Here is a 57,671-nt window from a genome sequence, read left to right on the forward strand (position 1 = left end):
AGTTGTCGCGGTTGCCGACCCAATCAAGCCTACAACGGCTGGCGCTATTCGCGATCTGCACGACCTTGGCCTCAGGGTGATCATGGCGACCGGAGACAACCAACGCACCGCCGAGGCGGTCGCCGGCAAACTCGGAATTGATGACGTTCGCGCCGGTGTTCTACCTGAAGACAAGAAGGCCCTTGTGGAAGAACTGCACGCCGCTGGCCATCGCGTGGCCATGGCCGGGGATGGTGTCAATGACGCCCCTGCCCTGGCCACGGCCGATGTCGGGATCGCGATGGGGACCGGGGCCGATGTCGCTGTGGAAAACGCTGGGATCACCCTGCTAGGTGGAGACTTGATGGGCATCGTTCGAGCACGCAAATTGGCAAAGGCAACGCTTCGCAACATCAAGCAAAATCTGTTCTTCGCCTTTGCCTACAACGCCGCAGGCGTCCCGATCGCCGCCGGCGTACTCTATCCGATGCTCGGACTGTTGCTGTCGCCAATGATTGCAGCTGCCGCAATGAGCCTGTCTTCTGTTTCAGTGATCTCAAATGCGTTGCGTTTGCGGAGAGTCAAGCTCTGAATCTGGGGTTCAAGGCCATGGCAGCTTCATGCATTCCATTGGCCGATAGTCCGGCGTAAATTCGTATGGTGCTTTTCTTGGTGCGGATCGGCACTTCGACTGCTGTAGGATTATCCTGATCCGGCGCGGGGGGCAGGTTGTTCATGTGATCGACACCAATTGGAAGCGAATTAGCTCACATATCGACGACCGAAAGCAAGGGGTTTCCCAAGCCGATGTCTATCAGATGATGGCCTATGCACATCTATACAAAGCGCCTCGGTTGTCGCTGCTATATCCGCATCATGACGGTCTTTCAGCCGAAGAAGGCGTTCAGGCTCAATTTCAGATATCGGGTCAATCGACGATCATCGAAACAGCAAGTGTGGATGTCGCAAATGGTACTGACATCACCGCTCGTCTAGGTGAATTGATCGCGTCGACAACAGGCAATGCGGCGCAACGTGCTTTGCTTACATAATCACCACCAGGAGTAGTTCTCGATGTGGGTAAACACTAAGCTTCTACCGCTTACTCATTGAGTTCTGAAGCCATGACCTAACAGGTGTCAAAGCGAAAAGCACTCCCGCCAGAATCGATAAAAGAGCGATCGAAGAAAGCGTGACGAGCACCATCGCATTTTGAAGAAGACCGCCCGTATAAGGTTGGTCTGCATAAAAGTCGAAGTAGATCACACCAACTACGAATGCGATCATTGCTGCGCAATAGACATACACTGAACGCTCGTGTTGCGTGTCTACCTTGCGATACACTCGCTCAAGTACGGCCTGTTTTTGAGCGCGCCATGTTTTGCTAGGTCCATTCATTCTCTTACTCCCGTAATAGCTCGATCCAAGTGTGAACGTCGTCCTCTCGAATGTCGCGCCCTTCCAGATGAGATTGGTACCAGCGGGCCACAATAGCACCAAATTTTTCACTTTTGATCTCAATGCCTTCTTCGCTGAGATACTTGTCGAGCGAAGCGCTAATTCTCTTAAGAGCATCGAAATCATGTCCGGTTCGGATGGATTTGGTGCCCAGTAGTACCCAGGCGACGTCGATTTCATAGCGACCTTGCATTTTGACGAGAGCCTCGACAGGGACGCCACGCTTGCCTTTTTCGTAGCTGTGATAGGCACGGTGCGACACGCCGATGGCTTCCGCCATCGCAGCCTGCGAAACGCCAATTTCATTGCGACAAATCGCAAGGCGAGCACCTATTTCTGCAAACAATTCAGCATCGTCTCGCGCCATGCAAGTTTCCCAATTGACGGTCACGTAATTTTGTATAAATATGGAACAAAATGACGTACATTTACATTTGAACTCATCTCACCACGTCAGAAGGTACATAACAAGCGATTCTATGCGTGGCGTAGATTTAACTAAGGCGGACAAGGACGACTGAAAATGGCAGATACCAACTATTCAGACAGCTCTCAGATCCTGGGGCTTGGGAAAACGCCCGCGCAGTGGGTCGAAGTCATGGCTGGGATGGGGATCGATATTTCAGAGCGTACGCTGCGCGAGCGGGCAAATGAGACGGGCGCATACTATCGCCTTGGGCGAACCATGCTGATCACACCCGCACAGATTGATACGATTTTTGAAGGAGGCCAGTCATGCCGCTCAAAATCATCGAGAGGGGGCGTTTCTTTTACGCCTACGGCAAGGTCGAATACAACGGCCGCCCGATCACTGGCACATACCGACACAGCACTCACTCGACTACAAAAGCAGGCGCAGAGGACTGGGTAGCTCGCGAAACGGAAGCCCAAATCCGTCAATATCTTCTCGGAGATGAGCCAAGCAAAACGTTTTCAGATGCGATCATGCTATATAACGCTTCACCGAAGGCGGCAAAGCAGTTGATTCCTATCGTTGAGGAAATCGGAAATATGCCGCTGCGTGTGATATCCGGCGCGCTGCTGAAGGGGTTGGGTCCAAAGCTGAAGCCGAAGGCTTCTACCGATACGTGGTGGCGCGAGATCGTGACACCTGCCAGCGCGGTCATAAATAATGCGCACGAACTGGAAGGTACGCCGCTTATCCGGGTAAAGCCCTACGACAAGTTTGAACGGATCGCTCAAGACAAGCGGCGCGGGAAGCTTAGCCGTGTGGAGCGCACGCCAGCAGATAAGGAATGGATCGAGGCATTTTGTCGGGCCGCTGACCCCTACAATGCCGCGCTGGTCCGTTTCATGTTCGAAACGGCTGCGCGGATTGATCAGGCCGTATCACTGGAGCCTGACGACCTACGGCCACACGAAAACAAAGTTCGTGTAAAAGCTCAGAAGGGCCATCCGGAGAGTTGGATCACCGTTTCGCCTCAGATGATGGACGAGCTGCTCGCCCTGCCGCAAAAGCGGCCCAAAAACCGGAAGACCGGCAAGCTCATGAAACCGCGTGTGTTCGGCTATGGTAGTTCGACTGGGTACAACACGCGCTGGAAGACGATCTGCAAGCGGGCGGGTATTCAGTATCTGTCTGCGCACCCGGCTGGGCGGCATGGGTTCTTTACTGAATTAGTCGTTCGACAGGGTGTCGATCCCGTTACTGCAGCAAAGGCAGGTCGTTGGGCCGACCCCAATTTACCAATGCGGATTTATGCCCACGCGGAGACCGATGAGGCTGACATCAGGGCACGTTTTCGTACAAACCTTGTACAGGAAGACCCTGTACAAACACCCAAGCATCAGAAATCAAGAAAGGAATAACGCCATGAACGGTTCCCTCCTAAGGGGCAGGTTGCAGGTTCGAATCCTGCCGGGGTCGCCAAGAACACCTGAAAATATGGCTTGATTGCTGGGCATTGCGACCGAGCTCGCGGAGCGTTCCGAGCGGTTTCGTACAAATCCGTACAAGTGTAACGGTTCCGACAAAACGTGCAGGCCCAACGCCATAGACCAAGGGGTCTAAGCGCCGCTTACATCAGTCAGCGAAAGCGGCCTGATTTACTACCGCGCACTACCTTCACGGTCGAAAAACTGCAATCTCATCCATAGTAGCCAGTGTTCGCGGCAACAGAGTAAGTCCTGTATCGGAAACTCTCCTGTCAAAGCCTAGCTGCCCAGAGACAGAGAAACGGACCGCGACGCGATAAGGCCTCAAGGCAGAAGGGGGTGATTGAAATTCAACCACCCCTTTCTTTTTTCTAGCAGCCAGAGCTGTCGGGTGGGCTTAGAAGTTCAGCTTAATCGCACCCTCGACACCCAGACGTCCTTCGTTGTCGACATTTGCCTCACCGCTCAGCAGAACGCCGTTGCGAAGACGTTTGGCGATGCTGGCTTTCACCTGCCAACTTGAATATCCGCTTCCGCGCTCCCCATCGAGTTTGAGCGAGTAGATCAAGTCGCTTTCCTCATCGGCATTCGAAAGCTCGATCGAACCACCGATCCCACATCCACGCTCTTCAAGACCGAAGGAATGATAGCAGGCGATACGGGGCGTCAGAGCCAGAAGCGTTTGGTTGTTGTTGATGAGATACTCATCGCGAACTTCCAGGAACAGACGACCGCCAGAGACTTCGCCCAGCTCGAACACATCCGATTGGCTCACCGCGCCTAGGCTGGAGACAACGCTGACGTCAGCGCCCGGTGCATATGCAAAGTCAAAGCCAAAGCGCGGCGTTACGGTCCGGTTGCCGAACTTCATCTCGCCGGACAGGGCCGCGCCTGCGAACACAGCGAAATACTGATAGTCGCCCTCGGCGTTGATCGTGCCAATGTCACGCTCAAAGTCCAAGTTGAACTTGTGCTTACCTGCGGCTGCACCAAGGTAGTAATCAAGGAACAGTCCATTGCGCAATCTGTCCGCGCCATAGATGCCGCCATTGATGCCGAAGCCCTCGATCTCGCCGGTGGCAAGATTGGTGATCTCGTTCCGGGTGCCATAGAGACCAATAAAGTAGCCGCGTACACTGTCCTCATCCGTGAACCGCTCGCGTCGGTACGACAGGTTGACCATGCTCTGAGACTGACCTTGATCGGTCTCAAGATGGCTCAACGACCCTTCCACGATCGACCACGCATCACTGCGGCAGTCATACGTTTCATGGCGCAGAGAGCCATCGATGCGCATCCCGAACTCGTTCTGCGTGACATCAAGCTTTCTGATTGCGTCAGGGCTATCCGAACACACAGGCTGATACTGCGCCTCTTCCAGTGGACGGAACTCCACGCGGCGGTTCTTGGCTTTACCTGCAGCGGTGGCGTTGCTCGCGATTGGCTGGCGTTCGCCATAGCCGCGCGCGATATAACCGGTGGTGTCAACGCCACGCTCGGCCAGCGCACGAAGCACTGCTTCGACACGACGCTGGCTTAGACGAAGGTTATAGGCGTCCGATGCATCACTGTCCGTATGACCTGCGATCTCGAAAGCACTGCCTTCACAGGTGCCCAGGATCTCGGCAATCTCATCCAGAATGCGATCGCTTTCGGGCTTGATAATCGCCTTGTCGGTATCAAACAGGATGTCCTCTTCCGTCAGTTTCGCGTTCACATCTGCAAGACAGGCCTGGCCGGTACGGCTGCGAAGACGATCCAAAGCGCCAGCGGCATAGCTGCTCATCTGCTTGCTTTGCTGGTTCAACGTTGCAGCAAGATCGTCCTCAAGGATCGTTTCCAGGTCTTTGCGGATCAGCGACAGAAGATCGACGTCATCCACCACAATCATAGCAACAGCCGTGTCGCAGTTCGCCGGGTTCAGATCCTCACAGATCTCGTAGGTATAGAGATAGGTGCCTGCCGTCGTTCCGGCAGAAACGATGATCTCACCTGCGGCATTCATCGTGATCGACCCATCGGTCGGGATCGTATCCAGTCCCAGCGCCGTCGTCCCATCAGAAGCCGTGCCCGTTGAGGTCAGCGTGATATCCGCTGGATCAACAGTCACGCCGTTCAGCGTATCATTGTCCAGAACAGAAGCTGTCGACCCACCAGTCACACCATTCACAGACGCCGGCGTGTCGTCATTGGCCACGATCGGCGCTGGATCAACAACAACCGTTGCCGTCGCCGTGTCACAGTTCGCCGGGTTCAGAACCTCACAGATCGTATAGGGATAGCTATAGGTGCCGGCCGTCGTGCCCGCCGCAACCGTAATGGTGCCATCCGTATTCATCGTGATCGATCCCGCAGCCGGGCTCGGTGCCGTGCCAGGGGTCAGCGCCACATCCGTGCCAATCTCCGGATCCGTCACACCGTTCAGCGTGTCATTGGCCACAACATTCGGGAGCGTCGCCCCGGTTGCGCCATTCACAGACGCCGGCGTGTCGTCATTGGCCACGATCGGGGTCGGAACGTTAACACTGATAGATGTAATTGTTTGGTTGTTTGCCGCCGAACCTACAGCACCGCCATTGCGGTCGTTGATAGCGCCAGTTTGTCCGGTAAACGCCACGGAAGTTGCGGTGTTCGCAATCGGCAGAAGATAATCAAAAGTACATTCGATTTCATTCGATCCGCTAAGTTCCGATATGTCGGCGAGCGGCGTTGGCGAACATGACAACGAAGAAATGGTGCCCGCAGAAGCAGTAGGCGCACAGCTTGCATTACGCGCAAAGTTCGGCCCGTTGTTCGTACAGGTCAGAGTCAGGCCGGTATAGGTTGTACCTTTGTCGATCGAAGCAGGCATGGACGAAAACGCAGGCGTCATGTCCGAGGTTTCCCCTGATACACTCAAGAACCAACCTTCCGCCCCGTTGCTTGGCCAAGCTACAGAGTCTGGGCTTTCCATATAGACGCGAAAGTACACGCGCGTCACGGCATCACCGGTAATCCGGACTGACCCACACGCGGCGCCGTTGGCACCTGCACTACAGCTGGTGCCCGAGGATCCACCGTTTGACGGCGTCGCAGCATTGATCGAGCTGCCCGAAACAGATAGCTGCCCATTGCTGGACAGAAGCGAAGCACCGGTCACGCCGATGGATGCACCGGGGACAAGATCCAGTTCGGCCGAGAAGTTCTTGCCTCCCGCAACACCACCCAAGCCGGCAACGTGAACAACCACGTTGGAAACGGGGGTATTAAAGTCCAGTTGAAGGTCGGCGAAATAGTTCCGGCCGTTGGTGGGCGCACCGTTCACCCGCATCCCGTTGGTCTGTGCTTCAAGCAGGAAAGCATGGTTCGCCGACACGTTGATACCGGTTCCGGGTGCGACGATGGGAAGAGACGTGAAGTGGCCACTCTGGGCACCGCCAAACAGGCTCAAAGGCGCGACATGGGGGTCGCCCGGAAAGGTGCCGCCGATCATGATACCGTTTGAAACAAAATTCGATGAATTCGCGAACTGTTGGTTCAACACACGTAGTGTCGCTGTCGGCGTTAACGCTGAAATTGCCGAGGCCGTATTTCCAGACGGGTTGTTGGGGTTGTTCAGCAGATTAATGGCTACGGGACCTTGGGTCGGCGATGCCGGTGCGGTTCCGCCGCCACCTGCAAATATCTCGGTCGCAGATTGTGAAAATGCCGCGCCACCCATCATCAGAACCATCAAGATCATTACCTTGAGATTCATCATAAGCTTACCCATGTCGCCGTCGCCCCAAACAATTTTAAATAGTTATTCGTGGCTCAGTACCACCTCTGCACTTCAATGGAAGTTTTGTGGCGAGAGTTAGGCAAAATTTGAGAAAAATTGTTGTCTTACAAGCACATACAATCAAGGGTTGTGTTTTGGAATTGTGATTCTTTGCTAAGGTTGTGTTCGACAAAATACTTGCGATCGCAAGTCTGTCCAACGACGCCGATCCGACAGGTTGTTTAGAGACGGGACAAACCGCACCCCGCCTTCACCTCGATCCATTGGAAGTTGGACGCAATCCAATCGGACTTGGGTCGCTTTTGCGCCATTTTTGGCCCACCGCTTTCAAAACATCGGTGGACCAATTCAACTAGAGAGACTTGCTACTTCACTATATCCAGTTCGCTGCCTTCAGGCACTGGAATAAGAGCGCGCTGGCAGATCCTAATCCCCTTGAACTGAAGGCCTTATTAATTCAAAGTCACCTCCAAGCAGCGCAAGCGCAGAAATCAGGAAAAAACATGGCAAATTCGACTTTTGGAAACGTAACGGCTGGCGTTAAGTTGGTGATCTGGGACCTAGACGAAACGCTTTGGCAGGGTACGCTTTCCGAGGAAGGGATTAAGTCTGTTCAGTCCCATATCGACATGATCCGTACCTTGGTCGATCGCGGTATCATGTGTTCGATTTGCTCTAAAAACGATTTTGATCAAGCCAAGAAAGCCGTTGAAGAGCTTGGGATCTGGGATCTGTTTGTCTTTCCGCATATCGCTTGGTCACCGAAGGGTCAGGCGATCCAGAAAATGATCTTGGACATGGGTCTTCGGGACGAGAATGTTTTGTTTCTGGATGACAACCACCTGAACCTCGAAGAAGCTCGGTTCTTCAACGAGAACCTAATGGTAGTTGATGCCAGCCAATCTCTTGACGGTCTGCTGGAGTTGCCACAGCTGGCCGGAAAAGATGACAGCAAGCATAGCCGGCTGGCGCAGTACAAAGTCATGGAGCAAAAACAGACTGAACAGTCTGACAAGGGACTGTCCAACACTGAATTTTTGCGTCAATCGGACATCAAGATCCGCGTCGTCACGGACATTGAAAACCATATGGATCGGGTCTTGGAGCTGCTCAACCGGACCAACCAGCTGAACTTCACCAAAGTTCGGGCCAACACCCCAAAAGAACGCGCAGACCTTGATGAATTGCTGGCGGTCTCAGGGATGCATGCCGGCCTCGTCGAGGTCCAAGACCGATACGGTGACTACGGCATCGTGGGCTTTTTCCTTGTGCGAACTAAGTTTTCCGGCACGACAGTGCATCATCTGGCCTTCTCTTGTCGCACGCTCAACATGGGTGTGGAGCAATGGGTGTGGAACTACCTTGGCCGGCCCGAATTTGAGATTGCCGGGCCCGTTGCTGGTGATCTTAAAGAGCCCGAAGTGGTTGATTGGATTACCGAAGTTAACGAATTCGATCCTGACGCCAATCAAGCCGAAGAGCGCCGCCTTTGCATGGTCGGCGGCTGTGACCTTTTGCAGGTTTCTTTCTATTGCGGGACCAACCGTGACGAGTTTGTGAACAAGCAAGACGACCAAGGCATGTTGGTTCGCTATGACGACGTGGGTTTCTTTATTAACCCGCGCGACAACATGCTGAAGCACTCCAAAGCCGTTGAGCGGTTCATGGGGTACAGCTATCAAGATATGTTGGATTTGGATGCCGCTTTGGGAGAGGCGGATCTGATTTTGTTGTCGATGTTTTTCTCGGTGCCATCCGACTTGCTGTTCACCTACGGCGGCGGCGAGTTTGGAGGGAAGTATTGGGGCACCGTGCCACCGCGTCGTTTCAAGAAAATGATGCGCGACCATGATACGGCCATGCGCTTTGCAAAGGAAATGTTCCATCGACGTCTGCCGCTGGAAGAAAGATTGGAGCTAACCCGCAAGTCTTTTGAACATGCACACAATCAGCGGGATCAGAAGACTCCGTTGTTTATTCTGAGCGCCGCCACTGAACATGGAGCACAGGCCGAGCGATCCTTTGATATCCGCGTCGCGTTCAACGACATGTGTCGCGCCTTTTGTGAACAGACTCCAAATACCATCTTTGTAGATGTCGACAGCCTGCTTGAACCGGAAGAGTTTGCCGACAGCGATCACTACACCCGCACCGGGTACTTCAAGATCGCCGATTTTGTGAACAAAGAGTCGAGCCGAATTCTGAGTGGCGCCCCGCGTGAATCCACAAAATCAGTCAAAGCGCAAAAGGTTGCCCCACAGGCTCCGAAACCTGTGGTTTCAGAACCGCCAGAAGTTGTAGCAACTCCTAAGGCGACTGCCGCTCCTCAGGCACCAGCAGCCCCTCAGGCAATTAAAAATAAAAAAGAGGATGCTCTAGAGGCACCAGTTGAGACGGAGCTCACCTTAGAAGACGTTCCGCCGCAAAATCATGCTCACGTGCAGTCTAAAGTTGATGTTCCGGATTTTGTGCCATCCGAGATTGGCGCCCTTGAAGCCCCCTCGAAGATGGAGCGCTACATGGGTTTCTTGGTTCAGGAATGGGCCAAGTTGGCGAAGACGTCTTTGCTTGATCCAGCGCTTCACCCTGTGTCCCAGACCAACGTTCTGGATTATACCGTTGATACCGTCGGACAAAGCGACGGTCTGCGTCTTGAATTTGGTGTTTGGCGCGGCAACTCCATCAAACGATGTTCAACTCGCTTCCCGGATCAGCACTGGTATGGCTTTGACAGTTTTGAAGGTTTTCCTGACGACGGACGTGTCGATTGGCAGAAGCCATTCAAAGTGATCCGGCTGCCCGATACCGGGGACAATGTGACACTGGTCAAAGGTTATTTCTCGGATACCCTGGATCCTTTCTTGGCTGATACGCCTGGTGAAGTGGCTTTTGTCAACGTCGACTGCGATATCTATTCGTCTACGGTCGATATCTTTACAGCCCTTGAAAAACACAAACGCATGCGTGCTGGGTTGGTGATCTATTTCGATGAGCTGATCAACTATTCCGACTACATGTGGAACGAAAGCTTAGCTTTGTTTGAAATGTGTGAACGCACCGGGCTGGGTGTCGAGTGGATTTGCTGCGACCATAAGCTGCGCCAACCCGAACAAACGGCCACGCACTTCCATAATGGCGATCACCCCACTTGGAATGATGATATGAAGGAAGGCTACTGGATGCAGGCCAGCTGTCGCCTGATTGAAGGTGGAATTGATTGCGGCCCGATGCACGACCCGGCCTACCGAGAGAAGCTGAGATGGATGATCGAAGGGTTCGACGCTCAGGAACAGCGCCGCTTGCAGTCTTTGCGCGACCGCAACGCGCGTCTGGATGAGATGGAAGAAGAGCGCAAACGCCGCTATATCGAACGTAAGAAGCTCGAAAAACAGCGGCAGAAAGAAAATTTGGAGCGCCGCCGGCAGGAAGCGAACGCCCAGAGAAATTAAATGTCTTTGACAAAAAATACCGTGCTAAACGGCTCCATCACCGCAATCGGGAAATTGAATGCGGGTCGATTGGAGCACGTCACAATCGGCTCGGAAAAAACAATACGAACTTCATATGGAAGTGAAGGGAAGCCATGAACTCTATCGTAAGTGACGATTTGACTTTTGCGGAACTGTCCGCCGAACTGAACAAGCGCAAGGCAGGTTTTACCTGGAAGTTTGAAGACCTAGGAGAGACCGCCGAAGTTGAGCTGGGAGATGTGGCAAAATTCAGCCTTTCACTGGCCGAGCCTCTATCCGCCGAGTTTACTCGTAAGATGCACCAGAATGGCCGCACTGTGGAGCCCTCGGTTTGTTTGTGCCTGGAAACCGTAGCCGAGATTATGGGCGTGCGTACGGTCTTAGATATCGGTACGCATTATGGCTTCATTTCGCTGTTTCTGGGGTGCCAAGATGCGATCGAAACCGTGCATTCCGTCGAAATGAACCCAGATGTTGTGAAGATTTTCGAGGCGAACCTAGACCTAAATCCCGGCGTTAAGAAAAAATGTATTATTCATAACATCGGCCTCTCGGATGAAGACATTCACAACCGCGACGTCTGGTACCATGGTATGCGCCTGCTGTTTGACCAGCCGGGCAACAAAGGGATTCCGAAAACTCAGCTCGACATTCTGAAATTCGAAACCCTGATTGATCGCATTGGTGGATTGCCCGACCTGATAAAAATCGACATCGAAGGTTTCGAGGCGAAGCTTGTTGACGATCTAAGAACAATGGATTGCTCTCAGAAGCGCCCGGTCATCATGTTGGAGCTTCATGGCGAAGAACTGCTGAACCGATTGGGATCGACTCGGACTGAGATCTTCGACGCACTGTTCTCGCATGATTACAAATGCGCGATGGTCAATTGGCACCAGCACCTACCCGCCGGGGCAATCCTAGGTGAAGTCACAAAAGAAAACCTTGAGGAAAAACTCGTCAAACCACATGGAATGTACTTGTTTTGGTAACCCGCACGACGATCACCACAGGCAATCGAGAACTTAAATGGTAAAGAAAAAAGCACCCGCAAAGAAAACGGCATCTGTAAGAAAGCCTGCTAAGCCAGAGAACCCAGTGCCGGTCTCGGTCAGTCTCGAGGAATTCGAAAAACACGTTGAGCGGATTTCAGCAGAGCTTAGACGGACTATCAATGAGTCATTTGTCGCGGCGCAAATACTTGCATTGGGATCGGACCGTGTGCTTGAGATTGCTGCTCAAGACCATCTTTTCAAATTTCACGTCCCACATGCCAACCGTGACATCGTTCAAAAGCGCATGGTTTTACAGGGCCAGCTTCCGAACGCGGAGGGCTATGACGCTTTGGCGCTTCGATTGCCCCGAGGTGGTACATTCATCGACGTCGGTGGCTATCTTGGGATCTCGGCAAGCTTCTTCTCGAAGATCTGTGACGCAGACAAGATCCACATTTTCGAACCGCAGAAAGCCGTTTTTGAGGTTCTGCAACGCAATCTAGAGCTAAATGGCGTTGAAGGTGCGACCATCCATCAAAAAGCAGTACTTGATGACGTTGCGCCTGTGAATCCCGGCGTATTTCGGCCCTCGAATTTTGGTAACACCCCGTTCTTGAAGCACGCAAGCGGAAGATATGAAGGCGTTTCGCTGGATTCGATGAAGTTCAAAGCAGCTGATGTTCTTCATATGGATTTCGCAGGCCCCAAGTTGATGGCAATCAAAGGCGCCGAGAAGCTTATTAAGAAGTTCAAGCCGTTTATCATACTGGACAAGGGCGGTCGTGACATATCCGAAGTGATCGAGTTCGTTCTCCCACTTGGGTATAAACACGATCAGGTTGCAGGTCTGATACTGTTCTATCCGGAAGCATAGGAACGACGAAAAGATGGCAACGGCAGCTTTGACGATGGTCTATGACGATCCGGATCTCTTAAAGATCTGGGTGGATTACTATTCCAAGTATATGGACCGCGAACGTATGTTTGTGGTGACGCATGGCAAGCAGGACTATGTGCACGACATTGCCAAGGGGTGTACGATTATCCCGGTGCATCGCAGGTCCCCCTATCCAAGGATGGACGCTGACAGATGGTTTTTCCTGTCGGACATTTCATCGTCTCTGACGTGGATGTTTGACACGGTAATCTGCAATGACGTCGATGAATTGCTTGTCGTTGATCCTGACGTCTCGGATGACCCAATCAAGTACATTGAAGAGAAGAAAGACCTTAAGGTCATCACCCCGTTTGCGGTCGAAATCATTCACCGGTGGACGGAAGAGCATGATCTAGACCACACCAGACCGATCTTGAACCAACGCAAATATGTCAGAAGCAACAACTGGTATTGCAAACCATGTATTGTGCGCGAGCGGGTGCAATGGGTTCCAGATGGTCATGGAATAATGCATCAACCCAATTTGCACTTGGACCCCCATCTGTATCTGTTCCATCTCAAATGGATGGATCGTCAGTTCCATATTGATCGCTTCGATCGTCGCTTCAACATGCGTAACGATCACGAAGGCGATGAAGAGATCGTTTTTGGCGGAAGCACCTGGAACAAATCTCGTGCGACCTACATGATGATTGCGGACAAGATGGAAGAGATCAGGATCGAGGCTTTCGGAGAAACCGGCTTCGATTTTGCCAAAGCCCGCAAATCCTACATTGATAACTACAAGGGCGGGGAAAATGGCGGATACAAAAGTCTTCTGAATGTCGGGAGCGACCTCAGGGTTATACCAGAGAGATTCATTGGCATTTTCTGAAGGTTCTAGGTTGTCTGCGTTTGAATCGCGGTCGACGAAGCCAAGCTAACTTGTTTCCCCATAAAGATACCCGAAGAGTTTCTTGGGGATGGCCAGACAGATCGTCGCAGGCATCCGCAATGCCGGCCACGCGCAGTTCTCAGAGGCTCTCGTCCCTTAGTCGTTCTAGCTCTACAGGGCCCTAGTCAGGTCGATAGAGGCCAGGGATCAACTCCTCGGCTAGGGCCTGCAATGACTCGGGTGTAGCTCCTGGCGACTGGATTTTCCCGTAGTGCACACTGTAGCGACCGCCTAGCTTGGCCATCAGTTCGGAAACGTAGCGAAGTGAGGCGACTTCGCGACCGATGTATTCATTGCCTCCGCTAAGGATGCGAGCGAGCTTTCTGGTTCGGTAGTAGTGGCGCGAATTTCGAAGACTGGCAGATGCGGGCACAATCGAGGCGCCACATGCCGCCGAAACACGGGTGATGCCGGTGCGCCAAGGTGGCTCGAACAGCAATCCACCAGCCATGTCCGCCACGCGCCCGGACCCAAACACCAGCAACGCGCCACCCTGCTCCAAATGCGCCTGCATTTCTTCCCGCGTTTGACGCGCGCCCAACACTTTGTCGGAACGATCGAGGTCCACGGCGACAATTCGGTCCGCGCCCAGAAACCGTTCTGCTTCTCGATTGGCGACAACCTTCAAATCCGGTCGATGGCTTAGCAAAGCACCAGCATGCGAGATGAAATCGAACGTCCCAACGGGATGCGTTGCGCCAATGATCACAGCGCCTTGGGCGGGGATATTTTCGATCCCATGCGCGGTGATCTGAGTGCCCCCCTTCATCGCCAGCAAAGCCTTCACAAGATCTGGACCGGTGCGCCCGTCAAGTTCACGCAGCACCTGCTCGGTCTCGCGCAGGGCAAAGAATGCTTGTCCGGTCAGGGTACGGCTGAACAGATCGACCGAGCCCATAAGAAAGCGCAGACCCTTCAACCGAAAATGCGCACGATCCGTCAGCCGAAGGCGCGCACGCAGCAGCTCGTCCATTGGGTTTTCAGTCGTTTTCCCGGGCAAAATCGTCTCTGCGCTTCAAAGTGAGGGTTGCAGACGCGCATGTGCGCCTGAGCGGTAGGTGACAAGACTGCAATCCAGCAATGCCTTTGGTCAATTCGTTTATTGCTTGCCCAAGAGGCAGACGGCGTTCAAAACTTGACGTGTCACCAATCGGTTACAGACCGACACGGCAAGCAAGGAACGGGGGAGCAGCATGAGTACACCGGCACAAGCTGGCATTGACGAGGTGATGCTGAACTTTTCGCCCACAAGCCTGCAGATCCTGAACGCCGTGCTTGCCGTGGTCATGTTCTCGATCGCGATCGATCTGAAGCCGAGTGATTTCAAGAAACTGATCCGTGCCCCCAAGCCTTTGCTGACCGGATTGACGTCGCAATTCATCGTGCTGCCGGCGTTGACGTTCTGTCTGGTTCTGGCAACCAACCCGCGCCCGTCGATTGCGTTGGGGCTGATGTTGGTGGCGGCTTGTCCGGGTGGAAACATCTCGAATTTCATCACTCATCGCGCAGGCGGAAATGCGGCGCTTTCGGTGTCGATGACAGCTTTTGCGACGATCTTTGCGATCATCCTGACGCCGTTCAACATTGCCTTCTGGGGCAGCCTTTATGAACCTACGCGCACGATCTTGCAGAAGACGTCGATTGATCCTGTTTCGGTGGCCATCACCGTAGGCATCATGCTGGTGCTGCCGCTTTGCCTTGGTGTGATGCTGAATTCCAAACGGCCGGACATCACCACCCGGCTGCGCACGCCGCTTCAGTATCTGTCGATGGGGATTTTCGTGGCATTCGTCGTTCTGGCGCTGGCCGCAAACTGGTCACTCTTCTTGGAATATGCCGAGGCCGTGGCGACATTGGTCATTGCACATAACGCCTTGGCGCTGGCTGCTGGATTCGGCATCGCCACTTTGGCAGGGCTGTCGGCATTTGATCGTCGCGCCATCATGATCGAGACCGGCATCCAGAACTCCGGCCTCGGGTTGATTCTGATTTTTGGGTTCTTCAGCGGACTTGGCGGAATGGCGGTGGTCGCGGCATTCTGGGGGATCTGGCACGCGGTGTCCGGTCTAGCGCTTTCGGGATACCTAGCACGTTCATCCGCCATTCGAGCGTCCTACACTTAAGGCCGCGCTTCCGCCTTGTTTGACAATAATTTCAGCAACCACGCACGGAAATCGACGGCAGCTGGGTTCTGGTCATTCGCCGACAAGTAATACCCTTCGTTACTAGGAATCGAGGCCGGGTGGGCACGTTCCAGCTGGCCAGTTTGCAGCGCGTTCTGGATCAAAAGCTCGCTGACCAACGCCGCGCCGTTCCCGTGGCTGGCAAGGTGCAGCGCCATGCCGAAGGAATCAGCAAATAGCGAGGGTTCACACCGATCGCCGATCTGTTCGGACCAACTTTTCCATCCGCCCGAGGTGCCCACGGCCTCGATCAGTGGCAATTCATGCAGCGCACCAGACAGTGCCGGGGATTTCAGGGCCACCAGCCTGTTCGGGGTTAGCAATTCCGCATTTTTGCCGACCTGTTTGGCCGACCCAAAGCGGATTTCCACATCCGCGCGCGAGGCGTTGAATTCATCCGGCCAGATCGCGCTGAGGAACCGTACGCGCACATTCGGGTGGGTTCGTGTGAAGTCATGCAAATGCGGCGCGATGATCCATTGGGCGACACTGACCGATGCGGCAATGGTCAGAAGGTTCTGGGTGGGGCCTGCGTCAAACACCTCGGTCGCGGCAGCAAGGGTGCCGAGGGCGGCACCCACCTGTGGCAGCAACTTGCGCCCGTCATCGGTCAGCGACAGTCCGCGTGCATGGCGGGTGAACAGGGATACGCGAAGCCTTGATTCCAGCGCTTTTACCTGCTGGCTGACCGCCGATTGCGTCAGACCAATCTCGTCACCAGCAGCGGTGAAACTCAGGTGCCGGGCGGCGGCCTCGAACGCGCGAAACCATGTCAGCGGAGGAAGCGATTTCTTCATGGGTCAATCCAGCCATTAGTCTTTCTAATACCTAAGCCAGTAAATCTATCATTTGTCAAAATTTCAGGGTGTTCCGATGATGACGCCAAGCGAACAGGAGACCAAGATGACGCCCGAAATCCGCAAAATTGTAACCTATGACGAAGAGGTTCTGATCGAAGGGTTCAAGCCCGCCGACACCCCGTGGCGCATGTTCGCCGTGGCCGCCGTGGTCAAGAACCCGTGGGCCGGGCGCTTTGTTGAAGACCTGAAACCCGAGATCCACGCCTTTGGCCCCGTTCTGGGCGAGATGATGACCGAGCGGATGATTACGCTGGCCGGAAGCGGCGACGCGATCGAAGCCTATGGCAAAGCCGCCGTTGTCGGTCTGAATGGCGAGGTCGAGCATGCCTCGGGCCTGATCCACACCCTGCGTTTCGGCAATTTCTACCGCGAGGCCGTCGGCGCAAAATCCTATCTGGCCTTCACCAATACCCGTGGCCCGGCGAATGCGCCGATTATGGTGCCACTGATGGACAAGAACGACGCCGGGCGCCGTTCGCATTACCTGACCCTACAGTTCGCAATCCCAGATGCGCCGCGCGATGATGAGATCGTCGTCGTTCTGGGGGCAGCCACCAGCGGCCGGCCTCATCACCGTATCGGCGACCGCTATCAGGACCTGAAGGATCTGGGACATGACCTGGACAACCCGGCCGCGGTCTGATCACGCCTCTCTGTCCGCAATCACCGCAGGACAGGGGGCGACAGTGGTGTTCATCCACGGCGTCGGCCTGCGGGCCGAGGCGTGGGAGGCACAACTGGACGCACTGTCGCCGCACTATCGCGTGGTTGCCGTGGATATGCCGGGACATGGGGAAAGCGCCCTGCCCTCGGGCGATCTGGATCTGGCCGATTACACCGATGCCATCGCCGCGGGGATTGACGGGCCAGTGATGCTGATCGGGCATTCCATGGGTGCGATGATCGCGCTGGATATGGGCATCCGGCATCCCGAAAAAGTGTGCGGCGTCGCGGCCCTGAACGCCATCTACCGTCGCCGCCCTGACGCATCCGAAGCGGTGCAGGCGCGGGCAGCTAGTCTGGACGGCACCAGCATGGCCGATCCATCTGGCACGTTAGAGCGCTGGTTTGGCGCGGATGCCTCGCCCGAACGGGACGCCTGCCACGCATGGCTGACCGACGTGAACCCGGCAGCGTACAAATCCGCTTACACCATCTTCGCACATCAGGATGGACCCGATGCGGACGATCTGACCAACCTTGCCTGCCCCGCGCTGTTCATGACGGGCGCGAACGAGCCCAATTCGACCCCTGCCATGTCGCAAGCCATGGCCGCACTGACCCCGCAAGGCCGCGCGTACATCGTCGAGGGCGCGGCTCATATGATGCCGATGACCCATGCGGCGGATGTAAACACGGCCCTTCTGGATCTCGCAAAGGAGCTTTGGCCATGACCGATCTCGATCCCCGCGCCCTGCGCCAAGCCTTTGGCCGCTTCATGACCGGCGTCACCGTGGTCACGACCCGCATGCCGGATGGTACGCCTTGCGGCTTCACGGCGAACTCGTTCTCGTCGGTGTCTATGGACCCGCCCTTGTTGCTGGTCTGCCCGGGCAAGTTCCTGTCGTCTTTTGATGCCTTCGCAAGCAGCATGCATTTCGCGGTGAACATTCTGGCCGAGGGGCAAGAGGACGTGTCCAACACCTTCGCCAGCTTCAAAGGCGACCGGTTTGCCCAAGTCAGCCATCGCGAAGACGCAAACGGCATCCCTCTGATCGACGGCGCGATTGCGCAGTTTTCCTGCGCCACATGGAAATCCATGCCCGCAGGCGACCACCAGATCTTGATCGGGCAAGTGACAGATTTCGCTCAGTCCGAAGGCCGCGGCCTTGGCTATGCGGGCGGTCAGTATTTCAGCCTTGGGCTGGAACGCGCCGCACTGGAGCAAACCGAAGGTCAGGCGATCTGTGGGGCGATTATCTCGGTCGGCGATGCGGTGCTGATCGAGCAGACACCGGATGGATTCCGCCTGCCCCAGATCGAACACTCGGATCGTGGGCAGATGCGGCAAGAGCTACAGGAGGATTTGGCCGCACGTGGGATCTCGGCGCGTTTGGGTCCGGCCTATTCCGTCTATGACGATGCCAGCCGCGGCCAGCATTTCGCCTATTTTCTGGGCTCCAGCGATGACGTGCATGTGGATGCCCCGCTTCAGGCCGTGCCCGTCGCCGACCTTCCGACCCTTACCTACACCACCTCTGCCATCGCCGACATGATGGCGCGGTACGCCCTTGAATTCCGCACCCGCAGCTTTGGCCTTTATCTAGGCGATGCAAAGCGCGGCGATGTGCATGCCTTATCAGAAAGGACCTGATCCATGGAATTTTCGCTGTTCGCCCATATGGAGCGCATGTCGCCCGGCCAGTCACAAACGCAGCTGAATGACGAGTTTATCGCGCTGTGCAAGATGGCCGATGATGCAAAAATGCGGGCGGTCTGGACCGGGGAACATCACGGGATGGATTTCACCATCGCACCGAACCCGTTTCTGACGCTTGTCAATCTGGCCCACCACACCAAACACGTGCGCCTTGGCACTGGCACCGTGATCGCGCCCTTCTGGCATCCGATCAAGCTGGCGGGCGAAGCGGCCTCGGCCGACCTGATCACCGACGGTCGGATCGAACTGGGCATCGCACGCGGGGCGTATTCTTATGAATACGAGCGCCTGATGCCGGGCATGGACGCGTGGGAAGCCGGACAGCGGATGCGCGAGATGGCCCCACTGGTTCCGCAGCTCTGGAAAGGCGACTGCGCACATGAAGGCGAGTTCTTCCAGTTCCCCGCCACGACCTCGGCCCCGAAACCGGTACAGGAAGACGGCCCACCGATCTGGATTGCGGCACGTGACCCCAACAGCCATGAATTTGGCGTGCAGAACGGGTTCAACATTCAGGTGACGCCGCTGTGGCAGGGGATCGAGGAAATCGAAAGCTTGATGGGGCGCTTTAATGACGCCTGCGACGGCTATGACGGTAAGCGCCCGAAGATCATGCTGCTGCACCACACCTATGTGGGCAAAGACGCGGCAGATGTGGATCAGGCCGCGAAAGAATTGTCGAAGTTCTATTGCTATTTTGGCGCGTGGTTCCAGAACAAGCGCCCCGTTAGTCAGGGTCTGATTCAGGAACTGACCGAGGACGAAATGGCCGCGAACAAGATGATGGCCCCTGAAAACCTGAAGCGCGACCTGACCATGGGGACGGCGCAGGAAGTGATCGACCAAATCAAACGCTACGAGGATCTGGGCTATGATGAGTATTCATTCTGGATCGACAGCGGCATGAGCTTTGAGCGCAAGCGTGACTCGCTGGCCCGGTTCATCGACGACGTCATGCCAGCGTTTCAGTGAGGGATCAGATGGAACAGAAACCGCATTATCAGCTGTTTATTGACGGTGAGTGGGTCGATGGGGCCGACGGGCAGGTCATGGCCACGCAAAACCCGGCAACGGGGGAAGATTGGGCGACCTTTGCCTGCGCCGCACCCTCTGACGTTGACCGCGCCATTGCGGCTGGGCGTCGGGTTCTGAATGATCCTGCATGGCGGGATATGACGCAGACCCAGCGGGGCAAACTTCTGTATCGCCTTGCTGAGCTGATCGAGGAGAACGCTCAGCGCATAGGGCAAATTGAGACCACGGACAGCGGCAAGCTGCTGGCTGAAACCTCGTCCCAATCGGCCTATGTGGGCGACTATTACCGCTACTACGCAGGTTTGGCGGACAAGATCGAAGGGGCGGTTCTGCCCATCGACAAGCCCGACATGCACGTCTTCACCAAGCGCGAGCCCATCGGCGTAGTGGTCGCCATCGTGCCGTGGAACGCGCAGATGTTCCTGACCGCAACCAAGCTGGGTCCGGCCTTGGCGGCGGGCTGTTCGGTGGTTCTGAAGGCTTCGGAAATCGCCCCTGCCCCGATGCTGGAGTTTGCGCGTCTGATTGAACAGGCAGGCTTCCCGCCCGGTGTCGTCTCGGTCATCACCGGGGACGCGGAAAACTGCGCTATCCCCCTAACCCGCCACCCGGATGTGGACCGCATCGCCTTTACCGGCGGCCCGGAAACCGCACGCCACGTCGTGCGCAACTCGGCCGAGAACTTCGCCGTCACTTCGTTGGAACTCGGCGGCAAGTCCCCCATTCTGGTGTTCGAGGACGCCGATCTGGACGGCGCGGCCAATGGGTTGATTGCCGGGAACTTTGGCGCCTCGGGGCAAAGCTGCGTGGCGGGATCGCGTGGGTTGGTGCATCGGTCGATCTTCGATGCGCTCGCCCAACGGATCGAAGATAAAATGCAGTCGGTCGTCGTGGGCGATCCCTTGTCAGCGGACACCCATATCGGCCCGCTCTGCACGAAGGTTCAGGTGCAAACCATCGAAACCACTCTGCAAGCTGCGCGCAATGATGGGGCAACCATCCGGTTCGGAGGCGAAGCTTTGGACCGCCCCGGCAACTATATGGCGCCGACGCTGGTGGAATGCCCCAACACAGACGTTGAAACCCTGAAGGTCGAGATGTTCGGCCCCGTGATGTCCCTGATCCCCTTCGATACGGAAGAGGAAGCCATCGCGATTGCCAATTCCACGCCGTTCGGGCTGGGATCGGGTGTCTTCACCGAAAACGTCGCCCGCGCGCACCGCGTGTCGTCGCGGCTGAAGGCTGGCATCTGCTGGGTGAACACCTATCGCGCCGTGTCCCCAATCGCGCCGTTCGGAGGCTATGATCAATCCGGTTATGGCCGCGAGGCGGGGCTTGAGGCGGTGTTGGATTACACCCGCACCAAAACAACGTGGATCAGCACTTCGGATCAGCCGATGGCCAACCCGTTCGTGATGCGGTGAGGGGTGGGGCGCTTACGCCCCGCCTTCAAACCCCTGCAGCACATTCACCGCGTTGATGCCGATCTCGGCGATGTCATAGCCGCCTTCCATCACGAACAGAGTGGGCAGGTCCAGCTTTGCAATATCCGCGCCGTAGGTGGTGAAATCGTCACTGGTCAGCTTGAAAAAGCTGATCGGGTCGGTTTCGAACGTATCCACCCCAAGCGAGATAATCAGAACATCCGGCGCATAGTCGGCCACACGCGCCAGCTCGTCGGTCAACGCCGCGCGCCATGTGGGGAAGTCGGTGCCGGGCAGCAGGGCATAGTTCACATTGAAGCCTTCCCCCGCGCCGCTGCCAGTCTCGTCCTCGTGCCCAAGGAAATGCGGGAAAGCGTCCATCGGGTCGCCGTGGATCGACAGAAACAGCACGTCGTCACGGTCATAGAAAATGTCCTGCGTACCGTTCCCGTGGTGGAAATCCACGTCGAGGATGGCAATCCTTTTCGCTCCCTTGTCTAGCAAATGCTGCGCAGCCACGGCGGCGTTGTTCACGAAGCAATAGCCGCCAAACATGTCGATGGCCGCGTGATGCCCCGGCGGGCGGCACAACGCAAACGCAGATGTCGCGCCCTGTCGGATCCGCTCGGCCCCGGTCAGGGCGACCTGCGCGGCAGCATAGGCGGCCTCCCACGTGCCGTCAGAGATCGAGGTCTCGCAGGCCAGCGCGTAGTAACCCAGCTTGCCCTCGATATGGCGCGGAATATGGGTGGACATGCGACGGGCGGGCCAGACGGTGGTCAATGCCTCGCCCTTGAAGCCCTCGGCGACCCATTCGTCCCGCGCGGTTTGCAGGAAATCCACAAAGCCTGCGTCATGCACCGCCAAGATCGGCTCCATCCCGAAATCATCGGGATCAGAGACCGGCCCCAGATCAACCTGACGCACGCGGTCGATGATGTATTCCGCACGCGAGGGGCGTTCGAAGGGCTCGACCAGTTCGCCCCCGCACAGCTCGGTCTTAGAGTTTCGCAGGCGATGCTTCTCGGTAAAAATCGTTTCCATTCGAGCCTCCGCAGATACAAAAAGGGCGGCCCGGAAGCCGCCCCTTATCGTCATTAAGACTTACTTTTTCACGTTGGTCCAGATCTGGTCATAGACCGCTTGTGTGGCCTCGTCACAAACCTCGATGAAGGCGCCCTGACCAGCGGTGGCCGGCGGATTAGCTTCCGGCAAAGTGGCCAATTCGGGATCAAGGAATTCACCCACGCCGCTGACACCAGCACCGTAACGGGCATAGTTAGACACGGCCGAGATATTTTCCGGCTGCAACAGGAAGTCCATGAACTTCAGCGCATTATCACGGTTGGGTGCATCATTCAGAAGCACGACATTGTCCATCCAGACCACATAGCCCTGCGTCGGGAAGGCGTATTGCAGCGATGCTTTTTCCGAGCGCGCCTTGGCACCAAACCCGTCATAGATCATGCCAACAGCCACATCGCCCGACACCAGAACCTCTTTGGCGGTGTCCGAGTTGAAAGACGCCCAGTGCTCTTTCGCACCGGTCAGCATCTCGTTCAGCGCTTTCAGCTGCTCGCGATCGGTCGAGCACTGCGGAATGCCCATGTGAAGCGAGGCCAGCGCCATCACTTCGCCCTGGCTGTCCAGCATGTTGATCTTACCCGACAACTCGGCCGGTGGGTTGAACAGGATGTCAGTGGTGTTGATGTCACCGCTGTAAGCCGACGTGTCGACCGAGAACGCGGTTGAACCCCACTGGTATGGGATTGAATGCATGCGTCCGGGGTCAAAGCTGGGATCCGCCCATTCGGGGGCGATGTTGCCTTTGTTGGCCAGCTCGCCATCTGCGATTGTGTCCAATAGTCCCTCGCCTGCCATGATCGACACCATATAGTCACCGGGGACGGCCACGTCATAGGTGCCCATGCCGCCTGCTTTCAGCGAAGCCAGCATCGCCTCGTTCGAGTCATAGGTGTCCATGGTGACGTTGATGCCGGTTTCCGCGGTGAACTTATCCAACAGTTCTTGCGGCATGTATTCGAACCAGTGATAGACAACCAGATCGCCCTCGGCAGCGGCGGCATTGGCCATCAAAGCCAGCGCCATAGCAGATTGGGTAAGAAGTTTCATTGTGTTAGCTCCCTGTTTTTATTTGGTATTGTCCGACTTCGACACGAAGTAAGAGATGGTCACCATCACGATCGACACGCTAAGCAGCATGGTCGAGATCGCCATGATGTTGGGCTTGAGGCCCTGTTTCACCGACCCGAAGATCGCCGTGGGAAGGGTTTCGACCCCCGCGCCTTTGACGAAGTTGGTGATGATGAAGTCATCCAGACTGACGATGAACGCCAGAAGGAAGCCCGAGATGATGCCGGGCATCATCAGGGGAAGCAGCACGCGGCGGAAGGCTTGTGCCTTGGTGGCATACAGGTCCATTGCCGCCTGTTCGAAGGTGTCCTCGATCCCTTGCATCCGGGCCTGAATGGGCAGATAGGCAAAGGGGATGCAGAAGGCGATATGCGCCACGAGGATGGTCAGATATCCGCGTGTAAAGCCGACCGAGTTATAGAAGATCAGCAAGGCGACGGCCGTCACGATCTCGGGCACCATCAGGGGCAGGCTGATCAGACCCAGCGAGGCCGTGCGCAAACGGAACTTGCCGCCGCGCACGATGGCGGTCGCTGCCGTGGTAGCGATGGTGGTCGATATGGTTGCCGCCACGATGGCGATGGTGAACGAGTTGATCGCCGCCTGTTTGAACTTGCCGCTTTCCGGCCCGACAAACACGTCGACATACCAGCGCAGCGACAAGCCTTCCCACACCGTGATCGATTTCGAGGCGTTGAAGGAATAGACCGTCACGACGACCAGCGGGGCATAGAGGATGACCAGGCACAGCAGGGTCATGAACTTGAAGCCGGGATAGGTTTTTACATCGGTCTTGGCGCTCATGACGTGGTCTCCGCCTTACGTTGCTGACGGGCGAAGATCAGAAGGATGATCAGAACCATCGTCAGAAGGATCATCGAGGCCGCAGCCCCAAACGGCCAGTTGCCGGCGTTGCCCTTGAACTGCTCTTCGATCAGCGAGCCGATCATGAAGTTCTTGGCCCCGCCCAGAAGGTCAGGCGCAAGGAAGGCGCCAAGCGAGGGAACGAAGACAAGGATGCAGCCCGCAATCACGCCGGGTTTCACAGCCGGCAAAAGGACACGCCGCAGGGTGGTCCATTTGGTTGCGTATAAGTCCGCCGCCGCTTCGCTAAGCGCGAAGTTATAACGCTCGACCGAGGCATAGATCGGCAGCACCATGAAGGGCAAATAGCTGTAGAACAGACCCAATTGCACCGCGAGATTGGTGTTGATGATGTGCAGCGGGCTGTCGATCAGACCGATATTGATCAGGAAATCATTCAGCGGACCTTGGTCGCGCAGCAGGAATTTCATCGACACGGTACGGATCAGCAGGTTCACCCAGTAGGGAATGGTGATCAGAAACACCCACATTGCGCGCGACTTTTCAGGCCGGGTGGCAATGAAATAGGCGGTCGGAAAGCCGATGATCAAGGACAGGATCGTCGCTGCACCCGCCTGCCAGATGGAACGCCAGAAGATCGCGATATAGGTCCATTCAATCTTGGGAGCTTCGTCGCCGAACAATCCGCGATCAAAGAAGAACTGATCATAGGCGTTCAGCGAGAATTCCCAGATGACGCCCCCACGAAATTCCTTGGTTAAGAAGGAATAGACCAGCATCATCAGGACCGGGGCCAGTACGAAGATGCTCAGAACCACCCACGACGGCAGCAAAAGCCAATTGCGGGCCTCGGCATAGGTGTCGGACGCGGCCGACCCGCCAGATGCGGCTCCGCCCGCCATTAGTCGACCAACAGGCGTGCCGAACCTGCCTCCATGTTTACATAGGCCAGCGCGCCGGGCTCGAAGATCCGCTTGGTGCCGCGATCTGAATTCGACGTGCGCACAGTGAAGTTGGGCCCGTCATTCAGATCGATGATGGTGGTGATGTCAGTGCCGATGAAGATGTTCTCGACCACGGTGCCCTTCAGGCTTTCCGACTCTGTCGGCTGATCCGATAGGAACAGGCGTTCGGGCCGCACGGACATGTGCACCTTGGACCCGATGCCCACCTCGTCCACCGCGTTACAGGTCAGCTCGTGACCGCCGCCAAGATGGCAGATGGCACGTCCGTCATTGATCGCATCGACCGAGACTTCCAGCAGGTTGGTTTCACCGATGAAGTCCGCAACGAACATGTTGCGCGGACTTTCATAGATGTCTTTGGGTTCGCCCAATTGCTGCATCCGACCTGCAGACATAACGGCGATGCGGTCGGACATGGTCAGGGCTTCTTCCTGATCGTGGGTCACGAAAATGAAGGTAATTCCGGTTTCGCGCTGGATGTGCTTCAGCTCGATCTGCATGGCTTTGCGCAGCTTCAGATCCAACGCGGAAAGCGGTTCGTCGAGCAACAGAACCTTAGGCGACGGGGCCAGCGCACGCGCCAGGGCCACGCGCTGTTGCTGTCCGCCGGACAGTTGCGACGGCTTACGGGTTGCGAACTGCGTCAACTGAACAAGATCAAGCATCTCGCCCGCTTTCTTGCGCGCATCCGCTTTTGACGCGCCGCGCATCTCAAGCCCGAAGCCCACATTGTCCAGAACCGTCATATGCGGAAACAGGGCATAGTTCTGGAACACCGTGTTCACGGGGCGCTGATGCGGGGGAAGGGTCGCAATCTCGTCGCCATACAGGAAGATGGCACCTTCCGTTACATCCTCGAACCCAGCGATCATGCGCAGAAGCGTGGTCTTGCCGCATCCGGACGGCCCAAGCAGGGTGAAGAATTCGTTGTCGCGAATCCCTAGAGAGATCTTCTGAAGCGCCGTGAAATCGCCATAGCGTTTCACCGCATCGCGTACGTCCACCGCGATCTGGGCGTCGTCATTCATTGTGATCTCTCCGTGTTTTGGGAAAGTCTGGCATTTGCAAAGCTGGCAAGTCCCCCGATGGGGGATTGATATGTCCGCGCATGTTGACCTCCGAGTCAGTGTCAAAAGGCTAGAAGCGGCGCGGCTTCGTAAAAATACGTATCTTGCGAAGTTCGGCTTAGGCTTAACCTTTTCAAGCCGCCTGAATATTAGTCATTGCCTAATCATGGCTGACACAGATCATTCTTTTCTGCTGGACCCATCCTGCCAAATTAGAGCGGTCGCCGACCAAGGCGCGTCTGGCGGTTGCGCCCGCGCTGAAACGGCATTCATACAAGAGGACCAGACACATGCCCGTTGAAACCATTGATACGCTTGTTGTTGGTGCCGGTCAGGCCGGAATTGCCGTAAGCGAACACCTTGGGAACAGTGGCGTGCCGCATCTGATTCTGGAAAAGAACCGCGTGGCCGAGGCTTGGCGGTCAGGGCGTTGGGACGCGCTGGTGACCAATGGACCTGTTTGGCACGATCGCTTTCCTAGCCTTGAGTTCAAGGGAAACGCTCCGGACGAGTTTGTGACGAAAGACCGCGTGGCGGACTATCTGGAAGAATACGCGCAGATGGTGAACGCCCCAATTCGCACTGGTGTAGAAGTTCTGAAAGCCGAACGACTGCCCGATCAGGCCGGTTTCCGGGTGGAAACGTCCGAAGGCGTGATCGAGGCAAAACGGATCGTCGCTGCAACCGGCGCTTTCCAACATCCGGTGATCCCGCCCATCGTGCCGGAAACGGCTGGGGTTAAGCAGATCCATTCCTTCCATTACAAGAACCCATCCCAGCTCTCGGATGGGGCGGTGATGGTTGTGGGTGCTGGATCATCGGGTGCCCAGATCGCGGACGAGCTGAACCGCGCGGGTCGCAAAGTTTTCTTGTCCGTTGGGCCGCATGACCGCCCTCCGCGCCGCTATCGTGGCCGCGATTTCGTTTGGTGGTTGGGCGTGCTGGGTCTGTGGGACATGGCCGCGCCGAATCCGGGAACGGAACATGTGACGATCTCGGTCAGTGGGGCATATGGCGGGCAGACAATGGATTTCCGTCGGCTGGCTGGCGAAGGGGTAACGCTTCTGGGTCTGACCGAGGGCTTTGACAACGACACCCTGACCTTCCGCGACGATCTGCAGGCCAACGTGGCCGCGGGCGACGCGAATTACAACGAAATGCTGGACGCCGCCGATGCCTATGTAGACCGCACCGGACTGACCCTGCCTGAAGAACCTGAAGCGCGCGAGGCCTTCCCCGATCCAGAGTGTCTAACCAGCCCCATTCGCGCCATTGATCTGGCCAAGGAAGGGATCACGACGATCATCTGGGCCACTGGATTCCGGCAGGATTTCGACTGGATGAAATTTGGTGGGTTTGACGACAAAGGCGCGCCGATCCATCAGCGCGGCGTGTCGGTTGAACCCGACGTCTATTTCCTTGGTCTACCGTGGCAGTCGCGCCGTGGGTCAACCTTCCTGTGGGGGGTCTGGCACGACGCCAAGCACGTGGCGGATCAGATCGCGACCCAGCGGGCATATCTGGATTACGATGGCCAAGCGGCTGTTGTGTCATCGGCCGCAGAATAAGTTCAACGAAAGGGAACCTAGATGGCAAAAGATCATATCGACCCCGTAGAGGAACTTCGCCAGAACACGGCCCAGCCGTTCGAGCAGGCCCATGCCATGCCGCCTTCGGTCTATACGTCCGAGGAATTCCTGAACGAGGAACTGGAACACATCTTCTCGAAAGATTGGTTCTGCGTGGGCCGGGCGGATGCACTGAAGGAACCGGGTGCCTACACCACCTGTGAACTGGCAGGCCAGCCGGTTCTGGTCATTCGTGACCGTGACGGTGAATTGCGCGCCATGTCGAACGTCTGTCTGCACCGCATGTCGACGCTTTTGCACGGAAACGGCAAGACGCGCGCCATCGTCTGTCCCTATCACGCTTGGACCTATAATCTGGACGGCAGCCTGCGTGGCGCGCCGGCCATGACGCTGAACGAAGGGTTCTGCAAGGACCAGTACCAGCTACCACAAGTGAAATGTCAGGAATGGCTGGGCTGGGTGTTCATCACCCTGAACCCCGATGCCCCCGACGTGTCCGATCAGCTTGCCCAAGTCGAAGAGATGATCGCGGGCTATGACATGACCAATTACACCGAGGCGTTCTATGAAGAACACGTCTGGGACACCAACTGGAAGGTGCTGGCCGAGAACTTCATGGAAAGCTATCACCTGCCCGTCTGCCACTCGGGTACGATCGGTGGGTTGTCGAAGCTTGAAGATATGATCTGCCCGCCGGGCCTGCCCGCCTTCAACTATCACACAATCCTAAAGGATGAAGAGCTGCGCATCGCGATGGCGCACACAAAGAACGACCGCCTGAAAGGCGAGGAACGGCGCACTACCTATCTTTTGGCGATCTATCCAAGCCTGCTGATTACCCTGACGCCGGGCTATTTCTGGTATCTATCCCTGCATCCGAAAGGACCGGGCCAAGTGTTGATCCGTTTCGGTGGCGGCATGTCGAATGATTTCGCCGATGACCCCGATATCGACCAAAATTTCGCCGAACTGAAGGCGCTTCTGGATGACGTGAATGTCGAAGATCGCGGCTGCACCGAGAAAGTGTTCAAAGGGCTGTCCTCGGATCGTGCCGTGCCCGGCCATCTCAGCCATCTGGAACGTCCCAACTATGACTTCGCCCAGTATTTGATGGCACGCATCAACGCCGGTCGCGGCAACTGGCCAAACACCTCACATAAGGGACGCCCAATGGCCCATACCCGCATTCGCAAGTTCAACACCTCGGAAACCTACCCCGAGCAAAATCTGGACAATGACCTGTGTCAGGCCGTGGTCACGCAGGGCGGCAAGACTGTCTATCTGCGCGGTCAGTGCCCGCAGAATCTGGACGATGCCGTCAATATCGAAAGCCACGATCCGGTCGAACAGACCCACAAGGTGATGCAAAACATCCGCCAGCTGATCGAAGAGGCTGGTGGCGAGATGGAGCACCTGGTGAAGGTCGTGGTCTATATCACCGACGTCCGCCACCGCGAGGCCGTCTATCGCACCATGGGCGAGTATATCAAAGGCGTGTATCCCGTCTCGACCGGGTTGGTGGTACAGGCACTGGCGCGGCCCGAATGGCTGGTCGAAATCGACGGCACCGCCGTCATTCCGGAGTGACGCGATGACCTTTTCACTGGTGGCGCGCTGCGCTGAAACGGGCATGTTTGGCATTGCGATCTCGTCGTCATCCCCTGCGGTGGCGGCGCGCTGCGCTTATGCGCGGGCAGGTGTTGGCGCGGTGGCATCACAGAACGTGACGGACCCCACGCTTGGGCCACTGGCCCTTGATCTCATGCAAGGCGGTATGGGCGCTGGCGAGGCGATTGCCGGCGTGAAGGATCTGGGCCGGTTCATCGAATACCGGCAGGTTCTGGCCGTGGACAAAACCGGTGCAACGGCGATTCATTCGGGACCAAACAGCCTTGGTATTTGGACGCAGGCGCAGGGGCCGGACGTGGCCTCGGGCGGGAACCTTTTGGCCAATGACGGCGTGCCGCAGGCCATCGTGGACGGATTTCTGGCCAGCTCGGGCCACCTTGGCGACCGGCTGATTGCCGCAATGCGCGCAGGGCTTGCCGCTGGTGGCGAAGCTGGGCCGATCCATTCAGCAGGTATGATGCTGGTCGACAAGGTCGCGTGGCCGGTCGCCGATCTGCGCTGTGACTGGACCGAGGACTGTCCAATCGAAAACATCGCCACCGCGTGGGAGATCTATAAGCCGCAGCTGGACGCCTATGTCCAACGCGCGCTCGACCCGCGCGAGGCGCCGTCCTACGGCGTGCCCGGCGACGAATAACCCAAAACCGCAACAGGAAACGGAGGGCAAGATGGGTGATTTGAGAACGAAGCTTCAGGAGTTAGCCGCCTTGCCGGCCGACCGGCCGATGGGAATGCCGGGTGCATTTTATACCAATCAGGCGCAGTTCGAACACGAGGCCGCCACCGTGCTACACAACGGGTGGCATTGCTTGGGCCGCACGGACGAGATCCCCGAACCCGGTGACTATTTCACCGTAAAGCTTCTGACAGAACCCTTGATCGTTGTGCGTGGCGATGATGGGGATGTCCGCGTGCTGGCCAACGTTTGCCGTCACCGGGGCATGCCGCTGGCCGAAGGACGAGGCAATGTGAAGCGTTTCGTGTGTTCCTATCACGCGTGGACCTATGGCCGTGACGGGGCGCTCTTGCGGGCCGCAAGGATGGAAAACGCAGGGTTCGACACCAAGAATTGCCGTCTGCATGGGCACAATGTGCATCTGTGGAACGGGTTCATCTATGTCAATCTAGACACTTATGCGGCCCCGTTTGATCACCCAGATCTCGACGGGCTTCTGGCCCCTTACGAGACCGAAAAATTCCGTCTTGTTCACGTGGCTGAAGAGAACTGGCAGACCAACTGGAAATGTCTGGTCGAGAATTTCATGGAAGGTTACCACCTGTCGGTGGTCCATCCCCAAACATTGCACGGCTACACCCCCACGGGGTTGGCGCGCAAACTGTTGGCCGGTTATGACTTCACCTCGTATGCCGCAAACTACCCCGCAACGATCCCCCCTCGCGGGAAAGGCGCTGACGGGCTGAACGACGACGAACGCATGCGCTCGACATTGTTTGCAAAATTCCCGACCCAAGTCGCCAGCCAAGCGGCCAGCCTTCTGGTGTCGCTGAGTATATTCCCGCTAAGCGCTGGGGAAATCCGCGTGAAGTGGACCATGTCCGTCTATGGCGACGATCTGGACGACGAAACCATCGCCGCCCGCATCAAGCTGTGGGAAGAGGTCAACCGCGAGGACCGCGAAAAACTTGAACGCATGCAGGTGGCCTTGGGGTCCGAGCACGCGCTTGAGGGGCCGCTTGCAGGGGATGACTACGAAGGAACAATCCGCGACTTCCAAATCTGGCTTGCGCGGCAAGACAGCGCCATCGTGGCCGCCGAATAGGAGAGAGAGATGCTTGACTACACCCTCGAAGACTGGCGGTCTCGCGCTGGCCAGATATCTTTTCGAAACAAGGCTTTCATCGACGGTAAGTTCGTTGATGCCGTGTCGGGCAAGACCTTCGACAGCATCAATCCGGCCAATGGGCAGGTGCTGGCGCAGGTGGCCGAATGTGACGCGGCGGATGTCGATCTGGCGGTGGCCGCCGGGCGGCGCGCGTTTGAAGATGGCCGCTGGTCGCGCATGGCGCCGGGCGATCGCAAGGCGGTGCTTTTGAAGCTAGCCGACCTGATCCGCGCGAACCTGCACGAAATGGCGCTTTTGGACAGTCTGGACATGGGCAAACTGGTAACCGATGCGGTCACCGTAGATGCCCCCGGTTCAGCCCATTTCTTCCAGTGGTACGCCGAAGCAATCGACAAGGTCTATGACGAGGTCGCCCCGACAGGCCCCGGCGATCTGGCGCTGGTCAGTCGCGTGCCCTTGGGCGTAATCGGCGCAGTAACTCCGTGGAACTTCCCTTTGGATATGGCCACGTGGAAATCCGCTGCTGCGCTTGCGGCTGGCAATTCGGTCGTTCTGAAACCGGCTGAGCAATCGCCCCTATCCGCCTTGCGGCTGGCCGAACTGGCGGCTGAAGCCGGCGTCCCTGACGGTGTCTTCAACGTGGTGCCGGGATACGGTCACACGGCAGGGCAGGCGCTGGGTCTGCACATGGACGTGGATTGTCTGGCCTTCACCGGCTCGACCATGATCGGCAAGAAATTCATGGAGTACTCAGGCCAATCGAACCTAAAACAGGTCTGGCCAGAAACTGGCGGCAAATCCCCCAACTTGATCTTTGCCGATTGCGAGAATTTGGACGCAGCCGCGGACATGGCCGCCTTTGGCATCTTCTTTAACCAGGGCGAGGTGTGCTCGGCCAATTCGCGGCTTTATGTGGAACGCTCGATCAAGGATGCGTTCGTCGAAAAGATGATTGCGCGGGCAGAGGGGATGCAGCCCGGCGATCCGCTGGACCCGGCCTCGAAAATGGGCGCGATTGTCGACGAAAAGCAGACCGAAGGCATCATGCGCTTTGTCGAAGGCGGCAAGAAAACAGCCAATCTGGTTGCGGGTGGCGAACGCGCTTACGTGAACGGAAAAGGTTGTTTTGTGCCGCCTACGATCTTTGCTGACGTTTCCCATGACGATCCGCTAGCGCGTGACGAGATTTTTGGCCCCGTCTTGTCGATCATTCCTTTCGATAGTGAAGAGGAAGCGGTCACGATGGCAAATGACTCGATCTACGGGCTGGCAGCATCGGTTTGGACCGATAACCTAAGCCGCGCGCTGCGTGTGTCAGACAAGCTGTTCGCCGGGACCGTTTCGGTCAACACCGTCGACGCGCTTTCTGCACAAACCCCGTTCGGAGGTATGAAGCAGTCGGGCTTTGGCCGCGATCTGTCCCTGCACAGCTTCGACAAATACACCGCACTGAAGACCACATGGATCAAGTATCAGGCTTGAACCATTTGAACCGTAAGGCATAATCGCACGATGGCTTTGCGGTTCACTCTTCGTCAATTGGAATACTTCGTCGCCGTTGGCGAAGAAGGCTCGATCTCGCACGCCAGCGAGCGGGTGAACGTGTCGTCGCCGTCAATCTCGGCAGCGATCTCCCAGCTTGAAGATGAGTTCGGCCTGCCGCTTTTTGTTCGCAAACACGCACATGGGCTTAGCCTGACGCAGGCCGGGCGGCAGTTCATGGCGCAGGCCAAGCAGGTATTGCAGGAAGCTGACGCGCTGAACCGGCTGGCGGGCGATATCTCGGGCAATGTGCAGGGGCCGCTGAACATCGGTTGCCTTGTGACCTTCGCGCAGGTGCTTTTGCCCGCAATTCGGCGACAGTTTGAATTGAAATACCCGGATGTCCGCGTCAGCCAGATCGAAACCGACCAGCTAAGCCTGATCGAGCAGCTTCGCCGCGCACAGATCGACGTGGCATTGTCCTATGATCTGGAGATCCCGCCGGATTTGGAATTCGTGCCCCTGCGCTCTCTGCCCCCCTATGCGATGGTACCCGAAGGCCATCCCCTTGCCCGTCAGAACGAGGTCGAGGTGGCCGAGCTACTGGATTATCCGATGGTCCTGTTGGACCTGCCGCTCAGCAGCAACTATTTCCTCAGCTTCTTCGATCAGACGGGTCGCAAGCCTCGCATTGTTGAACGCACGCGGGACATGGCGGTGATGCGCTCGATGGTGGCCAACGGATTTGGCTATGCAATCGCCAATATTAGACCCTATTCCGATCTTTCTCCGGACGGGCGGCGGTTGGTCTTTATCCCGCTGAAAGGCGAGCAGCGCCCAATGCAGTTGGGTCTGATCATCCCCGAGGGTGCGCGCAACGTTTTGACGGTCAACGCCTTCATTGATCACGCCGCGACGATAATTCGCGACTGGAACTATCCGGGCCAGGCCATTCCAGCCGAGAGTTAAGCACAGCCTAACCCGCGCTTCCGTAAGCACGACTTTAGCCTAACCCGTCCATCTGTCACGCTGATCCGATAACGCGATCCTGACAGGAGATGAAACGTGCGCGATCCTCGCTATGACATTTTGTTCGAGCCCATGAAAATCGGGCCGGTCACAGCCAAAAACCGCTTCTATCAAGTGCCCCATTGCAACGGGGGTGGCTATCGCGATCCGTCGGCCGCGGCTGCGATGCGCGGGTCCAAGGCCGAGGGCGGCTGGGGCGTCATTTTCACCGAACAGACCGAGATGCACCACACCTCGGAAATCACGCCGTTCATCGAGCTGCGCCTGTGGGAAGACAAAGACATTCCGATGCTGCGCAAGATGTCTGAGACGATGAAAAGCAACGGTGCGCTGGCAGGCATTCAGCTTGCCTATTCCGGCGTAAATGGCCCGAATCTATACACGAAAGAGGTGCCGCTGGCGGTGTCCGCTCAGCCGATCCGCACCTTCACCAACGACCCGGTGCAAGCGCGTGCTTTGGACAAGCAGGACATCAAGGATCTGCGCCGTTGGTTCGTGAACGCGGCCGTACGCTCGAAAGACGCCGGGTTTGACCTGATCTGCCTCTACGGCGCGCATGGGTTCGGCATTTTCCAGCACTTCCTCAGCCGTGCCACCAACCACCGGACGGATGAATATGGCGGCTCTCTGGAAAACCGCTCGCGTTTTGTGAACGAGGTGATTTCCGACATCAAGGATGCCGTAGGCGATACGATGGGGATCACCCTGCGTGTCAGCTTGGACGAGACCATCGGAGACCTTGGCTTTTCCAACGCCGAGGTGCGCGAGTTTGTCGAGATGAACAAAAACCTGCCCGATCTTTGGGATCTGGCGCAGGGCACTTGGGAGGATTGCTCGGGCCCGTCCCGCTTCAAAGACGAAGCCGCACAGGAACAACTGGTCAAAGGCATTCACGAGCTGACGGACAAGCCCATTGTCGGCGTCGGGCGCTTTACCAGCCCCGATGTCATGGCCAAAATGGTCCGCTCAGGCACGCTGGATTTCATCGGCTGCGCCCGTCCGTCGATCGCGGACCCCTTCCTGCCCAAGAAGGTCGAAGAAGGCCGGATCGAGGATATCCGCGAATGTATCGGCTGCAACATCTGCATCACCGGCGACATGACCATGTCGATCAGTCGCTGCACCCAGAATCCGACCTTCATGGAGGAATGGCGCAAAGGCTGGCATCCCGAGCGGATGAACACCAAAGGCGACAGCTCGAACGTGCTGGTGGTTGGATCCGGCCCTGCGGGGCTTGAGGCCGCACGCGCCCTGTCCGAACGTGGCTATGACGTCGCAATGGCCGAGGCCGGCACCGTCATTGGCGGCCGAGTCACCCGCGAACGTACCCTGCCCGGCCTGTCGGCCTGGGGCCGCGTGGTGGATTATCGCGAATATCAGATTAGCCAAAAACCGAATGTCGAAACCTATTTCGACAGTGAACTCGACGCGGAAAGCATCCTTGAGTTCGGGTTCGAGAATGTCTGCATCGCCACGGGGGCCAAATGGCGTCGTGACGGGGTTTCGCGCCAACACGTGGTGCCCTTCCCGACCGATGCTGCCATGCCGCTGTTCACGCCCGACGACCTGATGAACGGGGCCAGCCCCTCGGGCCATGTGGTGATCTATGATGACGACCACTATTACATGGGGGGCGTGATGGCCGAGCTTCTGGTGCAGAAGGGCTGCAAGGTCACTTTGGTCACGCCCGCCGCCTATGTCAGCGAATGGACGCTAAACACGCTGGAACAGCACGAAATCCACCGCCGTCTGGTTGAGATGGGCGTGACGATCGAGCTGAACCGCGGCGTCACCGCCATTGGCAAGGATCACGTCGAAACCAACTGCACCTTCACCGATCAGCGCCGTCCAATTGAATGCGACGGGGTGCTGCTGGTGTCTGCAAAGTTGGAGAACAACGCGGTCTATAACGATCTGAAAGCCCGTCAGGCGGACTGGGCCGATGCCGGGATCATGTCGGTTAAGCTGATTGGCGACGCTAATGCGCCCGGCCCGATTGCCTGGGCAACTTATGCCGGCCACCGCTATGCCCGTGAATTGGACGGAGAGGATATCGGCGACGCCCTGCCCTTCCGCCGCGAAATCACAGAGCTGGCTGTGGACTGATCGCACCTGTTCCTTTGTCCAAAGATCGGTCAGGATACATGCCGAAACGAAGGAGGCGCAATGAGCCGCACAGTTGAGATTCTTGAGCGGCTGATCGCCTTTCCGACCGTCAGCAAAGACAGCAATCTGGACCTGATCCACTTTGTGCAGGACCTTCTGCAAAGCGCTGGGTTCGCTGTTGTGCGCATCCCGTCGCCCTGCGGTCAGAAGGCCGGGCTGTTCGCGCGGCTCGGGCCTGAACTTGGCGGGGTCTGCCTATCCGCGCATACGGATGTGGTTCCGATCGATGGACAGGAGTGGCCCAGCGATCCGTTCACCCTGACCCAACACCGGGATCGTCTGCATGGGCGGGGGGTGACGGATATGAAGGGGTTCTTGGCCTCGGCTCTTGCGATGGCAGAACGTGCCGCGCGTGCGCCCCTTACGGAACCGCTCAGCCTTGCGATTTCCTATGACGAAGAAATAGGCTGTGTGGGCATTCGTCAGATGATGCCGACGCTGGCCCCGCTTCTCGGCAGCCCCCGCGCAGTAATCGTGGGCGAGCCGACCTCGATGCAGGTGGCGACGGGTCACAAGGGCAAGGTGGCGCTGAAGGTTACATGCCACGGGGAAGCGGGCCACAGTGCGCTGGCACCGGATTTCACCAACGCCCTTCACGTCGCCTCAACCTTCATCGACGAGGTTCGCGCGCTTCAGGTTCGGCTGGCAGGTGGCGCAACCGACCTGGCCTATTCCATCCCCTACTCGACGGTTCATATCGGACGCATGAGCGGAGGACGCGCACTGAACATTGTCCCGGATTCCGCTGAGTTAGAGATGGAATTCCGCCATCTGGCGCAAACCCCTGCGTCCGAAATCCTGTCCGAATTGAACGAAATCGCCCAGCGCGTGGGCACCGCTTTCGGAAATCCCAACGCGGCCGAGATCACCCAGACCAACGCTTATTACGGGCTGGACACATCCGTCGACGATCCGGTCGTCAGTTGGGCAAGTCAGATGGCAAACTCCAAAGAAACCACCAAGGTCGCCTTCGGGACCGAGGCCGGGTTCTTCGCTGCCGAAGGCATCCCCACCGTGGTCATCGGACCCGGAGACATGGCGCGCGACGGCCACAAAGCGGACGAGGGGGTAGACCTGTCCGAACTGGCCGCCTGCGACGCGATGATGGACCGGATCCTGACCGATCTCAGCGCGTAAACGCCCGCGCTAGATCCGCATTCTGGGCACGTCGTTTGGATCAAGCCGCAGCTCGATCAGCAGGGGCTTTGTGCGCGTGTCAATTGCGGTGATGGCGCTTTCCAGCGTCTCGACACTGTCCACATAGATGCCCTGCCCGCCCAGCGCGGTGCCGATTTCCGCAAAGGACGGCCAGTCGAACATCGACAGACCCGGGTCCATCTTACGGTCGAGGAACTGGATATGCTCGGCACCATAGGCGCTGTCATTGGCGACGATCACGACCAGATCCTGCTTCATGCGGACGGCTGTGTTAAACTCGTTGATCCCACCCATCATGAAGCCACCATCCCCGGTAAACAGCACGACGGGGCGGTCCTTCACGGCAAACCCGGCGCCAATGGCCACCTGAAGCCCCAGCCCGATCGAGCCGAAGTTGGTCGTGGCGATGAAGCTTTCCGCGTCAGGGGCGGAAACGCGGCACCAGACCTCGGTCATGAAGCGGCCACCGTCGGTGGTCAGGAACCGGTCTTTCGGCAGCGCTGCATCCAGACGGTCGAGCGCGTATTCGAAGTTTACAAAACCGGGCGCCGCCTTGTCGGGATTGCCTTTCGGGTGGGCGGTTAGAGCGTCTATATCCAGCTCGGCGGTGAAACCGCTGGCAGGGATTTCGGCCTCGTCCAGCCACCAGACGATATTGTCGGCGGTCAGCCCGGCATCTGCCACCAAGGCCGCGTCGGGGTGATAGTTTTTGGAGACTTCCGTCACGGTGTCATTCACCTGCACCACGCGTTTGCCCTTCATCAGCGCACCCTTGTCGGTGGTGAAGTGGTGCAAGGACGTGCCGAAGGCCACAACGCAATCGGCCTTGGCGATCGCTTCATACGCGGCGGGGGTCGAGAGGGTGCCGAAAATGTCGATGTTGAACGGGTGATCGTTGAACATCCCCTTGGCTTTCAGCGTCGTCGCCAGAGGCGCTTCCAGACGGTCGGCCAGTTTGATGATCTGATCCACCGAATCCTTGGCGCCGATCCCCGCCAGAATGATCGGGCGCTTGGCCGAAGCGATCATGCCGATGGCTTCGTCCAGATCATCGCCTTCGGGCACATGGGCCGGGGCGCTGAAGGCGGGGAAGACATGCTTTTCATGGGTCACTTCTTCCCACATGAAGTCGGCCGGCATATTCAGAACGATAGGCCGCTTTTCGACCTCGGCGCGATAGATCGCATGCGCCACGTCATAGGATGCTGTCTGGGGCGAACGCATCTGTTCAAACCCCGCGCCGGTGATCTTTACCGTCTCGCGCTGGTCGATGTTCTGCAGGTTTTGCGGGTTGGAAACAGCCGTGTCCCCGGTCAGAAGGACCATCGGCACGCGCCCCCGCACACCCTCGGTCAGGGCGGTGACACAGTTGGTCAGGGCCGGACCATGCGTGACGGTGGCAATGCCGACACTTCCGGACACGCGGCCATAGGCCAGCGCCATCAGAACGGCACTACCTTCAAACGCGACGGGGACAAACTCGCCGCTGCATTCGCGGACATAGTGATCGACCATGAACAGGTTCGCGTCGCCCATCAGGCCGAACATGGTGGTGTGATTGTGATCCACCAGCGACTGGGCGATGGATTGATATACATAAGCTGAGGCGCTCATCTATTGGACTCCCTTAGATGGACCGGGCTTCGGGTGCGGCCGGTCTCTCTTCTATTCTGGGTTCCTATGTATGTGCGCTAACATGACGAGGTCCACTGTTTTCTTGCAAATGAAACGATCCGATCAGGCGCGCGGGCGCAGGTTCTCTGGATCATACGCGCAGGTACCGATCACCTCGCCTTCACGCAGTTCATTGTGGATTTTCACCTGAAGCTTGGTTCCCGGAGCGGTCAGTTCCTGCGGCACCAGCGCCATCGCGATGTCATGCTGACAGTGATACGAGAACCCGCCCGAGGTGACACGTCCCACGATCTGACCATCGTGATAGACCGCTTCGTGCGCGATCACGGACGTCTCGCAGAAGGGCAGTTTCAGCGTGATTAGTGTCTTATACTCGCCGCTTTCCCTTTGCTGCAGCAGAGCGCCTTTGCCGATGAACTCTCGGTCTTTCATCGCCACGAAGCGATCCAACCCAGCCTCGAACGGGGTCATGTCCTTGCAGATTTCGCGGTTGATCGCGCGATAGGATTTTTCCAGCCGCATGCTTTCCAACGCCAGCGCCCCGAAGGGACGCACACCTGCTTTCAATAGCAGATCGACGATGTGGCGGTTGTAGTTGACGGGGTGGTGAATTTCCCAACCCAGCTCTCCGGTATAGCTGACCCGCAGCAGGCGCGCGCCCTTGGCATAGCCGACTTCGCCCATCTGGGCTGTCAGCCACGGGAACGCCTCGTTCGACAGATCGTTGTCGGTTAAAGGCTGAAGAATCTCACGGGAATTTGGACCCGCCAATGCGACCACGCCGTATTGCTCGGACACATCCTCGATCACAACCGAGCCATCTTTGGGCAGGCGCTTGGACAGCTCGTCCCAGTTATAGACCTGCCCATTGGGGGTCGAGACCAGATAGAACGCATCCTCGGCGTCGCGCACGATGGTATATTCGGCATCCATCCCGCCGCGGTCGTTCAGCATCAAAGACAGCGTCATCCGCCCGACTTTGGGCAGTTTGTTGGCCATCAATCCGTCCAGCCACACCGCGGCACCCGGCCCACGCACCGTAAACTTGGTCATGGGCGACATTTCGATGAACCCGGCCTGTTCACGAGTCGTCTTCACCTCGTCAGTGACGTGGTCCCATGCGTGCGTTTGACGAAAGGAATGCACCGGAATTGCCTCTTCGGGCGAGGGCGCGAACCATTTTGGAAACTCATAGCCGTTGTAGGTTGTCCAAACCGCCCCTTTAGCCGTCAACAGGTCGTACGAACCAACGGTGCGCATGGGGCGGGCCGAGGGGAAATCTTCGCCTGGAATATGCGCGTGCATGTGGTTGCCCCATGTTTCGCGCACCTTGTCCATGGTCCAGCGTTTCGAGGCGTAATCCCCGAACCGGCGGGGATCGAGCTCGGACATATCAATGGCGGCTTGTCCCTTCAGGATCCATTGTGCCAGCTGATTGCCGACCGTGCCGCCCCACAGGATTCCACCCGGCATCCCTTCGGCCAGCCACAGGTTTTCGTACCCCGGAGCCGGTCCGGCCAGCGGCAATTCGTCGGGCGTCATCTGAAACGGGCCGCGGGTGTTGGCTTTGATGCCGACCTCGCCCAGAACCGGCACGCGCTCGATGGCGCGTTCCCACTGGGTTTCCACCGCATCGAAATCCTCGGGCAGAAGGTCCGCGCCAAATTCGGGCGGCACACGGTCCTCAGCGAATAGCTTCAAATCCTTCTCAAACTCATAAGGGCCGAACTGAAGACCGCCCGTGTCTTCACGCAGATAGGCGCCATAGTCTTCGTCCCGCAGGATCGGGTATTCGGGAAGCCCTTGCTTCTTTCTGTCAATCAAATGCGGCACCGTTTCGGTGGTCCAATACTGGTGCACGATTGGGATGCAAGGCAGGTCCAGCCCCACCCGACGGGCGTTTTCCCGCGCGTAGTTTCCGGTGGCAAAAATCAGGTGCTCACAGGTGATTTCTCCTTGATTAGTGACGACTTTCCACGATCCGTCTGCAAGCTTCTCGTAACTCTGCGCCTCGGTGTTTTGATACACTTTGGCCCCTGCATCGCGGGCCAGCTTGGCCATGGCTTGCGTGATGTCGGCAGGGTTCACATAGCCATCTTCGGTATGAAGGATGCCGCCCTGAATGCTGTCGCTTTGATTCAGAAGCGGATGCACCTCGGCGATCTCTTCAGGGGTCAGCAATTTGCAGGGGACACCTGCCGCCTCGGCCACGGACAGATAGCTTTGGAATTCGTCCCAGCGTTCCGGCGTATTGGCCACGCGCAGTTGCCCGACCTTTTTCAGACCGACCGACGCGCCAAGCTTTTTCTCGACCTCGGTATAGATGCGGATCGTTTCCAGCGTCATTTTCGACACATTGTGCGACCGTACAAAAGTCACAAGCAGACCCGCCGCATGCCAGGTAGACCCCGCCGTCAGTTGCGAACGTTCCAACATGACCGCATCAGAGCACCCATGTTCCGTCAGCCCATACAAGATCGAGGCGCCAACGCAGCCGCCCCCGACAACAACGACTTTCGCATGAGACTGCATGGGATCCCTCCGGCTTCGCATTCATCTATCAAACTACTGTAGAGCCAAACCGTAGGCCGACTATTCCGAAAGCGACACGCGTTTGCCGGTCTGATGTCTTGAAAACCTGCCTTCTACCACGAGCAACGCGAAGCTGCTTGATGCTGTAGAGATTAGCAAACGGGAGAGGAAGCATTCAGCTGGCTAGGTTTCTGAAGAAGGCGTGTATGTCGTGATGGCGCGCAAGCCGCCGGCAAAGGATAGTTGGGAGCGCGCTGCAGAACTTGGCAGCGGGCTCCACCATGCTGCAAGGATGTGTTGAGCCAATTGCCGACATTTCTCGGGAAGGTGTTGTAACCCCCAAAACGCTGACATACCTTCGCGCCAATTACACACATAGTGCAAAGGATTACCGCACATGCAAACTCTTGCCACCCGGCTAACCAGCGCCGCCATTCTGGGCGCGACTTTCCTGCCCGGCTCAGCTTTCGCAGACCTGTCTACCAGTGATGTTTGGCAGCATTTCCAGCAAAGCTCGACGATCATTGGCGGCACGCTAAGTGCGGAAACGTCGGAACGTGGCGACGGCCTTGCGTTGCAAGACGTGACATTCGATCTGACTCTGCCTTTTGATGTCGGGTCCGTACGTATGGATCTGGGCGCATTCGACCTGATCGACTTGGGCGATGGCCGCGTCGAGTTGGTGATGCCCGAAAGCTCGGTCTATAGTCTGACCTATACCGACTCGGACGGCGAAAGCTTCGACGGCAACATGACCATGACCCAACAGGGTCTTAGCAACATCCTTTCTGGCACGCCCGAGGAAATCACATTCGACCAAAAGGCCGACCGGCTCGATTTTGACTTCGACGTCGATGGCTTGCCTGAAGAAATTCAGAGTATCGCCATGAACGGTTCGCTTATTGCCTTCGAAGGGCAATCCGTGACCACAAAGGCAGATATGGTCTCGACCAATGTCACCTATTCGTTCGATGAGCAAAGCATGACGATGACGCAGGTGATGTCATTCGAAGGTGACGAACCGATGACTGTTGAGGGTGTCACCAAAACCGGTCGAGCCGAAGGCGACATGCAAATTGTGACTCCATCCGCCGGGGTTGATCTTGCCAATCTTGCGAAAGCTTTGCGTGACGGGCTGGCCATCGCGGGAACAAATCGCATTGCCAGCTATAGCTCGGATCAGGTCACGTCGCAGGGCGAGACCGTTATGATGTCCCAATCGTCTTCTGCTAAGAACTACGACACGACCATGAAAATTGATGCGACTGGCGTCACGATCGGAGGCCCCGCCGAAGACCTGCAGATTCAGATGGAAATGCCGATGATGCCGGGGCTTCCATTGGGCGGCAAGATCGCGTCGGTATCGGGTACGATGCAGGCTCCACTTTTGATGGATGACAGTTTTGGTCCCGCCGCAATGCGCTTTGAACTGAACGGTCTGGAGCTGGACGAAATGGTATGGGCGATGGGCGATCCCGAAGGCGTTTTGCCGCGTGATCCAATCCACCTGACGGTCGATCTGAACGGAACTCTAAAGCACAACATCGAATGGCTTGATTTCGCCAATGTAGAAGCCAGCCTCGAAGCGCTTGGGGAAATATTGCCGGTCGAGCCGGGCAGCGCGACGCTGAATGCTCTGCGGTTGTCAGCGGTAGGTGCCGAAATCACCGGCGAGGGTGCGTTTACCTTCGATTCCAGCGATCTGGAAACCTTTGGCGGCGTACCACGCCCAGAAGGCAAGCTGACTCTGCGGGCAAAAGGGTTGACCGCCCTGTCGCAGAAGCTTGAACAACTGGGCATTCCGGCCGAGCAGATCGCCGGATCGATGATGATGCTTCAGATGTTCACGGCCGAAGACGCTGAAAATGGCGATGATGCCCGCGTAACTGAAGTCGTGGTCAATCCCGATGGATCGGTATTCGCCAACGGCATGCAGCTTCAATAATCGCTGCGTCAATCAGGGCATGAAAGATATAGCCCGGCAGAAGCAAAAGCGCCTTCTGCCGGGCTAATTTGTAAGTGACGTCTCTTTTAGGCTCTGACTAAGATCCTGCGGATGTCACCGGCGAATGTCGGTTTTGTTTGACCTTCCGGGCACGCCATCGCCGCCGCCATTGCCGAATCCATTGTTCGCTTTCGAACCCTTGCCTCCGCCATTTCCGCCGCCGCCTTCACCGCCGCCAGAGCCGCCGCCTTCACCGCCGCCAGAGCCGCCGCCCTCGCCACCGCCAGAGCCGCCACCTTCGCCACCACTGCCGCCGTCTTCACCGCCACTGCCGCCGGTGCTGCCGCCCTCTTCGCCAGCGCCGCCTTCTGCAGTCGATGCATAAACAGTCGTAGACGCAATTGGTGTGATCAGAGTTGTCACCATCAATAGCGCGATCAGTCTTGTCATTTTGGTTTTCATAACTTCCCCTCCTAATACAATTTCCGCCCAACCCAGCGGGAACTAAATAATTGGCTGTACTCGAAAGCATATCAAATTAGAGCGGGAAGCTCCACTATTGTGACCAAATTGCGCCACATTCTTGCCACGATTGAATCGCGACGTGTGGCGATTTAAGTGAACAACGAAAGAATAATACAGGCGTAAATGCGACACTCGCTGCCTCACCTGACCGCTCCCATAGCTTAGGAAGTCTCAGATCATCCGAATGACGTCTTTGTCGATCGACAGCATATAGCCGCGTCTTGCGATGGTTTTCACCAGAAGTTCGCTCATCAGCTGGTTGCCCAGCGCGTCGCGCAGACGTTTGATGCGGGTGGCTCCGGCGGCTTCATCACACTCGGACGGATCGCGGCCCGAGATCAGCCCCTCAAGCTCGGACCCCGACAATACGTCCTCATCCATCCGAGCCTCTGCCAAAGCCGAGAGGGTTTCGATGGCAGCTTCGGTCAGAGTGAACTCCATATTGTTCAAATAGACCGTACGTTCTTCGCGGCTGATCAGAAGCGAATTCACGTGGATGCCAGCGCGCTCGATCTCGCCCATGCGGCGGTTCAGCCCGAAAATGGTCAGCAGGAACACCAGCGCGGCCACCAAAAGCGCGGTGGCAAAGATCAAAAGAACGAAGATCACCATACGATAGCTGGTTAGCGTGTCGGCAAAAGACGTGCCGGACTGGGCCAAAATCTCAAGCAGCTTGATTTCTGCCCCCGAGTTAAGCCCGTCATTTTCCACAAAGATCCGCTCGACCCGCGCATTAAAGGCGTTTGCATCGGGCAGGGTCATGAACAGGAACACAGCGGTTACCAGCAGGATCACGACAATCGCAACAATCCCGATAACGACCACACGATTCGACCGCTTCAGCGCATCAGTAGCGAAGGAAGAATTTTCCGGCACTCTCTTTCCTTTCCTCAAGACCTGTATCGTCAAATATGGATTGGACTTTCAAAAGGGACCAGCCATTAGCCTGTAGGCGGTCACTTATCTGCCGACGCGCTGCCTTGCGATTATCGCAGGCGTCGTCTGACAGCTCGATCACACCATAATGGAGCTTTAGCGGGTCATCCCGTTTGGCCTTGTAGTCAGCATAGCAGGCGGCCTGAGCCGTCGATGCCATGGCAACAAGAATTAGAGAGAGTGCGGTTTGTTTCATCATGCGTCGAACATGCGGCGGGTGACCCGGTTATTCAATAACAATCCCCGCTCAGACCCATTGATAGCACATAACAATCACCCGTTATTGCCTGTCTTTCAGGGGAATCCGCATGTTGAGGACATGACAAGCGCCTGCTCGCGCCGATCCAACAGAAAGGAGGATCCCATGATCCGCAATTCAACACCTCGCTCTTTTGCTAAACTTATTCTCAGCGGCGTTTTGGCCGCCTCGCTAAGCACTGCACCCGCTCAGGCCCGTGATGCCACTGATGGCGATGATACGGCCGCCTTCATTGCGGCGCTTCTGGGGTTGGTCACGTTGGGAGTGCTGCTGTCCGGCAATGACGACGAACCAGCGTATCCCCGCGGCTACGTCACAAACCCCTACACGCCATCATACCCCGTTGCGAAACCCCCGCGCCCACGCCACCCCAAGGGCGTAAACAAATTCCACAAGCTGCCGTCGAACTGCTTGCGGGAATACAAAACGCAAACCGGTCGTAAAATCATGTTCGGCAACAAATGCCTGAATCAAAAATTCAAGTACGCCCACGAACTGCCGCGCACCTGCAAACGCACCGTAGTCGTGAAGAACCGCAAGGGCGTCTACGTCACGCGCCACGGATACGCGCCCCAATGCCTCAGCAAACGCGGTTACCGCGCTGTGAACAAGTAAGCAGATAAATCGAGCAGCGGCGCGCCGGTCCCTTTTACTTTTCGCGCCGTTAAACTTGGCAGAGGCTTCGGCCTCTGCCCTTTTTGCTTGCGAGGCCGGACACTTTGGGCCACCCCAAGAGAATGACAAAAACTGTTCCTGATTTCAGCTTTGAAACTGCCGCGATGGATCGTGGCTTTCGCCTTATCGCCGGCGTGGACGAGGTTGGGCGCGGCCCGCTGGCCGGTCCCGTCACCGCTGCAGCCGTCATATTGAACCCCGACGACATCCCCGAAGGACTAAACGATTCCAAAAAGCTGTCCGCCAAACGTCGCGAGGCGCTGTGGGATGCAATCCACGAGAAAGCCAGCGTGTGCATCGCCCATGCCTCGGTCGAAGAGATTGACGAACTGAACATCCTGCGCGCGAGCCACCTAGCGATGGAGCGCGCGGTCGCGGGACTGTCCCAACAGGCGGATTACTTGTTGATCGACGGAAACCAAATTCCGCGCGGTCTGACTGGGCCTTTGGAAACCATCGTGAAAGGCGACGCGCGTTCCGTGTCGATTTCCGCCGCCTCGATCGTAGCAAAAATTGCCCGCGATCAGATCATGGTGGATTTGGCGCAACAGTTCCCCGGTTACGGCTGGGAGACAAACGCCGGATACCCGTCAAAAAGCCACAGGTTGGCGCTTCAAAATCTTGGGGTGACCCCACACCATAGACGTTCTTTCAAGCCCGTACACAATATCTTGTATCAACAAGAAAATGTAAGTGACTGATTCAAAAAAGAATTTGACGAAGAATCATCTTTGAATCATCCTGACCTCATCAAAACGAGCGTGAAAACACGCCGCTGATAAGAGCGCAAAATGCGCCGGTACATGAGGCAGATATGGTAACTAAAACCAAGACAAAGGCGGCTGTAGAGCTGCCCCTGAACCAGATTCTTGATGGCGACTGCATCGAAGTGATGAACAGTCTTCCAGAGAACTCGGTCGATATGATCTTCGCGGATCCCCCCTATAACTTGCAGCTGAAAGGTGAACTTCACCGCCCGGACAACTCGAAAGTCGACGCCGTCGATGACGATTGGGACCAGTTCGACAGCTTCAAGGCATATGACCAGTTCACTCGCGCTTGGTTGAAAGCCGCGCGCCGCATCCTGAAACCGAATGGCGCGATTTGGGTCATTGGTTCGTATCACAATGTGTTCCGCATGGGCGCTGAGCTTCAGAACCAAGGCTATTGGATCCTGAACGACGTCATCTGGCGCAAGTCGAACCCGATGCCGAACTTCCGCGGTAAGCGCTTTACCAATGCGCACGAAACGATGATCTGGGCCTCGAAATCCGAAGGCGCCAAGTACACGTTTAACTATGAAGCACTGAAAGCACTGAACGAAGGTGTTCAGATGCGTTCCGACTGGGTTCTGCCGATTTGCACAGGCCACGAGCGCCTGAAAGACGAAAACGGCGACAAAGCCCACCCGACCCAGAAACCCGAAAGCTTGCTGCATCGCGTTCTGGTCGGCGCCACCAACCCCGGGGATGTGATCCTTGATCCGTTCTTTGGCACCGGCACCACTGGTGCAGTTGCGAAGATGCTGGGCCGTGACTTCATCGGTATCGAACGCGAAGCCGCCTATCGCAAGGTCGCCGAAAAGCGCATCTCAAAAGTGCGCAAGTTCGACAAGGAAGCCCTGACCACCACGCCGTCGAAACGCGCCGAACCGCGCGTGCCCTTCGGCCAGTTGGTTGAACGCGGAATGCTGCGTCCGGGCGAAGTTCTGACCAGCCCGCGCGGGAAAACCGCAAAGGTCCGCGCTGACGGCACGCTTATTTCCGGGGAAGCCCGCGGCTCGATCCATCAGGTTGGTGCTGCGTTGGAAAGCGCGCCCAGCTGCAATGGTTGGACCTACTGGCACTTCAAGCAGGACGGAAAGAAAGCTCCGATCGACCTGCTGCGCCAGCAAATCCGCGCGGAAATGAACTAATCCACACAGAATTTGCGGCGCGCGCATCAGACGCGCCCGCACCATCAGGTACCGCCTGTGCCTGTGGCCCGCCGCCACAGCACAACCTGACTGGCCCTGCCTACTTGTTAGGCAGGGCTTTTTTTGCTTTCTGGGGGTATGATGCCGATCCTTTATTCCTTCCGCCGCTGCCCCTATGCGATCCGCGCGCGTCTGGCGATTGCCAGTGCGGGTGTGCAGGTTGAACTGCGTGAAATTCTGTTGCGCGATAAACCCGCCGCATTTCTTGACGCTTCGCCCAGCGCGACGGTGCCGTGTTTGGTCGCAAACGATCAGAAGATTGACGAAAGCTTGGATGTGATGAAATGGGCGTTGGCCCAATCTGACCCCGAAGATCTGTTGCGGATGCCAGATGCTGGGCACAACCTGATCGAAACCTTCGATGGCCCGTTCAAAAATGCACTGGATCTGACGAAATACGCGGTGCGCCATCCCGACAGCGATCCCGATCTCACACGGGCCGAAGCGATGAACATTCTGGGCGGATTAGAAGCGCAATTGTCTGAGGGCTGGCTATTTGGTGCCCACCCCACACTGGCCGACTTGGCCACCCTGCCCTTCGTGCGACAGTTTGCGAATATCAACAAACCTCGTTTCGACAGCGAGGTTACACCCAATGTTTCCGCCTGGTTAGAGACGTTTTTGGCCAGCGAGCGATTGAACTTCGTGATGACGAAGAACCCTGTCTGGAGCGACGGGGATACTCCGCTTTTGTTCCCTTAACGTATCGCAGGAGGCGGCAGAGTACCTGCCTTGTAAGCGCTCCAGTCAGTCACCTCGGGGTAATGTAGTTTGCGCCATGCGCGCACGCGCGGGTTCATCACGCGCCGCCAGACGGGCGGGATCAGCGCGGCCATCGTCATGATCGGATAGCCATAAGGAAGTTGTGGCGCTTCGGCGTCAGGATAGGTCTGCAACAGCGGAAAGCGGCGGGCAGGTTTATAGTGGTGATCCGAATGGCGCTGAAGGTTGATCAACAACCAGTTCGACGCCTTGTGATCGGCGTTCCAGCTGTGATGCGGCATCACGCGTTCGTATTTTCCGTCGCCCAGATGTTTGCGGGTCAGGCCGTAGTGCTCGACATAATTTACCAGTTCCAACTGCCAAACAGCGACAAAGGCCTGAAACGCAAAAAGCGCAAGGCCCAACCACCCACCGATCCAGACCGCCAGAATAATCGCAACAAATTGCAGCGAGCCATAGCGCCAGAAAGGGTTGGCACGGTCAAAAACAGACAGGCCGCGCCGCGCCAGCATCGCCTTTTCCGCGCGCCAAGCCGACACCGGCGCCTCAAACAGCACCCGGAAGAAAAAGCGGTGGAAGCCCTCGTTATACCGTGCGGTGACGGCGTCGCGGGTTGTACCGACATGGGGATGATGAACCAGCAGGTGTTCGGTGCGGAAATGACTGTAAAGTACGGTGGCCAGCAGCAGATCTCCCAACCAACGCTCAAACCGGTTGGATTGGTGCATCAGCTCGTGGCTGTAGACAATCCCAACCGTTCCGGACAGCACGCCAACACCGAAGAATGCTCCGAACTTCTCGACCGTCGACATGTGTTCGGCCCCGGTCACGTACCAGATCGCGCCATAGATCATCACGAATTGGATCGGGAACCAGATCATTGTGACCATACGGTACCAAAACAGGTCCGCGTCCTCGATCATCGGGTCCGCATTCTCGGTGTAGCGCCCGGTGATCGCGTCAAGCGCGGTATAGAGCCACCATGTGCCCAGCGGTGGCAGTATCAGGAACCACCCGCCCTGCGTCACCGCGATAATCACCAAAATCGGCAGGGCAATCGAGATGCCAAAGGGCGCAGCATTGCGAAAGCGCGAGATCGTGGACGCAGGAAGCATGGAGTTTGTCCTTCTGTTCCAGCACAGGCTAACGATGAATGCGTGCGCGCTCAATGCGACAGATGCGATACCGCCACGTCAAAAGCTTTCCGCATCACGGTCGGAAGGTCCGTTCGCTTGATGTCCAAAAATAGACCCTGTTTCGGCTGAATAGGTCCATTTGTCTGCACAACACGCAACGAAAGCTGCAGGTTGAAATGGGTAAAAACGTGCCGAACTTCGACGCCAGGATCCTGCCAGTCTGCCTCAAACGGAGGGTGCTCGACCACCGCGTCACCCCATTCTGCGCCCGGCCAGCCCAGCATTCCGCCAAGCAATCCTTTTTCTGGCCGACGCTCCATCAGCCACTCGCCAGCCTCGTTTCGCGCCAGATAGGCCACCCCAAACCGTGTGGGTTTCTTGGCCTTGGGCTTCTTCTTGGGAAGCTCTGCCTGTACGCCAGCGGTTCGGGCCGAACACTCTCTATTCCATGGGCAAATGCCACACGCGGGCGATTTCGGCGTGCAGATCGTGGCGCCCAGATCCATCACGGCTTGCGCGTAGTCCCCCGCCCGGTTCTGAGGTGTCAGGGTTTCGGCCAGCTGCGTCAGCTCACCCTTGGCATCCGGCAAAGGCGTTTTGACGTGAAACACCCGCGACATCACGCGTTCGACATTCCCGTCCACGACCGTTTCCGGCAGATCATAGGCAATCGCCGAGATCGCGGCCGAGGTATAGGGCCCAATCCCCGGAAGCGCCTGAAGCCCATCGCGTGTCGTGGGAAATCCGCCCAACGCGGTAACTTCGCGCGCACATTTTAACAGATTGCGTGCCCGGGCGTAGTATCCAAGCCCGGCCCATTCCCCCATAACTCGATCATCTTCAGCCCCGGCGAGATCTTGAACCGTGGGCCAAATGGACATGAATCGGGTGAAATAGTCTCTTACTGCGGCGACGGTGGTCTGCTGCAACATAATCTCGGACAGCCACACTGCGTAAGGGTCCGGCACAACACCACTTGCCCGATCGCTCGGACTGACACGCCACGGTAGTTCACGCGCATGGCGATCATACCAGCCCAGAAGCTCGGCAGTTTTCGGCCCGTCACGCACGTGTTATCTCCTATCCGTCGTTTGTTCTGGCATAGCAAAGTGAACAGCCTAGAATAAGTGAAAAGAAACGAGTCACATGCATCTGCCGATGGAAAAGCCAACCACATATCCCCGCCGCAAAAAAGGCTTCGAGCGCACCTCGTCCCTTTTGTCGGCCCGGATTCGCAAAGCGAGCGAGACCCGCGGCTTTGCGGTCACGCGTGTGCTGACCCATTGGGCTGAAATTGTCGGCGACGCGACGGCCAGAATCTCGCGCCCGGTAGACATTTCGTATGGGCGCGGCGGTATGGGTGCGACGCTGACGGTTCTGACAACCGGGGCGCAGGCGCCGATGCTGGATATGCAAAAGGATCAGCTGCGCCAGAAGGTGAACGCGGTCTATGGCTACAACGCGATTTCGCGCATTCGCATCACGCAGACGGCTTCCACCGGTTTTTCCGAAGGTCAGGCCCAATTCACCCACGCCCCAAAGAAACAACCCCAGCCCGACCCCAAGGCTTTGACGCGCGCAACCGACGCGACCAGAGACATAGGTGACGATGGGCTAAGATCCGCGCTGGAGCTTCTGGCGCGCAATGTAATTACGAAGAACAGACACGAATAAGGCTGAAAACACATGAATCGTATCCTTCCAATCCTGATTGCTGCCGTGATCGCCATTGGCGGCGCGTTTTACATGACGCAGAACAACGGCTCGCTGCCCGGCGTTTCCGTAGCTGAAGCGCAAAGCAACGACGCAGCAATCGAGCCCGCAGCTGACATGGTCTTGGGTGATGAAAATGCACCGATCACCGTGATCGAGTATGCATCCTATACTTGCCCCCACTGCGCCAACTTCCACGAGGACACCTTCAAGAAGCTGAAGCAGAATTATATCGACACCGGCAAGGTCAAGTTTATCCACCGCGAAGTCTATTTCGATCAGTTCGGCCTGTGGGCAGGTATGATCGCACGTTGCGGCGGAGACACGCGGTATTTTGGTCTGGTTGACCTGATCTATGGTGGCCAGAAAGACTGGATCGCAGATGGTTCGCCCACCACAATCGTGGCCAATCTGAAAAAACTTGGCCGCACAGCTGGCTTGACCGACGAGCAAATGGATGCCTGCTTGCAGGACGAAGCATCGGCCAAAAGCCTGGTTGCAGCTTATCAGCAAAACGCAAACGCTGATCAGATCACAGCTACCCCGTCATTCGTTATCGACGGCACCAAGTATTCGAACATGAGCTATGGTGAATTTGCTGAACTTCTCGACGAAAAGCTGGGTTCTTAAACCTTTAGGGTTAGGGTCGAAAAGGCCCTAACCCGCCAGTATCCGCGCAAGTTTGGCATCAACTGCGCTCCAATCCTCAAGCTCCAATCGAACAGGCACGGTCAACACGCGACGGCGGAAGCTGTCGGGCAAACGTACGGCGTCTTTCTCGGTCGTAACCAGTTGAGCACCCAATGCGGCGGCCTCGACTTCGAGGCGCTTCATCAGCGCATCTGTGAGGGGTTGATGGTCGGCCAATGCCTCTGCGCGAAGCAGATTCGCTCCTAGATCGCGAACCGTTGCGAAAAACTTCTCGGGCAGTCCGATGCCTGCGAACGCCAACACATCCATTCCCTGCCAGTCCATACCGGTTTGAAGTGGCTCAAGTCGTCCTGTCGCATGTGGACAGTTGATTTCGTCGCTCCATCTTTGCTTGAAAAGGCCCTGTGCACGTGCGTGCCCAATGGTCAGAAGGATATCTGCGCGCTTCATTCCGGCGCTGACCGGCTCGCGCAGGGGGCCGGCCGGAATGCAGCGTGCATTACCAAAACCTTTCACGGCATCCACGACCACAATTGACAGCGTTTTATGTACGCTCGGATTCTGAAACCCATCATCCATCAAGATGATTTCGGCGCCTGCGGCTTCTGCGGCTTGCACTCCTTTTACACGGTCGCGCGCGATCCAAGTCGGAGCAAAAGCAGCCATCAAAAGCGGCTCATCCCCGACCAGTGCTGCGCCGTGCTGACGCTCCTCCACAAGAAGCGGCCCTTCTTCGCTCCCACGATGGCCGCGCGAAACGATGTGCACAGCCTTGCCCTGTGCAATCAGCCTTTGAGCCAGCGCAATGGTGGTGGGCGTCTTCCCGGTTCCACCAGCGTTGATATTACCGACGCAAACAACGGGGACAGACGCACGATAGGCTGTATCCGCATGCGCGACGCGTCGCGCCGTACCAAATCCATAGACCCATCCAAATGGCGCCAGCAAACGTGCGCGCCAATTTGGCTTATCAGGATCGGTGAACCAATAACTGGGCGTCCGCATCAATATCCCTTTCGACTTTCAGCTTCATCCAGAAGATCCAGAAGCCGCCGCATCAAGAATTCACCAACATCGGCTCCGTTGGTGGTCACATCCCACGCAGCCATTGCCATTTCGGCCGCCTTATCCGGTGCCAGAAGATGTTCGACCTCAATCGCCAAGGTTGATGCGTCACGCACCTTGCGCGCGGCACCTGCCTGAGCCAACCGATCCAGCGATGCTGCGTGTCTTCCACCCTTTGGCCCATAAAGAACAACAGACCCTAGTGCAGCGGGATTTAGCGGATTCTTATTGGCTCCATCGGCCAAAGTTCCACCAATCAATGTGATCGCCGCAAGATGCATCCAAAGCTCGCATTCATCTGCGCGATCGACGATAAAGATCTGATCATCCCGATGAGGAACTCCGTCGTTAGAGCGGTTGGAGATTAGCCAACTGTCATCCTCAAGTCTCTCTGCCAGTTTCGAGGCATGGGCAGGATCTTCGGGGATAAGAACCAGCAAAAGGCGATGTGACTTGCGGATAAGTATCCGATGCGCGGCAAGTATTGCGCTTTCTTCGCGCGGATCAATGCCAACGGCCAACCAGACCGGTCGCGCATCCAGTTTCTGCGCAATGCGATCGCGCTCTTCAATATCACAGCTGGGCACCTGGCTTAGGGGCTGAAGAGCACCCGTAACCTGTAGCTTGTCTGTGGGAACCCCAAGGCGCACAAGTTCACGCTTCGACGCCCCATCTTTGGCAATGATCGTATCTAATTCAGCAACTGCATCACGAAGAGCCGACAGCTTAAACCGCTGCGTCAGACCTCGATCTTGCGGAGATCCCGCCCCCATCCAGACAACCGACGCGCCCTGTTGTTTCAGCGCGCCAAAAACGATCAGATCAATTTCTGGCTGCATCCAGATGACCACATCCGGCTGCCAATGCTCTAGAAAGTTGCGGATTGACGAGGGTTCAAATTTTGGGCTGACCTGATGAAGACTGCCAAGCGGTGCAGCGCCATTTGGTTGCGGGTCTGGTGTGGTCAACAGAAGCGTCACCTCACCCATTTCTGCGCTAAGGGGTGGGATAAGTGACGAAAGGGCCTCGCTTTCTGTCAGATCGGGCAGGCAAGCCCAGATGACGAACCCGTCAGGGCGTGGATGATCGGACAAACCCTTGCGCGCACGTTCAACTCTCTGCGCGCCGTCATCCAGAGGTTCTTCAAACGGTGCGCGATGTCCGGCAGTCCTCTTGCCCTGCAATGCTTGCAAGCGCCGCAAAAGCGATGATCCGATAAGCGACATGGCCGGCCTTTTTCTTGGGCGCCAATCCGGCGCATATTCCGTTTGTCAGATTACGGGAAGCCGCACTCAGGGGAAAGGCACGATCAGTGATGCCATTCGCCGCGTGCCAACATGGTGATTTGCTGAGTGATCCGTTCGAAACTGTGGCGTGCGCGCTCGGACTGGTGGCGTGCTCGTAGATAGCCGTGCACCAACCCCGTTTCATTAAACCAAACGGCTTTGCCACCGGCGCCCAGTATCGCGTCACGATAGGTTCGGCCATCATCCGCCAAGGGATCACATTCTGCTGTAATAGAGACTGTTGGAGGCAGGTCACCAAAGTCCGTATCCTCAAGCGGGGCAGCGGTTGGGTCTGGTCCGTCTGGCGGGGTTGCAAAGCGAATCGAGCTGTAGAACTTCAGATCCTCCATCGACAACATCGGCGCGTTGGCATGGTCGACATAAGACCCTTCGGACATGTCACCGCCCAGACCGGGATAGATCAAAACCTGACCGGCGATTTGAACCTGCCCACGCAAAGCATGGCAAGATGCAGCGGCCAGATTGCCGCCTGCGCTGTCACCAACCAGAACAAGCGGTCTTGGCCAAGTTAGTGACGCATACTTCACAATAGTCAGCGCATCATCAAATGCCGCGGGGTGGGGATGTTCGGGGCAAAGACGATAATCGGCGCTAACCACGCGCAGTCCGGTTTCATAGGCGATTTCGGCGCAGACATCGTCGTGACTTTCCAGCCCACCGACCACAAACCCTCCGCCATGGAAATAGACCACAGTGCCCTTGGGCTCGTTTGGTTCATAGATACGTCTTGGAACAGTTTCGATGGTCTGATCCCGCACCTCCAACCCCTCAGGGTAACCCGCGAAAAATGCGCGGCACATGTTGTCATAAACCTCGCGCTGCTGGGCAGCGGATCGGTTCACCGCATCGGGGGGATAGTGTGCGTCCGTCTCGCGAATGAAACGCCAGATTTCGTTATCGATCAGCTTTGAATAATCCATAGACGCACGCTAGGCGGCGTGGTCCAGCTTGGCAAGCTGGCGTGCGGAAAACCAGCTGGCAGCAGATAGCGCGGCGGCGGTTCCTAGGCACAGGGGCAGCCCTCCGATCTGATAGGACAGACCGGATAGAAGCGTACCGATCAGACGGCCTGCAGCGTTGGACATATAGTAAAAGCCCACATCCATCGTCACGCGCTCGGCCTTGGTGAAGGCGAGGATCAAATAGGAATGGAGCGAGCTGTTCACCGCAAAGACAAAGCCAAACACCAGAAGACCCGCCACCAAAACCGGTGTTAACCAAGGTCCGGGGAATAAAGAAACGACGGTCAACGTGCCGATCACGATTGTCAGAATGCCAACCCAGAGCGTGGCAAGGCGGGGGAAATCATGCGGGTCGCGCTGCGAGGCTTTCAACAGCTTCGGCGCCCAAGCCTGAACGGCTCCGTAGGCAATGATCCAGACCGCCATGAAACTGCCGATCAGGAAGAATGCGCTGCGGTCTCCGGCATGCGTACCGTCCGAAACGACGGCGTGAAAGTAAACTGGTATACCAACGACGAACCACACGTCGCGTGCGCCGAACAGGAACATGCGCGCCAAAGAAAGGCGGTTGATGCGAACGTCTTTCGACCAAACTTGCGAGAATTTGGCAGATTTAGAGCCTTTTGGTAGCCCAGAGGGCATGAACGCGACGACCCCGATCAAGATCGCGCTCAGCACAACCGCCATTGCAATGACGGATGGTGTGAATCCGATCAAAGCCAGCAACGCGGCCCCCATCAGGAAGCCAAATCCTTTCACCGCATTCTTTGATCCGGTCAGGATCGCCACCCAGCGAAACAGCCCGTCGCCCTCGGGCGCCAGCAACTTCACCGCGCTCTTGGACGACATCTTGGACAGATCTTTGGCAACGCCAGACATGCCCTGCACGACCATCACATAGATAACCGAGGTCACGACGGCCCAATCCGTGGACAGCTGGGACAAAGCTATCAGAGCTACAATTTGTAAGGAAAGACCCGCATAGAGCGTCGAAGTCAGGCCAAACCGCGCGGCAATCCAGCCTGCGGACAAGTTGGTGACGACGCCCATGAATTCATACAGCAGGAATAGCCACGCCAAGGTGAATGGCGAGAAGCCCAGCGTGTGGAAATGCAACAGAACCAGCATCCGCAACGCACCATCGGACAGCATGAACGCCCAATAGGCGGCTGTGACGGCGATGTATGCGGCAAGCCCCTGTTTGGGCTCAGTTAGGGTCACATTGAGGCTCCGACCATGCGGGTAACATCGGCCAGGCGGCAGGCGTAACCCCATTCATTGTCGTACCAGGCGTAGATTTTCACCTGCGTGCCATTGATCACCATGGTCGACAATGCGTCAATGATCGAGCTGCGTGGATCGTTGGTATAATCGGCGGATACAAGTGGGCGCTCTTCATAGCCCAAGATGTCCTTCAGATCACCCTCGGCAGCCTCTTTGAAGAAGGTGTTGATTTCCTCGGCTGTGGTTTCACGCTCGACCTCGAACACACAATCGGTCAGCGAGGCATTTAGCAGTGGAACCCGCACGGCGTGGCCGTTCAGGCGGCCGGTCAGCTCGGGGAAGATCTGCGTGATCGCCTTGGCCGACCCGGTCGAGGTCGGGATCAGTGAGTTCAGCGCAGACCGCGCGCGGCGCAAGTCTTTGGCGGGACGGTCCACGATGGTTTGCGTGTTGGTCACGTCGTGGATCGTCGTCATCGAGCCGTGCTTGATACCGATCCGGTCCAGAAGCACTTTCACGACTGGCGCCAGACAGTTCGTCGTGCAAGACGCCGCCGTTACAAGATCATGTCCGTCATACAGATCATCATTGACGCCATAAACAATGTTCAGGGCGTTTTCTTCTTTAACCGGGGCCGAGACGATCACCTTTTTCACGCCAGCCGAATAGTACGGGGCCAGTTTTTCGTTGGTTTTGAACGCGCCGGTACAGTCGATCACCATATCGACACCCAGCTTTTCCAGCGGCAACCCTTCCAACGTCCACGATCCGGTCAATGCCATTTCCTGTCCGTTGATCGTGATGCTGTCCTCACCTGCCGAGAACTCGGCCGGCCAGCGGCCATGCACTGTGTCCCATTCCAGCAAATGTGCGTGCTGTTCAGCATTTCCTACGGGGTCGTTCAGCAGCACGATCTCACCTGGGGCACCGTTATCGATCAGGTCCCGCAGAACCAGCTTACCCATGCGGCCAAGTCCGTTGATTGCGATACGTGTCATGTCATGCCCCTTTCAATGGTTCCTGCTCACGCGAGATACGTCGAAGGGGTAACAGATTTATGACGTCGCAAACAATGGAGTCAGAGCGAGAAGCGTGGGGACAAACTCATCGCGTGGGACGCGGTTTCCGAGGTCTGGTTCAAAGAGATGACATTGCCCTGAGAATGGGTGGAATAGCCCATGTTAGAGACACCTGGCACCACCTGCACCTCAGCCCCCTGCCCCATCAGACGCGCAATCCAGGACTTCGCGTCCGCCCGGCTTGCGGG

Annotated in this window: 51 protein-coding genes and 1 pseudogene (2 of these 52 only partly in view); 29 read left to right on the plus strand and 23 right to left on the minus strand. The window is 57.0% G+C overall.

What is annotated here, in order from left to right; genetic code table 11:
- A protein-coding gene (locus ACP15F_RS13165; RefSeq protein ID WP_424941284.1) for a heavy metal translocating P-type ATPase crosses the window boundary here: on the plus strand, window positions 1-571 show its 3' portion. 1,829 nt of this gene lie to the left of the window's left edge; the window shows 571 of its 2,400 coding nt (coding positions 1,830-2,400); its start codon lies beyond the left edge, outside the window; the stop codon is at window positions 569-571.
- A gap of 118 nt (window positions 572-689) precedes the next feature.
- The gene (locus ACP15F_RS13170; RefSeq protein ID WP_424941635.1) at window positions 690-1,031 is read left to right on the plus strand and encodes a 5-methylcytosine restriction system specificity protein McrC; all 342 of its coding nucleotides are present in this window, start codon (window positions 690-692) and stop codon (window positions 1,029-1,031) included.
- Window positions 1,032-1,074: 43 nt separating this feature from the next.
- Here the strand turns inward: ACP15F_RS13170 and ACP15F_RS13175 are convergent, their stop codons facing one another.
- Window positions 1,075-1,377, minus strand: coding sequence for a hypothetical protein (locus ACP15F_RS13175; protein ID WP_424941285.1), 303 nt, complete (start codon window positions 1,375-1,377; stop codon window positions 1,075-1,077).
- A gap of 4 nt (window positions 1,378-1,381) precedes the next feature.
- Window positions 1,382-1,804 (minus strand): helix-turn-helix domain-containing protein, encoded by a 423-nt coding sequence (locus ACP15F_RS13180; RefSeq protein WP_424941286.1) that lies wholly within the window; start codon window positions 1,802-1,804, stop codon window positions 1,382-1,384.
- 368 nt (window positions 1,805-2,172) lie between these two features.
- Here ACP15F_RS13180 and ACP15F_RS13185 point away from each other — a divergent pair, with 368 nt between their 5' ends.
- A complete protein-coding gene (locus tag ACP15F_RS13185) occupies window positions 2,173-3,267 on the plus strand; it encodes a tyrosine-type recombinase/integrase (protein WP_424941287.1) in 1,095 nt (364 codons plus the stop codon).
- 463 nt (window positions 3,268-3,730) lie between these two features.
- Here the strand turns inward: ACP15F_RS13185 and ACP15F_RS13190 are convergent, their stop codons facing one another.
- Window positions 3,731-7,072, minus strand: a complete 3,342-nt coding sequence (locus ACP15F_RS13190) for an OmpA family protein (protein WP_424941288.1) — start codon at window positions 7,070-7,072, stop codon at window positions 3,731-3,733.
- A gap of 524 nt (window positions 7,073-7,596) precedes the next feature.
- Between ACP15F_RS13190 and ACP15F_RS13195 the strand changes: the two genes are divergently transcribed.
- The 4 genes from ACP15F_RS13195 to ACP15F_RS13210 all read left to right on the plus strand — a co-directional run bounded on the left by ACP15F_RS13195 (window position 7,597) and on the right by ACP15F_RS13210 (window position 13,330).
- The gene (locus tag ACP15F_RS13195) at window positions 7,597-10,542 is read left to right on the plus strand and encodes an HAD-IIIC family phosphatase (protein WP_424941289.1); all 2,946 of its coding nucleotides are present in this window, start codon (window positions 7,597-7,599) and stop codon (window positions 10,540-10,542) included.
- 134 nt (window positions 10,543-10,676) lie between these two features.
- Complete coding sequence (locus ACP15F_RS13200; RefSeq protein ID WP_424941290.1) at window positions 10,677-11,555, plus strand: FkbM family methyltransferase; 879 nt, start codon at window positions 10,677-10,679, stop codon at window positions 11,553-11,555.
- 37 nt (window positions 11,556-11,592) lie between these two features.
- The gene (locus ACP15F_RS13205) at window positions 11,593-12,432 is read left to right on the plus strand and encodes an FkbM family methyltransferase (RefSeq protein ID WP_424941291.1); all 840 of its coding nucleotides are present in this window, start codon (window positions 11,593-11,595) and stop codon (window positions 12,430-12,432) included.
- A gap of 13 nt (window positions 12,433-12,445) precedes the next feature.
- Window positions 12,446-13,330 (plus strand): hypothetical protein, encoded by an 885-nt coding sequence (locus ACP15F_RS13210; protein ID WP_424941292.1) that lies wholly within the window; start codon window positions 12,446-12,448, stop codon window positions 13,328-13,330.
- 181 nt (window positions 13,331-13,511) lie between these two features.
- On the opposite strand, the gene ACP15F_RS13215 is transcribed toward ACP15F_RS13210, so the two are convergent.
- Window positions 13,512-14,363, minus strand: coding sequence for a 1-acyl-sn-glycerol-3-phosphate acyltransferase (locus ACP15F_RS13215; protein ID WP_424941293.1), 852 nt, complete (start codon window positions 14,361-14,363; stop codon window positions 13,512-13,514).
- Window positions 14,364-14,583: 220 nt separating this feature from the next.
- On the opposite strand from ACP15F_RS13215, the gene ACP15F_RS13220 reads away from it, so the two are divergent.
- Window positions 14,584-15,513 carry a bile acid:sodium symporter family protein gene (locus ACP15F_RS13220; RefSeq protein WP_424941294.1) on the plus strand — a complete coding sequence of 310 codons (930 nt, stop codon included), beginning with the start codon at window positions 14,584-14,586 and terminating at the stop codon, window positions 15,511-15,513.
- On the opposite strand, the gene ACP15F_RS13225 is transcribed toward ACP15F_RS13220, so the two are convergent.
- Complete coding sequence (locus ACP15F_RS13225) at window positions 15,510-16,370, minus strand: LysR family transcriptional regulator (protein ID WP_424941295.1); 861 nt, start codon at window positions 16,368-16,370, stop codon at window positions 15,510-15,512. The two genes, ACP15F_RS13220 and ACP15F_RS13225, sit on opposite strands and share 4 nt — an antisense overlap.
- A gap of 106 nt (window positions 16,371-16,476) precedes the next feature.
- On the opposite strand from ACP15F_RS13225, the gene ACP15F_RS13230 reads away from it, so the two are divergent.
- Genes ACP15F_RS13230 through ACP15F_RS13250 form a run of 5 tightly spaced genes read left to right on the plus strand, consistent with a single transcriptional unit; the run spans window position 16,477 to window position 21,272 of the window.
- Window positions 16,477-17,076, plus strand: a complete 600-nt coding sequence (locus ACP15F_RS13230; RefSeq protein WP_424941296.1) for an amino acid synthesis family protein — start codon at window positions 16,477-16,479, stop codon at window positions 17,074-17,076.
- Complete coding sequence (locus tag ACP15F_RS13235; protein WP_424941297.1) at window positions 17,048-17,827, plus strand: alpha/beta fold hydrolase; 780 nt, start codon at window positions 17,048-17,050, stop codon at window positions 17,825-17,827. The genes ACP15F_RS13230 and ACP15F_RS13235 overlap by 29 nt, the downstream gene beginning before the upstream one ends.
- Entirely contained in the window at window positions 17,824-18,747 is a 924-nt protein-coding gene (locus tag ACP15F_RS13240; RefSeq protein ID WP_424941298.1) for a flavin reductase family protein, read from the plus strand. Before ACP15F_RS13235 ends, ACP15F_RS13240 begins: the two co-directional genes overlap by 4 nt.
- A 3-nt stretch (window positions 18,748-18,750) precedes the next feature.
- Window positions 18,751-19,785, plus strand: coding sequence for an LLM class flavin-dependent oxidoreductase (locus ACP15F_RS13245; protein ID WP_424941299.1), 1,035 nt, complete (start codon window positions 18,751-18,753; stop codon window positions 19,783-19,785).
- A gap of 8 nt (window positions 19,786-19,793) precedes the next feature.
- Window positions 19,794-21,272 carry an aldehyde dehydrogenase gene (locus ACP15F_RS13250; RefSeq protein WP_424941300.1) on the plus strand — a complete coding sequence of 493 codons (1,479 nt, stop codon included), beginning with the start codon at window positions 19,794-19,796 and terminating at the stop codon, window positions 21,270-21,272.
- 12 nt (window positions 21,273-21,284) lie between these two features.
- Here the strand turns inward: ACP15F_RS13250 and ACP15F_RS13255 are convergent, their stop codons facing one another.
- From ACP15F_RS13255 to ACP15F_RS13275, 5 genes are read right to left on the minus strand one after another with little or no spacing between them, the layout of a single operon-like run.
- Window positions 21,285-22,316, minus strand: a complete 1,032-nt coding sequence (locus ACP15F_RS13255; RefSeq protein ID WP_424941301.1) for a histone deacetylase family protein — start codon at window positions 22,314-22,316, stop codon at window positions 21,285-21,287.
- 60 nt (window positions 22,317-22,376) lie between these two features.
- Entirely contained in the window at window positions 22,377-23,405 is a 1,029-nt protein-coding gene (locus tag ACP15F_RS13260) for an extracellular solute-binding protein (protein ID WP_424941302.1), read from the minus strand.
- Window positions 23,406-23,423: 18 nt separating this feature from the next.
- Window positions 23,424-24,230: an ABC transporter permease gene (locus ACP15F_RS13265; RefSeq protein WP_108857927.1), complete on the minus strand. Its 807-nt coding sequence runs from the start codon at window positions 24,228-24,230 to the stop codon at window positions 23,424-23,426.
- Window positions 24,227-25,153 carry an ABC transporter permease gene (locus ACP15F_RS13270; RefSeq protein WP_424941303.1) on the minus strand — a complete coding sequence of 309 codons (927 nt, stop codon included), beginning with the start codon at window positions 25,151-25,153 and terminating at the stop codon, window positions 24,227-24,229. Before ACP15F_RS13270 ends, ACP15F_RS13265 begins: the two co-directional genes overlap by 4 nt.
- On the minus strand, window positions 25,153-26,244 hold the full coding sequence (locus tag ACP15F_RS13275; protein WP_424941304.1) for an ABC transporter ATP-binding protein: 1,092 nt from the start codon (window positions 26,242-26,244) through the stop codon (window positions 25,153-25,155). The genes ACP15F_RS13270 and ACP15F_RS13275 overlap by 1 nt, the downstream gene beginning before the upstream one ends.
- Window positions 26,245-26,573: 329 nt before the next feature.
- Here ACP15F_RS13275 and ACP15F_RS13280 point away from each other — a divergent pair, with 329 nt between their 5' ends.
- The 9 genes and pseudogenes from ACP15F_RS13280 (at window position 26,574) to argE (ending at window position 37,120) form a co-directional block, all read left to right on the plus strand.
- A complete protein-coding gene (locus tag ACP15F_RS13280) occupies window positions 26,574-27,851 on the plus strand; it encodes a flavin-containing monooxygenase (protein WP_424941305.1) in 1,278 nt (425 codons plus the stop codon).
- Window positions 27,852-27,872: 21 nt separating this feature from the next.
- Window positions 27,873-29,006 (plus strand): annotated as a pseudogene (locus ACP15F_RS13285) (aromatic ring-hydroxylating oxygenase subunit alpha); the annotation flags it as partial.
- 36 nt (window positions 29,007-29,042) lie between these two features.
- Window positions 29,043-29,459, plus strand: coding sequence for a RidA family protein (locus tag ACP15F_RS13290; protein ID WP_424941636.1), 417 nt, complete (start codon window positions 29,043-29,045; stop codon window positions 29,457-29,459).
- 4 nt (window positions 29,460-29,463) lie between these two features.
- Window positions 29,464-30,138: a DUF1028 domain-containing protein gene (locus ACP15F_RS13295; RefSeq protein ID WP_424941306.1), complete on the plus strand. Its 675-nt coding sequence runs from the start codon at window positions 29,464-29,466 to the stop codon at window positions 30,136-30,138.
- A gap of 31 nt (window positions 30,139-30,169) precedes the next feature.
- On the plus strand, window positions 30,170-31,282 hold the full coding sequence (locus ACP15F_RS13300; RefSeq protein ID WP_424941307.1) for an aromatic ring-hydroxylating oxygenase subunit alpha: 1,113 nt from the start codon (window positions 30,170-30,172) through the stop codon (window positions 31,280-31,282).
- 9 nt (window positions 31,283-31,291) lie between these two features.
- On the plus strand, window positions 31,292-32,788 hold the full coding sequence (locus ACP15F_RS13305) for an aldehyde dehydrogenase (RefSeq protein ID WP_424941308.1): 1,497 nt from the start codon (window positions 31,292-31,294) through the stop codon (window positions 32,786-32,788).
- Between the two features lie 30 nt (window positions 32,789-32,818).
- A complete protein-coding gene (locus tag ACP15F_RS13310; protein WP_424941309.1) occupies window positions 32,819-33,757 on the plus strand; it encodes a LysR family transcriptional regulator in 939 nt (312 codons plus the stop codon).
- A gap of 96 nt (window positions 33,758-33,853) precedes the next feature.
- Window positions 33,854-35,923, plus strand: a complete 2,070-nt coding sequence (locus ACP15F_RS13315) for an FAD-dependent oxidoreductase (RefSeq protein WP_424941310.1) — start codon at window positions 33,854-33,856, stop codon at window positions 35,921-35,923.
- A 60-nt stretch (window positions 35,924-35,983) separates the two neighbouring features.
- The gene (gene argE / locus ACP15F_RS13320) at window positions 35,984-37,120 is read left to right on the plus strand and encodes an acetylornithine deacetylase (protein WP_424941311.1); all 1,137 of its coding nucleotides are present in this window, start codon (window positions 35,984-35,986) and stop codon (window positions 37,118-37,120) included.
- Between the two features lie 9 nt (window positions 37,121-37,129).
- Here the strand turns inward: argE and ACP15F_RS13325 are convergent, their stop codons facing one another.
- Both ACP15F_RS13325 and ACP15F_RS13330 read right to left on the minus strand, forming a co-directional pair.
- Window positions 37,130-38,755: a thiamine pyrophosphate-binding protein gene (locus tag ACP15F_RS13325; RefSeq protein WP_424941312.1), complete on the minus strand. Its 1,626-nt coding sequence runs from the start codon at window positions 38,753-38,755 to the stop codon at window positions 37,130-37,132.
- A gap of 123 nt (window positions 38,756-38,878) precedes the next feature.
- Window positions 38,879-41,308 carry a GcvT family protein gene (locus ACP15F_RS13330; RefSeq protein ID WP_424941313.1) on the minus strand — a complete coding sequence of 810 codons (2,430 nt, stop codon included), beginning with the start codon at window positions 41,306-41,308 and terminating at the stop codon, window positions 38,879-38,881.
- A gap of 397 nt (window positions 41,309-41,705) precedes the next feature.
- On the opposite strand from ACP15F_RS13330, the gene ACP15F_RS13335 reads away from it, so the two are divergent.
- Window positions 41,706-43,253, plus strand: coding sequence for a hypothetical protein (locus ACP15F_RS13335; protein ID WP_424941314.1), 1,548 nt, complete (start codon window positions 41,706-41,708; stop codon window positions 43,251-43,253).
- Window positions 43,254-43,367: 114 nt separating this feature from the next.
- On the opposite strand, the gene ACP15F_RS13340 is transcribed toward ACP15F_RS13335, so the two are convergent.
- The 3 genes from ACP15F_RS13340 to ACP15F_RS13350 form a co-directional block, all read right to left on the minus strand.
- Complete coding sequence (locus ACP15F_RS13340) at window positions 43,368-43,715, minus strand: hypothetical protein (protein ID WP_424941315.1); 348 nt, start codon at window positions 43,713-43,715, stop codon at window positions 43,368-43,370.
- A 234-nt stretch (window positions 43,716-43,949) separates the two neighbouring features.
- Complete coding sequence (locus ACP15F_RS13345; protein WP_424941316.1) at window positions 43,950-44,654, minus strand: winged helix-turn-helix domain-containing protein; 705 nt, start codon at window positions 44,652-44,654, stop codon at window positions 43,950-43,952.
- Window positions 44,626-44,910 carry a hypothetical protein gene (locus tag ACP15F_RS13350; protein WP_424941637.1) on the minus strand — a complete coding sequence of 95 codons (285 nt, stop codon included), beginning with the start codon at window positions 44,908-44,910 and terminating at the stop codon, window positions 44,626-44,628. Before ACP15F_RS13350 ends, ACP15F_RS13345 begins: the two co-directional genes overlap by 29 nt.
- Window positions 44,911-45,078: 168 nt before the next feature.
- Between ACP15F_RS13350 and ACP15F_RS13355 the strand changes: the two genes are divergently transcribed.
- The 4 genes from ACP15F_RS13355 (at window position 45,079) to ACP15F_RS13370 (ending at window position 48,325) form a co-directional block, all read left to right on the plus strand.
- Window positions 45,079-45,588 carry a hypothetical protein gene (locus ACP15F_RS13355; RefSeq protein WP_424941317.1) on the plus strand — a complete coding sequence of 170 codons (510 nt, stop codon included), beginning with the start codon at window positions 45,079-45,081 and terminating at the stop codon, window positions 45,586-45,588.
- Between the two features lie 122 nt (window positions 45,589-45,710).
- Window positions 45,711-46,349, plus strand: a complete 639-nt coding sequence (locus ACP15F_RS13360) for a ribonuclease HII (RefSeq protein ID WP_424941318.1) — start codon at window positions 45,711-45,713, stop codon at window positions 46,347-46,349.
- Between the two features lie 113 nt (window positions 46,350-46,462).
- Window positions 46,463-47,563 carry a site-specific DNA-methyltransferase gene (locus ACP15F_RS13365; protein WP_424941319.1) on the plus strand — a complete coding sequence of 367 codons (1,101 nt, stop codon included), beginning with the start codon at window positions 46,463-46,465 and terminating at the stop codon, window positions 47,561-47,563.
- A 138-nt stretch (window positions 47,564-47,701) separates the two neighbouring features.
- Window positions 47,702-48,325, plus strand: coding sequence for a glutathione S-transferase (locus ACP15F_RS13370; RefSeq protein ID WP_424941320.1), 624 nt, complete (start codon window positions 47,702-47,704; stop codon window positions 48,323-48,325).
- Here the strand turns inward: ACP15F_RS13370 and ACP15F_RS13375 are convergent.
- Entirely contained in the window at window positions 48,322-49,461 is a 1,140-nt protein-coding gene (locus tag ACP15F_RS13375; RefSeq protein WP_424941321.1) for an alkane 1-monooxygenase, read from the minus strand. The two genes, ACP15F_RS13370 and ACP15F_RS13375, sit on opposite strands and share 4 nt — an antisense overlap.
- A gap of 50 nt (window positions 49,462-49,511) precedes the next feature.
- Complete coding sequence (gene mutY / locus ACP15F_RS13380; protein ID WP_424941322.1) at window positions 49,512-50,552, minus strand: A/G-specific adenine glycosylase; 1,041 nt, start codon at window positions 50,550-50,552, stop codon at window positions 49,512-49,514.
- Between the two features lie 76 nt (window positions 50,553-50,628).
- Here mutY and ACP15F_RS13385 point away from each other — a divergent pair, with 76 nt between their 5' ends.
- Complete coding sequence (locus ACP15F_RS13385) at window positions 50,629-51,156, plus strand: DUF721 domain-containing protein (protein ID WP_424941323.1); 528 nt, start codon at window positions 50,629-50,631, stop codon at window positions 51,154-51,156.
- A 12-nt stretch (window positions 51,157-51,168) separates the two neighbouring features.
- Window positions 51,169-51,825, plus strand: a complete 657-nt coding sequence (locus tag ACP15F_RS13390) for a DsbA family protein (protein WP_424941324.1) — start codon at window positions 51,169-51,171, stop codon at window positions 51,823-51,825.
- A 27-nt stretch (window positions 51,826-51,852) separates the two neighbouring features.
- Here ACP15F_RS13390 and lpxK read toward each other — a convergent pair whose 3' ends face one another.
- From lpxK to ACP15F_RS13420, 6 genes are all read right to left on the minus strand, one after another.
- A complete protein-coding gene (gene lpxK / locus ACP15F_RS13395) occupies window positions 51,853-52,851 on the minus strand; it encodes a tetraacyldisaccharide 4'-kinase (RefSeq protein ID WP_424941325.1) in 999 nt (332 codons plus the stop codon).
- Window positions 52,851-54,137 (minus strand): 3-deoxy-D-manno-octulosonic acid transferase, encoded by a 1,287-nt coding sequence (locus ACP15F_RS13400; RefSeq protein WP_424941326.1) that lies wholly within the window; start codon window positions 54,135-54,137, stop codon window positions 52,851-52,853. Before ACP15F_RS13400 ends, lpxK begins: the two co-directional genes overlap by 1 nt.
- 83 nt (window positions 54,138-54,220) lie before the next feature.
- On the minus strand, window positions 54,221-55,138 hold the full coding sequence (locus tag ACP15F_RS13405) for an alpha/beta hydrolase (RefSeq protein WP_424941327.1): 918 nt from the start codon (window positions 55,136-55,138) through the stop codon (window positions 54,221-54,223).
- Window positions 55,139-55,147: 9 nt separating this feature from the next.
- Window positions 55,148-56,332 carry an organoarsenical effux MFS transporter ArsJ gene (gene arsJ / locus ACP15F_RS13410; protein WP_424941638.1) on the minus strand — a complete coding sequence of 395 codons (1,185 nt, stop codon included), beginning with the start codon at window positions 56,330-56,332 and terminating at the stop codon, window positions 55,148-55,150.
- 65 nt (window positions 56,333-56,397) lie between these two features.
- On the minus strand, window positions 56,398-57,402 hold the full coding sequence (locus ACP15F_RS13415) for an ArsJ-associated glyceraldehyde-3-phosphate dehydrogenase (RefSeq protein ID WP_424941328.1): 1,005 nt from the start codon (window positions 57,400-57,402) through the stop codon (window positions 56,398-56,400).
- An 80-nt stretch (window positions 57,403-57,482) separates the two neighbouring features.
- On the minus strand, window positions 57,483-57,671 hold the 3' portion of the coding sequence (locus ACP15F_RS13420) for an NAD(P)-dependent oxidoreductase (RefSeq protein WP_424941329.1). The gene runs 879 nt beyond the window's last position; 189 of the gene's 1,068 nt are visible here — the last part of the coding sequence; its start codon lies off the right edge, out of view; its stop codon occupies window positions 57,483-57,485.

Source organism: Aliiroseovarius sp. S253, assembly GCF_049800855.1.
In the GTDB taxonomy this organism is placed as follows: Bacteria; Pseudomonadota; Alphaproteobacteria; order Rhodobacterales; family Rhodobacteraceae; genus Aliiroseovarius.

Bases quoted from the DNA above. Each gene is read 5' to 3' on its own strand.
- ACP15F_RS13335 (WP_424941314.1), top strand. From the start codon at position 41,706: ATGCAAACTCTTGCCACCCGGCTAACCAGCGCCGCCATTCTGGGCGCG.
- ACP15F_RS13250 (WP_424941300.1), top strand. From the start codon at position 19,794: ATGGAACAGAAACCGCATTATCAGCTGTTTATTGACGGTGAGTGGGTC.
- ACP15F_RS13370 (WP_424941320.1), top strand. From the start codon at position 47,702: ATGATGCCGATCCTTTATTCCTTCCGCCGCTGCCCCTATGCGATCCGC.
- arsJ (WP_424941638.1), bottom strand. From the start codon at position 56,332: ATGCTGTCCGATGGTGCGTTGCGGATGCTGGTTCTGTTGCATTTCCAC.
- ACP15F_RS13340 (WP_424941315.1), bottom strand. From the start codon at position 43,715: ATGAAAACCAAAATGACAAGACTGATCGCGCTATTGATGGTGACAACT.
- ACP15F_RS13260 (WP_424941302.1), bottom strand. From the start codon at position 23,405: ATGAAACTTCTTACCCAATCTGCTATGGCGCTGGCTTTGATGGCCAAT.
- ACP15F_RS13180 (WP_424941286.1), bottom strand. From the start codon at position 1,804: ATGGCGCGAGACGATGCTGAATTGTTTGCAGAAATAGGTGCTCGCCTT.
- ACP15F_RS13270 (WP_424941303.1), bottom strand. From the start codon at position 25,153: ATGGCGGGCGGAGCCGCATCTGGCGGGTCGGCCGCGTCCGACACCTAT.
- ACP15F_RS13265 (WP_108857927.1), bottom strand. From the start codon at position 24,230: ATGAGCGCCAAGACCGATGTAAAAACCTATCCCGGCTTCAAGTTCATG.
- ACP15F_RS13245 (WP_424941299.1), top strand. From the start codon at position 18,751: ATGGAATTTTCGCTGTTCGCCCATATGGAGCGCATGTCGCCCGGCCAG.
- ACP15F_RS13365 (WP_424941319.1), top strand. From the start codon at position 46,463: ATGGTAACTAAAACCAAGACAAAGGCGGCTGTAGAGCTGCCCCTGAAC.
- ACP15F_RS13390 (WP_424941324.1), top strand. From the start codon at position 51,169: ATGAATCGTATCCTTCCAATCCTGATTGCTGCCGTGATCGCCATTGGC.
- ACP15F_RS13200 (WP_424941290.1), top strand. From the start codon at position 10,677: ATGAACTCTATCGTAAGTGACGATTTGACTTTTGCGGAACTGTCCGCC.
- ACP15F_RS13415 (WP_424941328.1), bottom strand. From the start codon at position 57,402: ATGACACGTATCGCAATCAACGGACTTGGCCGCATGGGTAAGCTGGTT.
- ACP15F_RS13385 (WP_424941323.1), top strand. From the start codon at position 50,629: ATGCATCTGCCGATGGAAAAGCCAACCACATATCCCCGCCGCAAAAAA.
- ACP15F_RS13400 (WP_424941326.1), bottom strand. From the start codon at position 54,137: ATGTCGCTTATCGGATCATCGCTTTTGCGGCGCTTGCAAGCATTGCAG.
- ACP15F_RS13210 (WP_424941292.1), top strand. From the start codon at position 12,446: ATGGCAACGGCAGCTTTGACGATGGTCTATGACGATCCGGATCTCTTA.
- ACP15F_RS13325 (WP_424941312.1), bottom strand. From the start codon at position 38,755: ATGAGCGCCTCAGCTTATGTATATCAATCCATCGCCCAGTCGCTGGTG.
- ACP15F_RS13350 (WP_424941637.1), bottom strand. From the start codon at position 44,910: ATGAAACAAACCGCACTCTCTCTAATTCTTGTTGCCATGGCATCGACG.
- ACP15F_RS13290 (WP_424941636.1), top strand. From the start codon at position 29,043: ATGGCCCATACCCGCATTCGCAAGTTCAACACCTCGGAAACCTACCCC.
- ACP15F_RS13255 (WP_424941301.1), bottom strand. From the start codon at position 22,316: ATGGAAACGATTTTTACCGAGAAGCATCGCCTGCGAAACTCTAAGACC.
- ACP15F_RS13175 (WP_424941285.1), bottom strand. From the start codon at position 1,377: ATGAATGGACCTAGCAAAACATGGCGCGCTCAAAAACAGGCCGTACTT.
- lpxK (WP_424941325.1), bottom strand. From the start codon at position 52,851: ATGCGGACGCCCAGTTATTGGTTCACCGATCCTGATAAGCCAAATTGG.
- ACP15F_RS13220 (WP_424941294.1), top strand. From the start codon at position 14,584: ATGAGTACACCGGCACAAGCTGGCATTGACGAGGTGATGCTGAACTTT.
- ACP15F_RS13375 (WP_424941321.1), bottom strand. From the start codon at position 49,461: ATGCTTCCTGCGTCCACGATCTCGCGCTTTCGCAATGCTGCGCCCTTT.
- ACP15F_RS13275 (WP_424941304.1), bottom strand. From the start codon at position 26,244: ATGAATGACGACGCCCAGATCGCGGTGGACGTACGCGATGCGGTGAAA.
- ACP15F_RS13355 (WP_424941317.1), top strand. From the start codon at position 45,079: ATGATCCGCAATTCAACACCTCGCTCTTTTGCTAAACTTATTCTCAGC.
- ACP15F_RS13185 (WP_424941287.1), top strand. From the start codon at position 2,173: ATGCCGCTCAAAATCATCGAGAGGGGGCGTTTCTTTTACGCCTACGGC.
- ACP15F_RS13215 (WP_424941293.1), bottom strand. From the start codon at position 14,363: ATGGACGAGCTGCTGCGTGCGCGCCTTCGGCTGACGGATCGTGCGCAT.
- ACP15F_RS13310 (WP_424941309.1), top strand. From the start codon at position 32,819: ATGGCTTTGCGGTTCACTCTTCGTCAATTGGAATACTTCGTCGCCGTT.
- ACP15F_RS13305 (WP_424941308.1), top strand. From the start codon at position 31,292: ATGCTTGACTACACCCTCGAAGACTGGCGGTCTCGCGCTGGCCAGATA.
- ACP15F_RS13195 (WP_424941289.1), top strand. From the start codon at position 7,597: ATGGCAAATTCGACTTTTGGAAACGTAACGGCTGGCGTTAAGTTGGTG.
- ACP15F_RS13240 (WP_424941298.1), top strand. From the start codon at position 17,824: ATGACCGATCTCGATCCCCGCGCCCTGCGCCAAGCCTTTGGCCGCTTC.
- ACP15F_RS13230 (WP_424941296.1), top strand. From the start codon at position 16,477: ATGACGCCCGAAATCCGCAAAATTGTAACCTATGACGAAGAGGTTCTG.
- ACP15F_RS13405 (WP_424941327.1), bottom strand. From the start codon at position 55,138: ATGGATTATTCAAAGCTGATCGATAACGAAATCTGGCGTTTCATTCGC.
- ACP15F_RS13225 (WP_424941295.1), bottom strand. From the start codon at position 16,370: ATGAAGAAATCGCTTCCTCCGCTGACATGGTTTCGCGCGTTCGAGGCC.
- argE (WP_424941311.1), top strand. From the start codon at position 35,984: ATGAGCCGCACAGTTGAGATTCTTGAGCGGCTGATCGCCTTTCCGACC.
- ACP15F_RS13295 (WP_424941306.1), top strand. From the start codon at position 29,464: ATGACCTTTTCACTGGTGGCGCGCTGCGCTGAAACGGGCATGTTTGGC.
- ACP15F_RS13205 (WP_424941291.1), top strand. From the start codon at position 11,593: ATGGTAAAGAAAAAAGCACCCGCAAAGAAAACGGCATCTGTAAGAAAG.
- ACP15F_RS13190 (WP_424941288.1), bottom strand. From the start codon at position 7,072: ATGATGAATCTCAAGGTAATGATCTTGATGGTTCTGATGATGGGTGGC.
- ACP15F_RS13300 (WP_424941307.1), top strand. From the start codon at position 30,170: ATGGGTGATTTGAGAACGAAGCTTCAGGAGTTAGCCGCCTTGCCGGCC.
- ACP15F_RS13280 (WP_424941305.1), top strand. From the start codon at position 26,574: ATGCCCGTTGAAACCATTGATACGCTTGTTGTTGGTGCCGGTCAGGCC.
- ACP15F_RS13235 (WP_424941297.1), top strand. From the start codon at position 17,048: ATGACCTGGACAACCCGGCCGCGGTCTGATCACGCCTCTCTGTCCGCA.
- ACP15F_RS13330 (WP_424941313.1), bottom strand. From the start codon at position 41,308: ATGCAGTCTCATGCGAAAGTCGTTGTTGTCGGGGGCGGCTGCGTTGGC.
- ACP15F_RS13360 (WP_424941318.1), top strand. From the start codon at position 45,711: ATGACAAAAACTGTTCCTGATTTCAGCTTTGAAACTGCCGCGATGGAT.